This is a genomic window from Ochrobactrum sp. PL_is483 (assembly GCF_055816855.1).
The window spans coordinates 171282-228140 of sequence record NZ_JBVPGS010000039.1 but is presented as its reverse complement, the minus strand read 5'-3'; the positions used below and the strand labels follow the sequence as shown (position 1 = coordinate 228140).

The window sequence follows — 56859 nt, the reverse complement described above, 5'->3', positions numbered from 1 at the left end:
GTGACCGTGATTGCGCTTTCCTATGCTGGGCTTTTGGAAGGTTCGGTGCTGACCGAGACCATCTTCTCCTGGCCCGGCCTTGGACTCTACATCACCAATTCACTGCAAAACGCTGATATGAATGCCGTTCTCGGTGGCACCATCGTCATCGGATCGGTCTTTATCGCGCTCAACCTCGTGTCCGATCTTCTCTATCGGCTTCTCGATCCAAGGACGCGCACACGATGAGCCAAATGACAGATACTTCCAACCTCTCATGGCGTGAATGGCTGCTGACCGAGCGGCCGCAATCGCGCACGCAAGCCCGTCTCGGTCGCGCCTACATGGTCTGGCGGCGCTTCACCGCCAACAAGCTGGCCGTTCTCGGCCTCCTGATCATCATTGGGCTTCTTGTCGTGGCGGCTCTGGCCGATGTGCTGGCCCCGCATTCGCCGGTTGTCGGCGATCTAGCCAATGCACGTCTCCTGCCGCCGGGATCACCGGGCTATCTGCTCGGCACCGACGATCAGGGACGCGATATTCTTTCGCGTTTGATCCATGGCTCCCGCCTCACCCTTTATGTGGTGCTGCTGGTCGCCATCATCGCAGCGCCTATCGGCCTTCTGGTCGGCACGGTTGCAGGTTATGCCGGTGGCTGGGTCGATGCGGTGCTGATGCGCATCACCGATATCTTCCTTGCCTTCCCGAAGCTCATTCTGGCGCTCGCCTTCGTTGCTGCTCTCGGACCGGGCATCGAAAATGCCATCATCGCCATCGCCATCACCTCATGGCCGCCCTATGCGCGCATTGCGCGTGCGGAAACGCTGACCGTGCGCAACTCGGACTATATTTCCGCGGTTCGCTTGATGGGTGCTTCGCCGATCCGCATTGTCGTGCGCCACATCATGCCGCTCTGCACCTCGTCGCTGATCGTGCGTGTGACGCTCGACATGGCAGGCATCATCCTCACCGCCGCCGGTCTTGGTTTCCTTGGCCTCGGCGCTCAGCCGCCATTGCCTGAATGGGGCGCGATGATCGCGTCCGGTCGCCGCTTCATCCTCGACCAGTGGTGGTTTGCCGCCATGCCGGGTATTGCGATTCTCATCGTCAGCCTCGGCTTCAATCTTCTGGGCGATGGCCTGCGCGACGCGCTCGATCCGCGGGGTAACAACCAATGAAGCCTCTTCTGACTGTTGAAGACCTGCGCGTCACCTTCCCGACCCGCACGGGCGCAATCGAGGCCGTGCGCGGCGTCAGCTTCGAACTGGGCCGGGAACGCCTCGGCATCGTGGGCGAATCCGGTTCGGGCAAGTCGCAGACCGGCCGCGCCATCATGGGACTGACCCCGCTGCATGCGAAGATCACGGCCCGAAAACTGGAATTTGACGGCATCGATCTTCTGAACGCCCCGGCGCGCCAACGCCGCGCCTTGCGCGGCGGTCGCATCGCCATGGTGTTGCAGGACCCGAAATATTCGCTCAACCCTGTGATGACCATCGGCAAGCAGATCGCCGAAACGCTGAAGGCCCATGGCAAGTTCAGCGGTGAGGAAATCCGCAAGCGCTCCATCGCCATGCTGGAAGCCGTGCAGATCCGCGATCCTGAGCGTGTCATGAGCCTCTATCCGCATGAAGTTTCGGGCGGCATGGGTCAGCGCGTCATGATCGCCATGATGCTGGTGGCGGAGCCGGAAATGCTGATCGCCGACGAGCCGACCTCGGCCCTCGACGTGACGGTCCAGCTCGAAGTGCTCGGCATTCTCGACAAGCTGGTCGCCGAGCGCGGCATGGGACTGATCTTCGTCAGCCACGACCTGCGCCTCGTTTCCTCTTTCTGCGACCGCGTCATCGTGATGTATGCGGGCAAGATCGTAGAGGAAATCGCGGCGAAAGACCTCGCCAACGCGAAACACCCCTATACGCAAGGACTGCTGAACTGCATGCCGAAAATCGGAGCCGATCGCCATCCCCTGCCAACCTTGCAGCGTGAGGAGGCATGGAAGCTATGACGGGCGAGACTATGAGCACGGCATCTGCACTCAGCGTCGACAATATCGACGTCTATTTCGACCACTTCCATGCGCTGAAATCGGTCAGCATCGAAGTAGCGCGCGGCGAATCCTACGGCCTCGTGGGCGAATCCGGTTCGGGCAAGTCCACCCTGCTGCGCGCCGTTGCCGGGCTGGCGCCCGTGGAGGACGGCGAAATCCGTATCGACGGGCAATTGCTGAAGACACCGCGAGACAAGGCGTTCTATCGCAATGTCCAGATGGTGTTTCAGGACCCCTACGGTTCGCTGCATCCAAGGCAGACGGTGGACCGCCTGTTGCTGGAACCGCTCGCCATCCATGGGGTCGGCGATACGGAACAGCGCATCGTGAAGGCGCTCGATGAAGTCGGCCTCGGCTCCGGCTTTCGCTTCCGCTATCCGCACCAGCTCTCGGGCGGCCAGCGCCAGCGCATCGCCATTGCCCGCGCGCTCATCGTCGAACCCAGCATATTGCTGCTCGACGAGCCGACTTCGGCGCTCGATGCATCAGTTCAGGCGGAAGTGCTGAACCTGCTCGAACAGGTTCGGCGCGACCGCAACCTGACCTTCGTCATGGTCAGCCACGACCTTGGCGTTGTCACCCATATGTGCGACCGGCTTGCCGTCATGCGCAATGGAGAGGTCGTGGAACAGTTGCAGGCAAACGATCTTGTCAGCGGCAATATCCATGCCGACTACACGAAAAATCTGATGCGGGCGAGCGAGGGCTTCCGCAGGTAAAGCCGAAGCGGTCCGTTTCAGGATACGCGAAAAAGGGGCCGCGCGGCCCCTTTTTGCATCAATCGTCGGACTTGCGCGGCGCGTCGCCATCCTGCCCGCGCCGCCAATAGGCGACAATCAGCTGACGGCCCTTTGGAATATTGCGTTCCTTGCGCATATAGGTGCGGATCGACCGGAATGCGTTGAATTCGCAACCGACCCAGACGTAAATATCGTCTTCATCTTCCGGAAATTCGACCGCCCGCACGGCATCCTGCAACAACGTCGTCGTTCCGGCCTCCGCGCCATTGCGGTTCAGCCATTGCAAATCGACATCGGCCCGAGAGAAAAGTTCCTGCTCCTCCTCGGCGTTGCCGATCTCGACGCGCACCACCGCCCTGGTTCCTTCGGGCAACCGTTCGAGAATGCGCCCGATGGCAGGCAGAGCTGTTTCGTCGCCTGCAAGCAGATACCATTTCGCATCGCCCGCATCGCCGCCGCCCGGACCAGTCATGCCGACAATATCGCCCGGCTTGGCGCTGAGGGCCCAACCGGAACCCGGAGCATCGCAATCATCGCCATGAACGACCATATCGATATCCACCCAACCGGCGACCGTATCGATGTTGCGGATCGTATAAACCCGTGTCGCGAGCTTGACTTCTCCATCCGGCCAGACAGGACGACCGTCTTCCCCCGTCACAGGCCATTGCGGCTTGGCCAGACCCTTTGGAGGAAACAGAAGGCGGATATGGAGACCTAGCTGCGAAAAGCGCGTCAGGTTCTCGCCTTTCAGCCGAACACGGCGCATATGCGGCGTTACATTCGATACCGAAACAACCTGCATCTCCCGGAAATAGGGCAATGGCAGTCCGGCAGCCCCGTCCCCTTCCCAGATAATCTTCGGTTTGGCGCTGCCCTTGTCGAGAAATTCCAGCACGTGTTCAGCGATGGAATATTTTATATAGGCAAGCCCGGTTTCGTCCTCGCTGGTGACGTCGACGCTGACCGTTTCATCGTCCCACTGCACATCCGCTTGACCGAAGCTCAGCACCAGCTTGGCCGTGCTGCCTTGACGGTGCACATCGGCATGTTCGACAAAATGATCGAGAAGCTGATTGACCACGTGACCGGCATTGGTAAGCGCAAAGCGGGTATTGGCGTTGAGTTCGGACATGTCCCGTCCTCCTTTGGGAAACAGTTTTCACAGCCTTACCCGAATATAACATGACTATTCAAGTCATGATTTAGGCTTGTACCCGCAATAAATTGTGACGGGCAGTGCCTGCCGCCAGACATCGAAGGAACCGAGCGCCCCAGCCTGCGCCACCGACAGCCGCGTCAATTCTCCGCCGCACTTTTCGCGCCAGTTGAAAAGCAGCATTTCGCTTTGCAGGGTCACGGCATTGGCGACGAGCCTGCCGCCCGGCTTCAGGGCGTCCCAGCAGACTTCCAGCACGCCCTTGTCGGTCACGCCGCCGCCGATGAAGATGGCATCCGGCGCCTCCAACCCAGCAAGTGCCAAGGGCGCTTCGCCCCTGACCAGTTGCAATGCGGGAACGCCCAATGCGGCGCGATTGCGCTCGATCATCGCCTGCCGTTGTTCGTTGGCCTCGATGGCAATCGCGCGACAGGAAGGATGAACGCGCATCCACTCAATGCCGATCGATCCGCAACCCGCACCAACATCCCATAGCAATTGACGCGGCAAGGGCTGCAACCGCGACAGCGTGACGGCACGAATGTCGCGCTTGGTCAGCTGGCCATCATTCTCGAAGGCTTCATCGGGAAGCCCGGCGACCGGCGAAAACACGTTGGCTTCTGGCGCAGCGATGCACTCAATCGCCAGCACATTCAGATCGGCACATCGCTCATGCGACCAGCTTTCGGCGGCATCCTGAACCCGGTGCTCCTTGGGACCGCCAATATGCTCAAGCACGGTCATACGGCTCTGGCCAAAGCCCCTGCCCTTGAGCATTGCCGCCGCCTTTGCTGGCGTCGAGCCATCATTGCTAAGGACAAGAAGTTTCTCGCCCGGCAGGATATGCGGAAGCAGCAGTTCAAACGGACGACCGTGCACGCTGACCGTGCGGACGTCCTGAAGCGGCCAACCCATCCGCGCCGCTGCCAGTGAAAGCGAGGACGGATGCGGCAGAACAAGCGTTTCGTCCGCCGAAAAATGCCGGGCCAAAGTGGCCCCCACGCCAAAAAACATCGGGTCGCCGCTTGCCAGCATGACGACCGGCTGGCCGCGATACGCGTCGATCATCGCGATAGCTTCGTCGAATGGAGACGGCCACGCCACGCGCACGGCCTTGATACTGTCGTCCAGAAAATCCAGATGGCGTCTGCCGCCGAAAATGACCTTGGCCGAGGCGATAGCCGCAAGCGCGGTTTTTCCAAGCCCGTCAAACCCGTCCTCACCGATCCCGATCACTGTCAGCCAGCGTGTCATGCGCAATGCTCCTTTTCCCAGTTCGTAGAGCATTTTGCAGTCAGGTGAAATCACCTGACGCCGCATAAATGCGGCAAAACAAACGGATAGAGCGGAAACGCGAACGAATGTGAGGCATTTCGCTCTATCGCGGGCAGTAGCAAGTGCAAGCGGCAAAGCGTATAAGGCTGAAATGCCCGGCAACCAGACCACCCATTCGCTGCAAGTCCAACCCGACAGGCGCAACGCCTGCCCCGGCCTCTCGCGCATGGTGATGGCGAAAGACGGGGCGATTGCCCGCATAAAACTGAAGCTGGGCCGGTTGTCAGCCGATCAGGCGCGTTCGATTGCGGCAATAGCCGAACGTTTCGATGCCGGCGCGATAGAGCTGTCGATTCGCTCCAATATCCAGTTGCGCGGCATCGCGCCCAGACATTGGAACAATGTTGTCGCTGCGCTGCACGACGCCGGGCTTGGGGCAGAAAATCCCGACGCCGACGATATTCGCAACGTGATGGTCAGCCCCACGGCCGGCATTGACCGTGGCCAGATATGCGACGTCACCGGACTGGCATCGTCCGTGCTCGCCATGCTGCAAACGAATAAGGCTTTCTATGCCCTCTCGCCAAAATTCTCCTTGCAGATCGACGGCGGCGAGGACTGCGCAATGATTGCCCATCCGGGGGATATCTGGCTGTCGGCCATCGACGCTGAAACCTATGCGTTCGGTCTGGCCTCGTCTCCCGATAAACCGGCGCTGGGAGCCGTAGAAGCGCGACACGCCCTGCCCCTCATCGAAGCGTTGCTGCACGGTTTTTTACGCCAAGGCCGTTTTGCGCGGATGAAACATCTGTTCGAGGTCGTTTCGCCATCACAGTTTCTGGCGGGACTGAACCGGGAATTGTCTTTTCCCATCCAGTCGGCCACAGGCTGGAAACGCAAGGCACCGACGCCTTTTTCGCATCTCGGTCAGAACCGGCAGCGTGATGGATCGACTTCTATCGGCGCCATGCCGCTTATGGGGCGGCTGACGCCACATCAACTCAGGGCACTGGCGGACCTTTCCAACAGCGGAAAAAGCGAGCTACGGCTAACGCCATGGCAAGGCATCATCCTTCCTTATTTGGATGGAATGCAGATTGGAAAAATAATCGAAGAACTTCGTTCGCTTGACCTCGAAACCACAGCGAAAGCTCCACAGGCGCGGCTTCGTGCCTGTTCAGGTTCCAGCGGATGCATCTCTGCACTCGCCGACACTCAAGCCGATGGCGGAAAGCTGGCGACACAGTTAACTCCGGGAACGTCATCCGTGCACATCACGGGGTGTGCCAAATCATGCGCCGCACTTGCTCCATTGCCGCACACGCTACTGGCGCGCTCGGCAGGCCGCTACGATCTTTATGCACAAGACAGGACTGGACCATCGCGCTTCGGACAGCTATTGGCGATTGATATCACCATTGACGAAGCGGCGCGCCTTCTGAACGCCCGACACTGATTAGAGTGGCACACCATGACAGACTACATTCGCGACGGGCAGGCGATTTATGACCGGTCTTTCGCCATCATTCGTGCCGAGGCCGATCTGAGCCGAATACCCGCCGATCTGGAAAAGCTTGCAGTGCGTGTCATTCACGCCTGCGGCATGGTGGATGTCGTCAATGACCTCGTCTTCTCCGAAGGAGCAGGCAAAGCCGGGCGCGACGCCCTGCTCGCAGGTGCGCCCATTCTCTGCGATGCGCGCATGGTGGCCGAAGGCATTACCCGCTCTCGCCTGCCTGCAAACAATGAAGTCATCTGCACTCTTGGCGATCCGTCGGTTCCCGAGCTTGCCGCGAAGATCGGTAATACCCGCTCGGCGGCGGCACTCGACCTCTGGCTGCCGCATCTTGCCAACAGCATCGTTGCAATCGGCAATGCACCGACCGCCCTCTTCCGCCTGTTCGAACTGCTGGATGCTGGCGCGCCGAAACCGGCGCTGATCATCGGCATGCCGGTCGGCTTCGTCGGCGCGGCAGAATCGAAGGAAGAACTCGCCGCCAACAGCCGTGGCGTGCCTTATGTTATCGTGCGCGGAAGACGCGGCGGCAGCGCCATGACGGCAGCGGCGGTCAACGCGCTCGCCTCGGAGCGCGAATAATGGCGGCAAAAGGCAGACTGTTTGGCCTGGGCGTCGGTCCCGGCGATCCCGAACTGATAACGCTGAAAGCCCTTCGCCTGCTCAAAAGCGCGCCGGTCGTTGCCTATCATGCTGCGAAGGGAAAGAAGGGTAATGCCCTCACAATTGTCGAGGAATATCTTTCGCCGGAACAGATTCTGGTGCCGCTGATCTATCCCGTGACGACGGAAAAGCTTCCGGCGCACATGGATTACGAACAGATTGTCAGCGATTTCTATGGCGAGATAACGAACACGATAGCAAGTCATCTCGATCGCGGACAGGATGTAGCCGTGATCGCGGAAGGCGATCCCTTTTTCTATGGTTCGTTCATGTATATCCACGACCGGCTTGCAGACCAGTATGAAACGCAAGTCGTCCCCGGTGTCTGTTCCGTTCTCGGTGCCTCCGCGGTGCTGGGTGCGCCGCTCGTCTATCGCAACCAGACGCTCTCCGTCCTTTCCGGCGTCATGAGCGCCGAAGAGCTGAAACAGCGGCTCGCGGATACGGGCGCGGCTGCAATCATGAAGCTTGGCAAGAACCTCGACAAGGTTCGCGCCGTGCTTGGCGATCTTGGTCTCATGGACCGGGCGCTCTATGTCGAGCGCGCCACCATGTCCAACCAGCGTATTGTGCCGCTTGCCGAAGTCGATGGCGGCGATTGCCCCTACTTTTCAATCATTCTCGTTCCGGGGCAAAAATGGAACGGTATATGATCCCCGCGATCCTAGTGCTTGGAGAAGCTGCTGTGCCCGCCGCGCAGCGGATCGCAATGGCACTGGAACGCGCCGAAATACTCGGCCTTCAGAGCCGTGTTGCATCGGTTGACAGCACCTTCATGCATTTCGGCGATGCGATAAGGTCGCTTTACGAGGAAGGCCGTCCCATCATTGCGCTTTGCGCCGCCGGTATCGTCATCCGGGCGCTCGCCCCGCTGCTTGAGAACAAGCGTATCGAACCGCCGGTTCTGGCCGTTGCCGAAGATGGAAGCGCGGTTGTCCCGCTTTTGGGTGGCCTTTCCGGTGTTAATGATATGGCCCGACAGATTGCGGCGGCTTTTGAGGTCGCGCCTGCCATAACCACATCCGGCGAACTGCGGTTCGGGATCAATCTGTTGCACCCGCCTGCCGAACTGACACTTGCCAATCCAGACGACGCGAAAAACTTCATGTCGAACCTGCTCGCGGGCCAGAAGCTGCGGCTTAACGGACAATCCCGCTGGCTTGTGCAATCGAAACTGCCTTTCGCCGACGATGGCGCGTTGACGGTCAGCATAACGCCCCGCAACCGTGCACCGCGTCCGGACGAACTGATTTATCACCCGCGCACGGTCGCCATTGCTGTCGAGACGATCGGCGATAACATCGGGAAGGATATTGAGACGGCGCTTGCCGAAGCCGGGATAGCCCGGCCGTCTCTGGCATTGCTTCTCGCCCATGAGAAGGATTGTGCGTCTTCCGTACTTCATCAGGCGGCGGCTAATCTCGATATTCCGCTGCGCTATGTGGCAGATGCGACGGATGCGCGCGCGCTTGTCCTTCGTTCGGTGGAACAGCCGGTCGAACTGATAGATAGCGACGGGCTTGCCGTCGCCATAGCCGCTACGCCGGCAGATGTACTGCTTGTCGGTCGAAAGCGTGGCAAGCTGGTCGTGATCGGTCTTGGACCTGGATCAAGCGATCTGATGACGCCAGCCGTACAGCGCGAACTGGAACAGGCCGAAGACGTTCTCGGCTATGAGACCTATGTGCGAATGGCGGAAGAAAACCTCCGGCCTTTCCGCTCCGATCAAACTGTGCACATGACCGACAATCGCGAGGAAATGCAGCGCGCCCGTCACGCATTCGAACTCGCAGCCTCCGGTCGGCATGTCGTCATGGTCTCCTCGGGCGATCCCGGTATCTTTGCCATGGCGGCGGCGGTGGTCGAGGCGCTGCACGAAACGGACAGTCCCGCCTGGCACGGCGTGGAGCTTGTCATCCAGCCCGGAATTTCAGCGGCAATGGCTGCCGCATCGCGGATCGGCGCGCCGCTGGGGCACGACTTCTGCATTATTTCGCTGTCGGACAATCTGAAGCCCTGGGAAATCATCGAAAAGCGTCTGGCGCTTGCCGCCGAAGCTGATCTAGCCATGGCGTTCTACAATCCCATTTCCAGGGCGCGCCCGCACCAGCTTGGCCGTGCACTGGAAATCCTGCGCCAGTATCGATCCCCGGAAACGCCGGTTGTCCTTGGACGGGACATTGGCAGGCCAGCGGAAACGACCCGCACAACCACGCTCGGCAGGCTGACGCCGGATGACGTCGATATGCGAACCGTTGTGATTGTCGGTTCGTCCCACACGCAAAGCTTCACGAAGCCCGATGGCAGGCAATGGGTTTACACACCGCGCTGGTACGGCGAAAAACCAGAAAAATGACAACCAAAAAGGCAGGGAAAACCCTGCCTTTTTCGTATGTTATCGCTGATTATTGAATCAGTTTTTCTTCGCCTTGACCTTCTTCGGCTGGGCAGCCGCTGCTGCATCGGCCTTGGCGGCGGCAGCTTCAGCTGCGACCTGATCGGCGCTTTTCGGCGATGTGTCGATAACGGCACGCACACCGCCCTTGGCGCTCACCTGGCAGACAGCAGTGCGCAGGTCGACCTTAAGGTCGACGTCGGTTCCACCTGCTGCACCCGGACGGGAATTGACAGCGGAGATAACGCGCTCCGGCAGGAAATACTTGTTGGCGGCAGCGGTGATGCAAGGCTGCGCCAGCGCTGGATCGACATAAGCAGTCGGCGTGAAGCTTGGCATCGAAATCGTCGGCGCGCTAACCGGAGCATCGGTCTTGCCGGGAGCCGCAGTCGTTGTCGGTACAGTAGTCGTGCAGGCAGCGGCAAGCGGGGCCAGCATGGCAAGGGCTAGAAAACGGGCTCCGGTGCGGGCGCGTCCGTACATGATCTACCTCATAGGATCTGCTGAGTAGGTAAAATTTTAAGTTCGATAACTATTCGGTTTTGCCCGATTGTCGAGTGGCAGGAAGGTCACATTGCCGGAATTTCGATTCGCATCCACAACCTGTCATCACGGTTTTGCCAGAATCCAGTTCAGCATCTCGCGCCAGTCGGCCATGCGGATCGGCGTGCCGTGATTGCCGCTCTCGAAACGGCGGAACTGAACCGGATAACCCGGCGCGCGCTTGCGTATCTCGCGATAGAAGGCTTCCTGCCTGTCAATCGCAAAAACCGGGTCGCGGCTTCCATGGCCGAAGAAAACAGGAACGCGCTTCCGGAATGCGGGAGACTTGAAAAATCCCTCATCCCAAAGCGAGCCGAGCAGGATGAGGCCTGCAAGCTGATTTCCGGCCTTTTCGTTGCCCGCTATGCGCCAGCACAGCGTTCCGCCTTGCGAGCCGCAGGAAAGGATCAACGGAGCATTTGGCGACGACGCCTTAACAGCTTCGATCAGCGCGGCAATCTGCACCTCGCCCATATCGGCGAAATCCTTGAAGTCCGGCGTGACATAAAGGCCGCCGTTCAATGCCGCGAGATTCTTCACACGGTTGAAATTGCCGCCGAACGTGAAGTCGTTCATGCCTTGCAGGCGATTGCCGCCCCGCCCATGCAGATAAATGACGATGAAAGACGCGCCCTCCCGCTTGCCCGCAGTCATGGCCTTGACGGGTCCGGCAACGGTTTGGAACGTGACGTCCTTCTGGTAGGCGCGGGCTTTCAGCGAGACATAGGCGTCTTTCACACGCTTTTCAGGCACCGCATCGCGCCCGTTGATATCGCGCATCTCATTGTAATCGACGACCTTGTAATCGCCATTGTCAGCGCTGCTGATAATGGCGGGATAGGCGAAATAATCGTCCTTGAACGCAGGCAACGGACCTGCACCAAATGCGGAAGACGCTGAAAACAGAAATAAAGCGCCCAAAAGACCGCTCGCTCCACGTCGTCTCATCGCATTACAACTCCAGCGTATGATAGCGCCTGTTGAGATAGACCAGCGCTTCCTCTTCGGCCTTTGACCGCAGGCCTACCACTTCGCCGAAAAGCACGTGATGGGTGGAATGATCCTGAACGCTGATCACCCGGCAATCGAAAGAGGCAAGCGCTCCCTGCAATATGGGCGCTCCGGTAACCTGCACCTCCCACCGCGCCAGTTCGAACCGCTCGTCCTGCGTCAGACCAATACGGCCGGAAAACGCATCTGCGAGCTGTTGATGCGAACCTGCAAGCGTATTGACCGCGAACACACCATTTTCGATGAACAGCCGATTTTCTTCGTGGATTTTCTGCAGGCAGATGAGGATCGTCGGCGGATTATCGGACACCGAACAGGCTGCTGTCAGCGTAAGACCGCGCCTTCCCGCATTGCCGGCGGTCGTGACGATCTGTACGGCACCGGCATAATGGCTCATGGCATCCCGGTAGGACTTGGATTCCACCGAAGCTGCACTGGAAATGATGTTCTTAATCGTTTGCACGTCCAACAGAATCCATCTCGCCCTATGGGTATGTTACCTGAAGCCAGCTATCTTGTTCAGAAGCCCGCAATATCGGCCCCCAGAAACGGGCATTGCACAAAGGCGAGGAAACAGCTACCCACTTTTCGTTGAAAATGCCACGAATTGTTTAATGAAGACGGATCACGTGATCGAGCTAGGGAAACGTCCTGCCGCAGCGCTGACAAGCATTATCCTCACACTGCTGGCCAGTTCGGCACTGGCGCAGGCAGAGGAGGTGCGCATCGGACTTGCAGCGCCCCTGTCCGGCACCTTCGCTCCGTTGGGCAACCAGCTGGCCGAAGGTGCGCGCATCGCGGCCACGGCGAAAGGCGCTGAACTCGTCATATCCGATGACCGTTGCGATGCCGAAGGCGGCAGGGAAGCGGCAGAACGTTTCGTGAAAGAAAACGTCCGGATCGCGACCGGTTTCCTGTGTTCCGACGCCCTTGAGGCAGCGCTTCCGGTTCTCGCAGCCGGCAACATACCTATCGTGGCATCCGACGTCGGTGAACCAACACTCACGGAAAGGCGCGCACCCGCGCCAATGGCGATATTCCGTCTCGCAACCGGTCTCGACAAGGAAACGCAGGCGACTGGCAGCTTTCTTGGCAGCCTGTGGCGCGCCCAGGCTTTTGCCGTCATCGATGATGGCACCATTGAGGGACGCGAACGTGCGGCACGTGTTCTGGCGAGCCTCAAAGAGCAGCAATTGCAGCCGGTTTTCACCGATACATACCGGCCCGGCCTCGACAATCAGAATGCGCTGGTCGCCCGGCTGCGGCGCGCAGGCGCTACCCATGTCTATGTCGGCGGCGAGCGAGACGATATCGCCGCCATCGGTGCAAGCGCTGCAGCCCTCAATCATCCGCTGACGATAGCAGGCGGTAGCCTGCTGGATGCTGCGCCCGGCGCACAGTCTTTAAGTCAGGGCACTTTGATGATTGCCCCGCTCCGTCCGCAGGACCTTTCGACCGCAAAGCCTGCAATCGACGCGCTACATCAGGCCGGGAAACTTGCCGATGCTTATGCCGTCATCGGCTATGCCAGTGCGGAGATTGCGGCGGATGCGATCCGGCGCGCCGAGGAGAAAAAGCAGCCGGTGTTGGATACGCTGCGCAGCGGCTCCTTCGAAACAGTGCTTGGCACGATCAAATTCGATAACAATGGCATTCGAACGGACAATCCCAACCGCCTCCAGCGCTTCGACGGCAAACGGTTCGTACTAGCCGACAAATAGCCCAAGCAGGCTCGCCGCGATCACAAGCCCGGTCATCAGGCTCATTGTTGACCAGAACAAGTGAAGCGCGGCATCGATATCATCGGCATTGGCATCGCGTTTGCCGGATGCATTGAGCATCGGACCCTCAACTTTTTCCGTTCCGTATTGGCGCGGACCGGCCAAGGCCAGTCCCAGCCCGCCCGCAAATGCCGATTCCGGCCAGCCGGCATTGGGTGAGCGATGCAGTCGCGCGTCACGACGCATGACCGAGAAGGCTTCCCTTCCTGACAGCTTGTCTTTCGTGACCGCAGTGGCAAGTGAAGCCAGCAGCCCTGTCAACCGAGCGGGAATGTAGTTTGCAACATCATCCAGCTTCGCGGCAAAACGGCCGAAATCGCGATAGCGATCATTGAGATGACCGATCATCGAGTCAGCAGTATTGATCATCTTGTAGGCAAACAGGCCCGGCAACCCGCCCACCAGGAACCAGAACGCGGGCGCAACGATACCGTCCGATGCGTTTTCGGCGAGACTTTCTATCGCTGCTCGGCTAACGCCGCCTTCATCCAGATGCTCGGGATTGCGCCCGACGATCATCGACACGGCCCGGCGGCCACCCTCAAGGCCCTCCTCGCGCAGCGCCAGCGCAACCGCCTGTACATGATCGGCAAGGCTTTTCTGCGCAAGCAGCACCGTCACGATCAGGATTTCGGCAACAGCACCTGCTGTCCCGGCAAGGGGCAACAAAACCTCAATAACAAGCCCGAGAGCCACGCAAACCGCCACCAGCCCAACCGTCAGCCACATGCCATTTCGGCGAAGCAGCGCGGCGGAAAAATTCCGGTTGTTCCAGCGCTTTTCCCCCCAGGCTATTGCTTTCCCGAACAGGACGACCGGATGCGGCATCCTTTGCCATAGCTGCGGCGGATCACCGACAAAGCGATCGAGAAGCAGCGCCAGCGAAAGAATAATGAGCTTTATTTCCATGAGCTTGACCAGAAAAACTGAATCAAAGTTTCAACGCCTTTTCCAAGCGCGCAAGCGCCACGTCATCCAACGGCAGACCAATGCGCAACCAGCGCGAGGCGTAATCGAATTTCCGGACAAGAATATGTCTCTGGCACAGTCTGGCATAGAGTTCGTGCGCATCCGGGTGTTCAACGAGCGAAAACAGCGCCGTGCCGCCGATTTCCTTGAGACCGCATTTCTCGAGAACGGCAGACAGTTCCAGCCGCCTCAGATCGATACGCGCGCGATAGTTGGAAAGCGCCTCGGCATCGTTGAAAGCATGGCTAGCAATTGCGAGTGCCGGACCGGAAACCGCCCATGGCCCAAGCCGCTGCTGCAAAGCCTCGACAAAACGCATTCCGCCGATTGCAAAGCCCAGACGAACGCCAGCCAGCCCGAAAAACTTGCCGAAGGATTTCAGCACGATCATCGGCGCGTCTTCCGCATCTGCTGCAACGCTGACATCCTCATGCGCATCGGCGAAAGCCTCATCCACGACCAGCAAGCCACCCCGCGCACCCAGCTTTCGCGCCAGATGCAGCAGATCGCCTTTTGAAACCACGCGCCCGTCGGGATTGTTGGGATTGACGATAACCGCCGCCGTCGCATCGTCTGGAATTTCACCAATCGTCGTGCATTGCACGACCTTCCAGCCGGAAGCGGAGAACGAGGCCGCATGTTCCTGATAGGTCGGCCCGAGAACCGCAGCCTTGGACGGAGCAACCAGTGTGGGAACGAACTGGATCAAAGCCTGTGTGCCGGGGGCGGCAGTGATAGCCGCATTCTCGCCTAGCCCATAATAGCCGCGGGCGAGCCGCAGCGTTTTGCGCAACAGCCCCTCGTCCGGCAAACGGTTCCAGATTTCCTGTGTCAGCAGGGGAAGTGGAAAATGCTCCGGATTGATGCCCGTTGAAAGATCGAGCCAGTCTTGCGGCTGTCCGCCGAAGCGTGCGATGGCCTTGTCCAGCGCACCGCCATGCTCGATTTCTGCACTCAAGCTTTCTCTCCGCAAAAATCGATGACATGCATGAACGAGCCGGAAACGGAACCGACCCTCAGCCCTGCTTCGCCAAGATCGTCACCTGCCGCATCGCGAGCCCGGAACAGGCGGTCCGCCTTCCCCTCCCGCACGATACTGGCATAGTGAAACTCGTGCGCTTTCAACGGCTCAGCCCATGGGGAGCCCTCAAGCGGCTCCAGCAGGCGATAGCCAAGATGCAGCTTTCTTTTCGCGAAGCTCGTTTCGAGCGGCAGAAGGCCCAGCATCGGATGCGCAACACCTTCCGCATCGTGCAACGTCTCGCCAAGAACCATGTAGCCGCCGCATTCGCCATAGATCGTCGCGCCACGGGTTGCAGCTTCGCGTATGCCCGTTTGAAACCGTCCGGCCTGTGCAAGACGTCCCGCGTAAAGCTCCGGATAACCGCCGGGCAGATAGATGGCGTCTGCGTCCTGTCTCGGTGTCTCGTCGGCAAGCGGCGAGAAAAATGAAATCTCAGCCCCGCGCCTGCGCCAGCCTTCGAACAAATGCGCATAGGCAAAAGCGAATGCGTCGTCGCGGGCAACCGCAATGTGGCTGCCAAGCGGCTTCAGGCGCGGCACATTAGCCATTGCGTCAAAGCGCTTCGGTCGCGACCATATGGCTTGAAGTGCGCCTATATCGATGTGCGTTTCCATCACATCGGCGGCATGGTCGAGGAAAGTTTCGAGATCGGAATGTTCGCCCGCCTGCACCAGCCCCAGATGCCTTTCAGGCAGCGAAAGAGCAGCATCGCGAGGCAGGACACCGAGAACAGGAATGCCGAGCGGCTCCAAGGCGCCACGCAGCATCGCCTCGTGTCGGGCACTGCCGACGCGATTGAGGATAATTCCCGCAATCAGCACGTCCTTGCGAAACTGGCTGAAACCCCAGACAAGCGCGGCGATGGAATGCGACTGACGGGCGCAATCCACCACCAGTACCACCGGCAGATCGAGAAGCCGGGCCAGGTCGGCAGAAGAACCCTTGCCGTCCAGCGCTCCGTCAAAAAATCCCATCATGCCCTCGGCGACCAGCAGCTTGGCGCCGCTTTCCGTCATGCGGGACGACAGCGCGCTGATAAGTTCAGGGCGCATCGCCCAAGGGTCGAGATTGAAGCAGTCTGCGCCGCTTGCGGCCTTATGATAGGCGGGATCGATGTAGTCCGGCCCGGCCTTTACCGGGGCAAGCGCTACGCCCCGGCGCTTCAAAACCCTCAACAAACCCAGCGTTACCGTTGTCTTGCCAGACCCGGAAGCCGGTGCTGCTATCATAAAACCCTTCATGCGGTTTGCGCTCCCTCATTTTGGTTCCTTTTGCCAAGCGGATCGCTGGACAGGATCTTGCCGCTCAAAGCGCCCATCCAGTCCAATCCCTCCCGCAAACGAACCACTTGCCCCACAACCACGATTGCAGGCGGGTTCAGCCCCGCCGCTTCAACGTCTTTTGCAGCCTGCGCCAGTGTGGTCTCAAGCACGGTCTGGTTGGGCAGGCTCGCATTGCACACAAAGGCGACCGGCTCGTCCGGCGAGCGTCCGGCATCGATCAGGCGCCTGGCAATGAGATCGATATGTTTCATCGCCATATACATGACGATAACGGGAGAGGTTCTCGCGATGCCGGTCCAGTCCACCCCGTCCGGCACCGAACCGCTGGCATCGTGACCGGTCAGAAACGTCACCGACTGATTGATGTCGCGATGCGTTGCGGGAATGCCGGCATAGGCGAGGCCGCCAATTCCGGCGGTCACTCCGGGAACGATGCGAAACGGAACATCGTGTTCCACAAGCGTCAGCGCCTCCTCTGCCCCTCGCCCGAACACGAACGGATCGCCGCCTTTCAGTCGCAGCACCTTCTTGCCCTGTTTCGCAAGTTCGATAAGCCGCAGGGAAATATCGCGCTGTTTCGGCGAGGGCTTGCCGCCGCGCTTGCCTGCATATTCCAGAACAGCATCTGCATGTTTGAGGGAGAGGCAGGCATCATCCACCAGCGCATCGTAAACGATGACATCCGCTTGTTGCAGGGCGTTGACGGCATGAAGCGTCAAAAGGCCGGGATCGCCCGGCCCTGCCCCCACGAGCCACACATGGCCGGGCCTCATCGCAGGCAACGTCATTTTGCTTTTGGCAATGACACATGCCGCCGTTTCTTCAGCCTTGTTCATTCTCGTCAACCATTATTCTATCTGGCGACACAGCTAGCAGATACATTATAAGGCGTCCATGAATGACGAAACCGCTCCAACGAATAAAAGTCAGGAAAAGGCCGAGCTTCGCCGCGGCTGGACCACTGGCGCCTGCGCGACCGCTGCCACCAAGGCGGCTTTGACGGCGCTCATCACCGGAGAATTTCCCGACCCCGTCGGCATAATTCTGCCCAAGGGAGAGGTGCCCTATTTCCAGCTTGCTTATGAGGGACTGGGCGAAGGCTATGCGATGGCAGGCATCGTCAAGGATGCGGGCGACGATCCTGATGTGACCCATGGCGCCACGATCATCTCGACGGTGTTCCCGGCGCCGCCGGGAACCGGCATCATCTTTCGCGCCGGTGAAGGGGTTGGAACTGTCACGCGGCCCGGCCTGCAAATTCCTCCGGGCGAAGCCGCCATCAACCCGGTTCCACGCCGCATGATGACGGAAATCTGCGAACAGATTTGCGCCGAATACGGATTGCCAGCCGACCTCGTCATTACGATATCGGTTCCGGGCGGCGAAGAGATCGCCAGGAAAACTTGGAACCCCCGCCTTGGTATTATCGGCGGCATCTCCATTCTCGGCACCACCGGTGTGGTCCACCCGTTTTCCTGCTCGGCCTGGATTCACTCGATCCATCGCGGCATCGATGTTGCGCGTGCAGCCGGGCAAAAACACGTGCTCGGTGCGACCGGCTCGACGTCCGAAGACGCGGCGCAGGCGCTCTATGACCTGCCGGATTTTGCCATTCTCGACATGGGTGATTTCGCGGGCGGTGTGCTCAAATATCTGCGTGACCATCCTATCGACAAACTGACGATTGCGGGCGGTTTCGCCAAATTGACAAAGCTCGCCCAAGGCGCGCTCGATCTCCATTCTTCGCGCTCGCAGGTGGACAAGGGCTTCCTCTGGACCATCGCGGAAATGGCAGGCGCACCGACAAGCATGAAGGAGCAGATTCTCTTTGCGAACACTGCCCTGGAAGTGCTTGAACTGACTCAATCAATCGGCATCGACATGGCAATGCCCGTTGCGCTCAAAGCGAAGGAAACCGCACTGGAAACCCTTCGCGGTGCACCTGTGGAAGTTGAGATTATCGTGACTGATCGCAGTGGAAATATCCTTGCGCGCGTCTGAACCCAAGATACTCATTCTGGGCGGAACGGCCGAGGCAGCAGCGCTTGCAACGGCCTTTGCGGAACTGCCCGTCAAAGCGATCACCTCGCTCGCCGGACGCACCAGCAATCCAGCCAAACTGACCGGAACGGTCCGCAGCGGCGGCTTCGGAGGCATTGACGGTCTTGCCACCTATCTCGATTGCGAAGGGATCGACCTCGTTATCGACGCGACCCATCCTTATGCCGCGCGCATCTCGCAAAATGCGGTTCAGGCCGCAAGTAAGTGCGACATACCACTGGTGAGGCTGGAGCGCCCTGCCTGGCAGAAACAGCCGGGAGACCGCTGGATCGATATTGCCGACGAGGCCGAGGCTGCAAGCGCCATTTCTTCTGGAGAGCGTGTGTTTCTCGCGCTCGGTCGCCAGCACATCGCACCTTTTGCCAAGCGCGCGGACGTTCATTTCGTCATGCGTATGATCGATCCGCCGGAGGTGACACCGCCCCCGGATTGCGAACTTATCCTCGCAAGGCCCGGCGATTTCGCGGCGGAAATGCTATTTCTGAAGGGTCGGAATATCGGGCTGCTCGTGAGCCGCAATTCGGGCGGCGCCATTTCCTATGCCAAGATCGAAGCAGCCCGCGCGCTAGGGCTTCCGGTCATGATGATTTCCCGCCCGCCGGTTGCGGCGAAGACCATTGTCACCTCGCCGGAAGACGCAATCGCATTCGCCCGTACAAGCTTAAGCTTTTGAACGCGCCGCGTGGCTATGCGCTTCATGATAGAGCGCTGAATCGCGAAAGCTCTTTGGGTCCAGACCGCGCCCGACAAAAATCATCGCCGTGCGCTGCAAGCCTGACATCGCCACCTTCTCGCTAATATCCGACAACGTACCGCGTAGAATCCGCTCATCCGCCCATCCAATGCGATAGGCGACGACCACAGGGCAATCAGCGCCATAAAGAGGTGTCAGCTCGGCCTCGATCTTCGCGAGGTTGCGAATGGAAAGGTGAATCACCAACGTCGCGCCCGACCGTCCAAGTGTGGCAAGGTCCTCGCCTTCGGGCATTGCAGACGACTTCATCGATGTGCGGGTCAGGATGATGGTCTGGTTGACCTCGGGAATAGTCAATTCCTGCTTCATGGCGGCGGCGGCAGCCGCAAACGCGGGAACACCCGGCGTCACATCATAGGGAATGCCGAGACTGTCCAGTCGCCGCATCTGTTCGGCCATAGCACCGTAAATCGACGGATCGCCGGAATGCACCCGCGCGACATCGAGACCCTTAGCGTGTGCGGCTTCCATTTCAGCGATAATCTCATCCAAAGTCAGGGATGAACTATCGACCAGACGCGCACCCTTGGGCACTCCGGCAACAAGTTCCTTCGGCACCAGCGACCCGGCATAGATGCAGACGGGGCATTGCTCAATTAGGCGCAGCCCGCGAACGGTGATAAGATCCGCCGCACCGGGACCGGCGCCAATGAAATGAACAGTCACAATTTTCCCTTCCTGAACTGCGGAGCGCCGCTTGAGCCAGCAATCGCCAGAGCGGCAGTTGCCCGGACTGACGCGGTTTTCTCGACTGCCAGAATACCGCTCGGACCAGAGGCAGCAAGCGCTGCTGCTTCGGCAACACCATGACAACCGACTGCCTGAAAAACGGCTTCCGACGGGTTTTTGAGACGCAGTGTTTCCTGCTCCAGTCGCTCCGCATCGAAGTAACAAACCGCACATGCAAAATATGAAGCAAGCTCAGCCCATGCGGGCTCACTGCGTTTCGTGCTCAAGGTCGCAATAGCATCAGGCCGCGAACACGCCCCCCGAGCCAACACCTGCTCGGCCAAGGCCAAAAGCTCATCGAACGTCACGCCCGACGAACCGCCCATGCCAAGAACTCTGATAAAATTGCTTTTAAGCATGTCTTTATCCCAAAACCGGTTCCCACTTTTGGGAGACATGCATTAGAATCCGCAGGGAGATGACTGGCGTGCTTTGTGCAGTTCTTCCGGCTTGACCCCGAGCGTATCGGCAATGCGCTGGATCATTGTTGCTTCGCTACGATCAAGGCGATTATCGGAGCAGGCAATCGTCACGAGGTCACCAAGCAGCGCTAGACGACGCTCCGGCGCCATCTCTGCCAGCATATTGGCGGCTTGCTTGGTTGTCGTCTCGTAAGCAAAATCCTTGAGATATTCCGCGACTTCCGGAAGCTCTTCTGGTGCAATGCCGAAATTCTTTTCGGCAATTTCCTTGAAGGCGGCTATTTCGGCTGGGTGCTGATCGCCATCGGCAAAAACCACATGCAACAGCAAAAGCAATTCAGAAGCGAGCGCCGGATCATCGGCGACGCGTTGCACGGCGCTCTTCCTGCCCAGAAAAGCAGTAATCCGCTCAAAGATGCTTTCGCTCATGGAACCCCTCTAAATTTTCAGCTTGCATATAATGAATAGCGCCGGATGCGCAGGAAAACAATCTCGCTCCGAGGCCCAGCTTTCTTCAATGAGCGTCTTTGTTTGACTGGCGTTCGCGAAGCGGCTGCTCTATGTTGCCCCAACCTCTCCTTTAGGCTCCCCCGATGCTTGAATTTTTTGACACGCTTACCCTGCTCCTCACGGCTGCGGCATTCATTGCCGGAATCATCGATTCCATAGCTGGCGGCGGCGGAATGATTACGATTCCCGCCCTGTTGCTGGCCGGAATACCACCCGTTGAAGCATTGGGTACAAACAAGCTGCAAGGTCTGTTCGGATCGTCGTCGGCGACAATCGCCTATGCACGCAAAGGGCACGTCAACATCAGGGAACAGTGGCCCGAAGCGCTCGCCTCGCTCATTGGTTCGGTATTCGGCGCATTGCTGGCAACCGTTCTGCCCGTGGATATCATGCGCGCAGCCTTGCCGATCCTCCTGATCGCCATCGCCGTCTATTTTGCCGTTAAACCCAGCCTTGGCGATATCGACCGCGCACGCCGCATCGGCCCATTTCTTTTCGGCGTGACGCTCGTTCCGCTGATCGGTTTTTATGACGGACTCTTCGGTCCCGGAACCGGATCGTTCTTCATGCTCGCCTTTGTGGCGCTTGCCGGTTTCGGAGTGTTGAAGGCCACCGCGCATACGAAGCTTCTCAACTGCGCTTCCAATGTCGGCAGTTTTGTAACCTTTGCCCTTGTTGGCACCATCAATTGGAAAATCGGCACCTGCATGGGCATCGCCCAGTTCATCGGCGCACAGATCGGCGCAAGCCTCGCCATGAAGGTCGGCTCACGCATCATCAAACCGCTTCTGGTCGTTGTCAGCCTGGCGCTGGCAATTCGCCTTCTGATGGACGGCACCAACCCGCTGCGCCAGTGGATGGGTTTCTAGAGCATTTCCAGCACAAGTGTGAAACGGTTTTGCGTCGGATAATGCGATGAAACAAATAGTTGGAGCGGTTCCGACGGCTCCGTTTTAAGCGGATCCGCTCTAAACCCGAAGTGCTACCAGCACCACGCCGCAGCCGATAAGCAGAATACCGAACCAGTTGACGGTCGACATGCGCTCGCCAAGAAATGCCGCACCGAACAGCGCCACCAGCACGACCGACAATTTGTCGATCGGCGCGACGCGGGATGCATCACCGATCTGCAAGGCCCGGAAATAGGCAAGCCACGAAGCACCGGTCGCCAGCCCCGAAAGCACCAGAAACAGCCACGATTTCCCGGAAATCTCGCCCGGCTTCTGCCACTGGCCGGTAACGGTCAGGAACAAGCACAGCGCGCCAATAATGACCAGCGTGCGCACAAGCGTCGCGAAATCCGAATTGATGCCTTGAATACCGATCTTGGCGAAGATTGCCGTCAGCGCGGCAAACACTGCCGACATCAGCGCCCAGAACTGCCAGCTATCGATCATCAGAATTCAATGCCCTTCTGCGCCTTCACGCCGGAGCGGAATGGATGCTTGATCATCTCCATTTCGGTCACAAGGTCTGCCGCTTCAATCAGCTCGTCCTTGGCATTGCGCCCGGTAATGATGACGTGCTTCATCTCCGGCTTGGCTTTAAGAACCTCGATCACTTCCTCAACCGGCAGATAATCATAACGAAGAACGATATTCAGCTCGTCGCAAAGCACCATATCGTAGCTTTCATCCATTATCAGCGCCTTGGCCTGTTCCCACGCGCCCCGCGCCATGGCGATATCCCGCGTGCGATCCTGTGTCTCCCAAGTAAAGCCCTCGCCCAGCGCTGAAATCGTCACCTGCTCGGGAAATTTTTCAAGCACCCAACGCTCGCCTGTGTCCCACGAACCCTTGACGAACTGCACGACGCCGATCTTCATACCATGACCCAACGCACGGAAAACCATCCCGAAACCGGCAGTCGATTTGCCCTTGCCCTTGCCGGTATGGACGATCACCAGTCCCTTTTCCTCGGTCTTCGTAGCCTGGATCTTGTCGCGAGCGGCCTTCTTCTTGCGCATCTTGTCCGCATGGCGGGCGTTCAGTTCCTCTTCAGTCATGGACAGAAGTTTTGCAGATTTTTCAGCCATTTGTTCTCTTTCCCGGATTCAAAGTCGCAAGTTGTTCCAGTTCGAACCGCGCCGAATTGGACCGTGGTATCCAGAAGCCCCGCTTGATGGCGTCGTTCAGCTTCGCTGCCGTCTCGGCAAGTGCTGCGGGGTTTTTCTCGGCCATGAAGTCATGCACCAGCCTGTCGGCGATATAAGCCTGATACACCGCCTCGAAGTGGTGATTTCCGACCTTGCCGGTGGTCGCTGCAAAGGCGAACAGATAATCGACCGTAGCCGCTATCTCTGCCGCCCCTTTATAGCCGTGGCGCATCACACCCGCGATCCATTTCGGATTGGCCGCGCGCCCCCGCACGACGCGTGAAAGCTCTTCTTCCAGCGCCCTGATCACCGGCTTTTCCGGGCGGGAATGGTCGTTGTGATAGACCGCAGGCATTGCGCCGCTCAGGCTTTCCACGGTCGCGGCCATTCCGCCTTCGAACTGATAATAGTCATCGCTGTCGAGGAGATCATGTTCGCGGTTGTCCTGATTCTGGACCACCGCCTGAACCGAACGAAGCCTTTCTTCCAAAAGGCCACGCTCGGCCTGCCCTTCCTCACCCGCGCCATAGGCATATCCGCCCCAGACAAGCCAGGCTTCCGCCAGATCGTTGCGCCCGGCCCAGCCATTCTCGTCGATCAGCGCCTGCAAGCCTGCACCATAAGCGCCGGGTTTGGACCCGAAGACACGATAGCCTGCACGGCGCTGTGCCGTCTTCTCGTCTACCCCGTCTGCAACGAGACGCGCTTGCTCTATCCGCATGCGCGCCGCAATCGGATTATCCTCGGCATCCTCATCAAGCTCCCCCACTGCCCGCACAGCCTTGTCGAACAGCGCAATCTGTTCTGGAAACGCATCGCGGAAGAAGCCGGAAATGCGCAATGTCACATCAACCCGCGGACGGCCAAGCTTTGCAATCGGAACAATTTCGTATCCGGTTACCCGGCGTGACGCCATGTCCCAGACCGGCTTCACGCCGATCAGCGCCAGGGCCTGCGCGACGTCATCTCCGCCGGTGCGCATATTCGACGTACCCCACGCGGTCAGGCCGAAAGATGTAGGCCATTCACCATGGTCCTGCGTGTAGCGGGTAATCAGCAGTTCCGCCGATTTACGCCCAAGTTCCCATGCGGCCGGGGTGGGAACGGCGCGACTGTCGGTAGAGAAGAAATTGCGCCCCGTCGGCAGCACATCGGGACGGCCCCGTGTCGGCGCGCCAGACGGTCCGGGCGGCACAAATCGCCCGCCAAGCGCGGCAAGAAACCCGTCTATTTCCGAAGGGCCGCAATTGACCACCATGGGACGCAGATGTTCCTCTATGGATCGCAGCACCGCCCGCGTCTGCGACCAGTCTTCCGGGCATTCCTTTTCGCCCGCAACAAAACTTGCAGCCAGCAGTTCGATACGTTCCACCGTATCGCCTGCTATGCGCCATGTTGCGGGGCTCGCGGCGCGCAGCAGTTCCGGTTTTGGCCCAGTCCATGCCTCGGCCATGTTGCAATCGAGCGGATCGAATGTTTCGCCAAGCCCGCAATCCGAGGCGATTGCCCGCTGGAGACTTTGATCGCCCGGCGCACCGCCAAGTGAAACCGGAACACCGCGCGGCACACGGGCCAGCGCGACCAGAAGATCGGTCAGCAGCCTGCCTTGAGGTGCAAGCCCGAAAATATGCAGCCCGTCGCGTATCTGCATTTCCTTTAGATCGCAGAGATAAGCGTCGAGCTTTTGCAGCGCCATGTCTTCATCGTCGTGGTCGTGAATGCCTGCATCGCGATCCAACCCGATGTCGCGCACGAGATCGAGTATCTGCCCTTTCAGTCTCAGCAGGCGACGCGGATCGACACCGGAGGCTTCGTAATATTCATCCACCAGCGCTTCCAGATCTTTCAGCGGCCCATAACTTTCGGCGCGTGTCAGCGGCGGCGTCAGATGGTCGATGATGACCGCACCGGCACGACGCTTGGCCTGCGTGCCTTCACCGGGGTCATTTACGATGAAAGGATAGATATGCGGTGTGGGACCGAACACGGCCTCGGGATAGCAGTTTTCCGACAGCGCAAGCGCCTTTCCCGGCAGCCACTCCAGATTTCCATGCTTGCCCATATGCACAATGGCATCAATGCCTGCGACCTCGCGCAGAAACGCGTAGAAGGCAATATAGCCGTGCGGTGGCACCAGATCGGGCGAGTGGTAAGTCTCTTTCGGATCGATATTGTAGCCGCGTGCAGGCTGAATACCGACAAAGGTCTCCCCCAGCCGCATCAACGGCAATGCGAAAGCGACAAGTTCCTCGGCAAAATAAGGATCGTTTTCCGGCGGGCCCCAGCGATCTCCAACGTCTTTCTGAATCTCAATGGGAAGTCTTTCGAAGAAAGCCTTGTATTGATTCAGTGAAATCGTTTCGCGTATCTCGCGCCCGTCACGCGCGGCATTGGTCGGGCCTGCCGTCAGGACACGCATCAGCGCATCACCATCCGCTGGCAGGTCAGCGACCGAATAGCCGTCGTTCGCCATCGCATGCAGGACTTCGACAGTTCCGGCTGGAGTATCGAGACCCACGCCATTGCCAAGCCGCCCATCGCGGTTCGGATAATTGGCAAGGATCAGCGCGACACGCCTTTCCTCAGGCGATTTCCGCTTCAACCGCACCCAGTTTGCGGCAAGCTGCGCCACAAAATCCACCCGATTTTCATGCGGTTCGTGGGTAACGATATTCGCTTCCACTGCCGCATCAAACTGCTTTGCAGACTTGAAGGACACCGCGCGCGAAAGTACGCGCCCGTCCACTTCCGGCAAGGCGACATTCATCGCCAGATCACGCGCCAGCAGCCCTTGCTGCGACGATTCCCAGACGGTTTTCGGCGTACCGGAAAAGATGACTTGCAGGACCATATTGCCGCGCTTGTCGAGCACGGTCGGCTTGCGCTCGGCACCTGGTGAAGAAATCGCAAATCCGGTGGCGTTCAAAACGATATCTGGCGGACAATCCTCGAACAGACCGTCGACAACGGCTGCGGACAATCGATCCTTGAGGCTCGAAACGAATATTGGAAGCGGATTGAGGCCCTTGGCCCGCAACGAAGCGATCAGCGCATCGACGGGTTGCGTCTGTCCGCTTTGCACCAGCGCCCGATAAAAAATGATGCCAGCCACAGGTGCCTTTGCATCGCCCCACTGCGTGCGGATGCTGTCCAGCGACGCGACATGCTCTCCCGGCCACCACAGACCGGCCTTCAGCAGAGGTGCGGCACTCTCCGGCTTCTCGGAACCCGCAATCAGTGCAGCGCAGTAGTGAAGAAATGCCCCCGTATTCGCCGCCCCGCCTTCGATCAGATACTGCCAGAGTTCATTTCGTTCTTGGACGGAGATCGTCGAAAAACGGTCCAGCCCAAGATCCGGCTTATCGTCTCCCGGCAATACCGCAATCTTGATACCCTGATTGACCGCGCAGGCATGCAGAGCTTCCAGCCCGTAAGGCCAGTAAGTCTCGCCCCCAATGATGCGCACCACGATCAGCTTTGCGTGCCGCGCGGTGCGCTCCACATAAGCATCAACGGACATCGGATGGGTGAGGCTCAGGAAATTGACCAGCCGCAAGCTTGGCAGCGCAGGCGCAAGCTTGTGCGCCTGCGCCAGACTGGCCAGTTCTGTATCGGCGGCGGAAAGGAACAATATGTCTCCCGGTGTCTGGCCGAGATCGACGGCCTCATTGCCGTCGCTGATTGTTCCTTTCTGGGCAAGCAGGAGATGCATCAGGCGGCGTCTTTCACCGCTTGGGCAATCGCTGCTTCGTCAATATCGTGCAATCCGATGACAACCAGTCGCGTGGAGCGCGTTTCATCCTTGCCCCATGGACGGTCGAAATAATGCTCAATGCGGGGGCCGACCGCCTGCACCACCAGACGCATCGGCTTTCCAGGCACATCGACAAAGCCCTTCAGACGAAGAATGTCATGTTCCGCGATGACCGCTTTTAGCTTTTCCGTGAATAGTTTGGGATCGGCGACAGAACCCGTTTCGACGACAAAACTCTCGAACTCATCATGATCGTGTTCATGTCCATCCGCATGATGGATTTCATGATGCGACTTGCGGTTAGCGATGTCGTCTTCGGTGCCGACACCGAGGCCCAGCAGAACATCGGCTCCAAGCTTGCCAAAGCTTGCAGGAACCATGTTCACCCGGCGCGACGAACGTTCGGCCACATCCGCCTTAACGCTGTCCAGCCTGGAGGCATCGATCAGATCGGCCTTGTTGAGAACAATAAGGTCAGCGGCGTGAATCTGATCCTCAAAAAGTTCCTCCAAGGGGCTTTCATGATCAAGAGATTCATCTGCTGCCCGCTGTGCATCAACCTTGTCATGATCATCGGCAAAACGTCCCTCTGCAACAGCTGCCGCATCGATCACCGTGACCACGCCATCGACCGTCACCTGCGTCTTGATTTCCGGCCAGTTGAAGGCCGCGACCAGCGGCTGCGGCAAGGCAAGGCCGGAAGTTTCGATCACGATATGGTCAGGGCGATCAGCACGATCAAGAAGCTTGGTCATTGTCGGGATGAAATCATCGGCAACAGTGCAGCAGATGCAGCCATTGTTGAGCTCGATCACATCTTCCTCGCGGCATGTCTCGATACCGCAGCCTTTCAGAATACCGCCATCGACACCGAGATCGCCAAACTCGTTGATGATTAATGCAATGCGTTTTCCATTGGCGTTTTCCAACAGGTTGCGGATCATCGTCGTTTTGCCCGATCCGAGAAAACCCGTGATAACGGTTGCGGGAATTTTTTGTCCCTGCATTGATTTATCCCTTCATCTTGAGCGGCAGCCCTGCCGCCATGAAATAAACTTCGTCCACGATCGCAGCCACTGCCTGGTGCAGAAAGCCTGCATGATCGCGAAATTCCCGTGCCATGCGATTTTCCGGCACGATGCCAAGTCCCACCTCGTTTGAAACCAAAACGATAGGCCCGGCGAGGTTTGGCAGCATCGCGACCAGATTTGCCGTCTCTGTCGCTATATCGCGTTCGGCCATCATCAAATTGGTCAGCCACAGGGTCAGGCAATCGACCAGCACGAACCGGTCGGCGGCAGCATGCGATGTGAGTGCGCCGACGAGATCAAGCGGCTCTTCCACAGTCTGCCATTCGGAACCACGCCGGTCGCGATGAATGGCAATGCGGTTTTCCATTTCCTCATCGAAGGCGCGCCCTGTTGCCAGATAAAGCGGCTTGAGCCCCGAGGATTCGATCATTTTCTCGGCATAAGACGACTTACCCGAACGGGCTCCGCCAAGAACCAAAACCAGTTTTCCGGGCGAAGCCATTTTCGTCAGCCTCCAATCTCGGACGATGCATAGTGGTGGATGAACCAGCCAAGCGCGAGACCAATCACCGCCCACATGAAAAGGTTCGTCGCCAGCGAAGCGACCGCGTATTGCGAAGCAAGCAGCGAGGGAACAGGCGACGAAATATCCTCTGGATGCGGAGCACCATAAAGATGCGGCGCCATGATCAGCACCAGCCCCGATATCTTCGCCAAGGTTTCCTGACGCAAAGCGATGAGATAGATACCGAGGCCGCTCAGCACCACGGTTGTAGTCCACCAGAGCTGGCGTTCGACCAGGTCCGCCGCAGGCATTGCCGGCAATTCTGGCGACAGTCCCAACGCAGGCAGAAATGCGACTGTGAAGAAACCCGCAACACCCCAATAGATACCATTCTGCACCGTGATGCGACGTCCGACAAGCAGGGCTAGCCCGCCAAGCAGCAGAGCAAAACCGGCCCCGGCCACGAGATTGGCAAGAATCGTATTGCCCAGCCGTCCAAACGGCAACTCCGCTCCTTCTTCTTCAGCATCTGCAGGAGCGGCACCATGATCGTGAGGCGCAGCTTCCGTCTCGCCATGGCTGTGGCCATCACCAGCCTCTTCGTAGGTTTCGGCCTGCAGGATCAAAGGCACTGTTTTCAGATACATAACAGGCGTGACCAGCAGCCCGGCCAGAAGACCGGCGGCGAGTGTCGCCAACAAATAACGGATCAACATTTCTGTCCCTCAATACGGTTTTCGGAACAAGACACGCATAAAACCAAACAGATAGAACATTTCCAATGATTCAATCAAAACGGGAAATGCTCTAGCCGTGCGCCATCGAGCCTTGTTCAACTTCAATTCCGAAAGATGTCAAACTGCTCAGTGACAGGGAAAACCATAGGAATGGCGCGTGTCATGTGCCGAATCGTGCAGCGTGTCGGAATGGGCAAGCCCTACGCCGTAAATCAGGAACGCGCCGAGGAGCAGTGAAGCGACAGCTGTGCTCAGTCGGGCAGCGAGCGGCATTGCGAGTATGTTGGAAACAGAATCTTGAGTTCGTGCAGCCATGACAACCTCCGTGCAGGCAGCAGGGAAAAACCTCCCATGGGGCTCGGGCTCAATGCCCTCACGCAACAGGCAGGTCTCCTGGCTCGCGGGTCGTGGGGATCGAAGCGACCTTCCCAGAAGCTCTCAGCCTCCAGTGGTTACCGGTTGCCCGGTTTGCTTCTTCCCTCTCCGCTCTACAGTCGCGGGGTCGGCTGCGATAAAGACGCCCGGAATGGGTCCGTCCGTCGCATTCCCTTTTGGTATCGCCGGGATTCGTCCCGACAAAGACCTGTTGCATGACTTTGGACACTAGGCTTTCCCCCTATCGGCGTCAATCGCAGCCGACAATTGGAGACCTTATTTCAAGTCAAACAGCGCATTGATGTTGAGACACGCTTCCAGTCCTTCGGCCAGTTCATCCAGTGCAGCCTCGACTCCAGCTCGATAGTTCACTGAACTGCCATGCACCCCGAGACTGTGCAGAAATTTCCGACGAAATTCGTCCGCATTGAACACGCCATGCAGATAAGTCCCCATGATGCGTCCGTCCGGCGATATGGCTCCATCATCATGCTCGCCAATTCGGGCGAACGACCGTGTCATATCTGGCCCGGTCGTGCGACCGATATGAATTTCATAACCTTCAAGCAGAGTATTATGAAGAAGCGAAGTCGCCCGCACATTGCGGACCACTTTTTCAGGCTCCATAACTGTTTCAATATCGAGGAACCCGAGACCATCGATGCCCCGCGTATCCCCCTCAATACCGGCAGGGTCGCTAATGTGGCGGCCAAGCATCTGGAACCCGCCGCAAATGCCCAACACATGACCACCCCGCTTCACATGGGCAGACAATTGCTGATCCCAGCCATTATCCCGTAACGCCTGCATGTCGGCTATCGTAGATTTTGTGCCTGGCAGCACCACAAGTCCCGCATCCGCAGGCAGACTGGAACCTGGCGGCACCATAACCACTTCCACATCTGGTTCTGCCTTTAGCGGATCGAGATCATCGAAATTGGCGATACGCGGCAACATCGGTACTGCGACGACAAGCGCCTTTTTGTCTCCACGCGCAGCCCGCTCAAGAACGACCGAATCCTCGGCGGGCAACCGCGATACCGCGTTCATCCACGGAACCACTCCAAATGAGCGCCAGCCGGTAAACCGCGTGATTGCTTCAAGACCGTCATCGAAAAGCGAAATATCGCCCCGGAACTTGTTGATCAGAAAACCGCGAACCATGGCGCGGTCTTCTTCCGGCAAAATCGTGTGGGTGCCGACCAGAGAGGCAATCACGCCGCCTCTGTCTATATCACCGACGAGAACAACAGGGACACCAGCCTGTGTCGCAAATCCCATATTGGCAATGTCGCCCGCGCGAAGGTTGATTTCAGCGGGCGACCCCGCACCTTCCACCAGCACAATATCTGCGCATTCGCTGACTCGGGCGAATGATTCCATGACCGCAGCCATGAGCTGCGGTTTCAACTCCTGATAATAACGCCCACGCGCTTCGCCCCGCATCTGACCCTGAACAATAACCTGGCTGCCCATATCCGTCTGCGGCTTCAGCAGAACCGGATTCATATGCACCGAGGACGGCACGCCACAAGCCAGCGCCTGCAGCCATTGAGCACGACCGATCTCACCCCCGTCATCGCTGACAGCGGCATTGTTTGACATGTTCTGCGGCTTGAACGGGCGTACCTTCAGTCCACGATTGCGCGCAAGGCGGCAAAGCCCGGCGACAAGAACACTCTTGCCAACGTCTGAACCGGTTCCCTGAAACATGATTGCGCGTGCCATGGACTGCTGCGTAGCTTAATCTGATCCCGCTGGCAACGGGACCCCGACCGGTACGCGTCTATGCAAAAATGCGCATCAGTTTATTACAGATGTGAGCAACATTATTCCACTGGAACGTTGGCAGCATCTTGCTCTTATGCTCTAGTCGGACCATGAAAGCGGTGCTCATAGGGAGGAAACCATGGATGCTGCCGACCAGAACCAGTTCGAACTGAACGAAGAACAGCTTGCCATTCAGGATATGGCGCGCGCCTTCGCCAGCGATCGCGTCGCCCCTGATGCATTGCAATGGGATCGCGACAAGCATTTCCCGGTGGACATCCTGCGTGAAACCGGGCCGCTCGGCATGGGCGGTATTTATGTGCGGGAAGACGTCGGCGGATCGGCGCTGAAACGGCTTGATGCAGTGCTTATCTTCGAGGCTCTTGCCACGGCTTGCCCGACATTTTCGGCTTTCCTGTCCATTCATAACATGGCTGCGTGGATGATCGACGCTTTCGGCGACGAGGACCAGCGCCAGCGCCTCCTGCCGCAACTGACCTCGATGAACTGGCTGGCGAGCTACTGCCTCACGGAACCCGGCTCCGGTTCCGACGCGGCGGCACTCAAGACCCGAGCCGTGCGCGATGGCGACCATTATATTGTCAACGGCGCGAAGCAGTTCATTTCCGGTGCCGGTGCGACTGATGTCTATGTCACGATGGTGCGTACCGGCGAGGACGGTCCGAAAGGCATTTCCACGCTTGTTGTGCCTAAAGATGCACCGGGCCTGTCTTTCGGTGCCAACGAGCATAAAATGGGCTGGAACGCCCAGCCGACCCGCACGGTCATTTTTGACAACTGCCGTGTACCGGTTGAGAATCGCCTCGGCGAGGAAGGCGTCGGCTTCAAGATCGCGATGGCCGGCCTCGACGGCGGGCGCCTCAATATTGCCGCCTGTTCGCTAGGCGGCGCGCAAGCCGCAACCACCAAGGCGCTGGAATATAGCGCCGAGCGCAAGGCTTTCGGGCAAACGCTTGATCGCTTTCAGGCGTTGCAGTTCCGCCTGGCCGACATGGAAACGGAACTGGCCGCTTCGCGCATGCTTCTTTATACGGCCGCCAGCAAGCTCGACCGCAAGACCCACGACGCCGGCAAATGGTCGGCCATGGCCAAACGCTTCGTGACCGATACCGGCTTCAACGTCGCAAACGAAGCCCTCCAGCTTCTGGGTGGTTACGGCTATCTTCACGATTATGGCGTGGAGAAACTGGTGCGAGACCTGCGCGTTCATCAAATTCTTGAAGGCACCAACGAAATCATGCGCGTTATCATCGCCCGTCACATGATCGGTCGTTAAAGCGCAACAATCAGCAAGGGAGGTTTTGTCATGGCCACAATCGCATTTATCGGCCTCGGCAATATGGGCGGCCCGATGGCTGCCAATCTGGTCAAGGCCGGTCATAAGGTGCTGGGCTTCGATCTGTTGCCGCAGCATCTGGAAGAAGCAAAGGCCAACGGCCTCGAAATTGCAGCAAGCGCGGCAGAAGCAGTCACCGACGTGGATGCGGTCATAACGATGCTGCCCGCAGGCAAGCATGTTATCTCGGTTTATGAAGACATTGCGCCCAAGGCCCGAAAGGGTTCGCTTTTTATCGATTGTTCGACAATCGACGTCGATTCGGCTCGCAAGGCGCATGAACTGGCAGCCGCTCATGGCCACCTTTCCATCGATGCGCCTGTTTCGGGCGGCACGGGCGGTGCTTCTGCGGGCACATTGACTTTCATGGCCGGGGGCAGTGACGATGCTTTCAAGCGCGGAGAGCCTATCCTGCAACCCATGGCCGGGAAAATCGTCCATTGCGGCGGCGACGGCGCGGGACAAGCGGCGAAGATATGCAACAACATGATCCTCGGCATATCGATGATTGGAGTGAGCGAAGCCTTCGTGCTCGCTGAAAAACTCGGCCTGTCCCATCAGGCACTTTTCGACGTGGCCTCAACCTCTTCGGGACAATGCTGGTCGCTGACAACCTATTGCCCGGTTCCCGGTCCGGTTCCCACATCGCCCGCAAATCGTGACTATAAGCCCGGCTTTGCTGCTGCTTTGATGCTGAAAGACCTTAAACTTTCACAGGAAGCAGCCAAAAGCGCCGGTGCCGAAACTCCTCTCGGTGCGCATGCGCAGGACCTGTACAGTCTTTTTGACGGCGAAGGGCACGGCGGCGAAGATTTCTCTGGCATTATCAATTACCTTCGTTCTAAATCCGCCGCGAAGTAAATAATTTTCCATGCAAAAAACTTGCATTGTTTAGAATTGCTTAAGCCTCTGATAACCGTACGGTAACGATGTTGAGCTAAAAAGGAGCACGAGACGGATCAAACCGCTCTCGGCTCCGGATCTGGTACTGCGTACCGGAGCTCTGTATATCCCGCCAGTGTACCGTTCGGCGGAGATGCCATGCGTAATTGGCAAAACCGTGCACCTCTGGCAGCGCGGTTTTTGCCATTGTTGCGCATATAAATTGCCTGAAACGGCCTGCACCCTTTATCTTGTGAGGTTGCGTATTTACACGCCTTTGTTACAAGGCTTTTCGAGCGGCCCAATTGAAATCTGGACATAATCCTGTGAAATGCAGGCTGCTTCCAGTGGAATCCGCACAGACAATTTATTCAAGGCAATGCATTTGACCGCGCAACGATCAGCTACCGTTGTTTCCACCGCCGACAGAAAGCTTTTCGGCCTGCCTTTAGCTGTGGTTTTCGTGCTGTGCTATTTCGCCTTCCAAGCCGTTCTCGTCACTATCGTTTCCAACGGCGCTGGCCTTGATGACGCCGAACAACTGGCCAATATCGGCTATCTTGACTGGGGCTATGGCGGATCGCAACCTCCGCTTTATACATGGATTACCAATCTGGCAGCATCAGTGTTGGGCACATCGATGCTCACCCTCCAGATCGTGAAATTCAGTATTCTAGCGAGCCTTTTCCTGAGCGTTTATGGCGCCATGAGGTTGCTTGGCTTCACGCGCATCATCGCTTCAGCCAGCATGCTCGGGCTGTTTCTCATTCCGCAAATCGGATGGGAATCCCAGCGCGCCCTCACGCATTCTGTTGCAGGCACCGCTGGTTGCGGCTGGGCTTTCCTGGCCTTTGCCTGGCATATGCGCGCGCGGCGTGCCGGCTCTGCCGCCGCCCTTGGCGCGGCTATGGCTGCCGCGCTTCTCGGCAAGTTCAATGCCTCGTTCTTCCTGATCATGTTGATCGTGACAGGACTTCTCATTCCCGAATATCGCCGGATACTGTTGTCCAAGCTCAGCTTCGTCACGATCCTGACATTTGCGATCTGCTTTGGACCCACCGCACTCTGGATGCTTGCCCATAAATCCAGCGTCATGGCGCGTGCCGGAAAATTTGAGATCGGTGCTTCCGGCAATATTCTCTTCGATCGGCTGATGGGGGTCGAAAGCCTGATAGAAGCGGCATTTCTGTTTTCCATCCTTGCGCTCGCAATAGCAGGCATCATCGCGCTCATTCACTGGAAAAAGCGCGCCGCCGCATCCGCCCCGCTGACCCCTGGCGAACAATTCATGCGCCTCCTGATCCTGGTAGGGCTGGGAATTGTTCTGGTTGGCGTCGTCGCTACCGGCGCCAATAATGTGAAAGATCGGTGGCTCCAGCCCGTTCTGTTCCTCACTCCAGCACTGATGGCGAGCCTTATGGCACGTTATCGGATCGGAAACAGGGCTGTGCTCGACTATGCCGTCGTCGGCGCAGTCGTGGCGCTCATCGTTCCACCGGTTCTGAGCTACAATCTCACCTACGGCTCCGGCACACCGCCTTACGGCCAGCTCGACTATCGACATCTTTATGAAGAGGTGCAGGCGAAAGGCCCATTCAAAACAATCTTGGCTGACAATCCACAGATATCGGGCAATTTCAAATTATTTGATTCGTCCTTGCGTGTAGTGCATCCTGAAATGCCTAATGCCAAGACGCATTTGACAGCACCCGTTCTAGTGATGTGGTTCGGTGGAACTGAACCCAACGGACACATTACACCTCTATTGCAAGCTACAAACGTCGTAGTGCCTCATGAAGGCATCTACACCACGGACGTCGTATACAAAACCCGGCCAGACGAGCACTTGGCGGTCAGCTATTTTCTGGTGCCATGACCGAAAGGCCCGGGATACACCTGGGCCATTCGTTCTCTTTATTCCACAGTTTCCTGAACCGCATGGGCAGTGTTCTTTACGTCGCGGCCAACGCCGCGAACGGTATTTGCGCAGGACGCAAGCGTAAATGCGCAGAGAACGATAGCAACAGGGACAAGTCGGGTCAGCTTCATCACAGTCTCTCCAATGGGATGCGCGTTTCTGCCCTTTTTGAAAAAGCAGGCGCATAGAGTTCCAGGTCCACTCAAAGCAGTTATGCTTCCGCCACATGCTGGGCCTTGCCCGGCATCTGGCGGTGAAGCCGATTCACTCGGCTGTCACGGAAGAAATTTAGCGCAGCGTTTTTCCCTGGCAAGAGAAGGAATTAGCCCATCCCCATAAGCTGCAATTTGCCGTCAGCAGGAGCGGAACGTCTCGAAGCGACCGGAGCGACGATAGGCTTCGAAAACATTCCGCAGATGGTCGGCAACAACCTGAATGTGCGGACCGGCTTCCGGCTTTACCACCATGCCTAGCTGATAACGCCCCAGAGCAGGCAGACCATGTTCCGGCCCGAGCGCTACGATCCCGTCATTCAAAAGTGTCTTACCGAATGGCGCTATCGCGAGGTCAGCCATGATCGCGGCCCGCTGCCCGGTCGAGTGCGAACTCATATAAGCGATCCGATAAGGACGCCCGCTGCTTTCAAGCGCTTCGAGCGCATTGCCCCGCCAGGCGCAGCCCTCTTCCCATATGGAGAGCGGCAAAGGGTCCCGGCGATAAGCCGTACCACACTTGGCGCCAGCCCATACCAGTTCCTCGTCCAGCAGAACTTCCACATCGCCTTTGTTGGGCACCGTGTGGGAAATATTGATCAGCGTCACATCCAGTCGGCGCTCATCCAGCCGCTTGCGCAGGTTGCTGCTTTGGTCGATCACCACATCGACCGTTACCCCCGGATGGCTTTCAGAAAAACGCTTCAACACGAGGGGCAGGACACATTCGCCAATATCGTCCGGCGAGCCCAGCCGGACCACGCCCGTAACCGTCGGCGCAACAAACTTTGATACGGCCTCCCGATTGAGAGCCAGAAGACGGCGCGCATATCCAAGCAGAATCTCGCCATCGCTCGTTAGCGTGACCGAGCGCGCATCCCGATCGAAAACCGCAACACCGAGCTGCTCTTCCAGTTTCTTGATTTGCATCGATACGGCTGAAGGCGTGCGGAACACGGCATTTGCAGCAGATGAAAAACTTCCCGTATCGGCAATCGCCACAAAAGTGCGCAGCACATCAATATCAAGCATTGGAAGGGGATGTTGAACGGGCGCTGTCATGACGGACTCCGTTTCCGTGCTGAATGTTCAAATTTTCTGATCTTAAACCTTTCTATATTTCGTTTGATTGAACGTCAAGTGGAATACATATTCAGGACACCAACAAGCGAGCTGCAGCGAACGCATCAACCGGACTTCCTGAATGAGGAGAAAGAAAATGACCGTTCAATGCCAATCCGCTTCCAGTGGCAAGGCGACGACCGTTCGCTCCATGCCAACCTGGACCGTTATGAATGGGCCCTCATGGCTTCTGGAGCTTCGCTCCAAAATACAGAAGCAACTACAAATCTGGGCTTATGAAGGTCGCGTGAGGCGCAGCCGCCGGGTACTGGAATCGTTGCCCGAGCACATTTTGCACGATATTGGCTGGCCTAACGTGGATGATCGTCTGCCCGGCATTCCAAGAAACCAGGGCGAATTCCAGCGCAGAAACTGAAATCGAATTGAGGGCGATCATGCGATCCGCCCTCAATTTCGCGACATGAAAACACCTTTTAGCGGCAGGCATTTAGCCGCACTTTGCAACCTAGCCGTTCTGTGTCTCAATATAACCCTATCTTGTTTGCGTCATCATCGTCCCCCTGCAAATCCGGGCTGACGCGACAAGATCGCCGGTCTGAAAGCGACCGGATAAAACCGGGCCCAAAAACGACCCGGAGTCGTGACGGAGACACAAGGCTTCAACTGCGTCGGGAACCGCAGGCGAAGCTTTCGAGAATGGGAACGATAGGGCATGATTCAGGCTTCATCGGTTAAGCGGTCTATTGTCTTTTTTCTTGTTCCAAATTTTTCGATGATTGCTTTCGCAACGGCCATAGAGCCATTACGCATAGCAAATCGAATGCTGGGCTATGACGCCTATCAGTGGCGCCTGACATCGGTGGATGGAAAACCGGTAACGGCCTCCAACGGTGTGGAATGCGCGGTCAACGCTTCACTGGAAGATGAGCGCCGCTATCTCCAGCGCGAACAGCGGCCTTCCATGGTTTTTGTCTGCTCGGGGGTCTATGTCGAAGAGTTTCGGAACAAATCCGTCTTCGCATGGCTGCGCGAAGAATATAATCGCGGCGTGGCGGTCGGCGGACTATGCACCGGCGCACATATATTGGCGGCCGCCGGGCTTCTGTCGGGAAAGCGCTGCGCCATCCACTGGGAAAACCTGCCGGGCTTCGCGGAAGCATTCCCAAAGGCTGAGGTCTATGCCGATCTCTTCGAAGTCGACAGCAATCTCTACACCTGTGCGGGCGGCACGGCTTCTCTCGACATGATGCTGAAGCTCATCGGCGATGATTTCGACGCCAATCTGGTCAACAAGATCTGCGAACAGGCCCTGACGGACCGTGTCCGCAGCCCTCAGGATCGCCAGCGCCTGCCGCTACGCGCCCGCCTCGGCATCCAGAACTCGAAGGTACTGACCATTATAGAGATGATGGAAGCCAATCTTTCGGAGCCGCAGGCGCTGATCAATGTCGCCCACACGATAGGCCTGTCTCGCCGGCAGGTGGAACGTCTTTTCCGTCAGGAAATGGGCCGGTCTCCCGCACGCTATTATCTGGAAATCCGGCTCGACCGAGCGCGCCATCTCCTGCTGCAATCGTCCATGCCTGTTGTGGAGGTGGCCGTTGCGTGCGGCTTCGTCTCGGCGTCGCATTTTTCCAAATGCTACCGAGAACTATATGGACGCTCGCCGCAACAGGAGCGCGCCGAGCGCAAAATGCTCATCGCTGCTTGAGGCCAATATCGCGAAAGGATGGGTTGCAGTTTCAATGGCGCGCCCCATCCTGTCAGCTTTCAAAAGAAAATCAAAATCATACAGGCATTTCTGGAATCAGTTCACCAGGTCGAACTGTCTATTGACCTTCGATTGAAGGCATGTCGCGAACAGAATAGTTCACGTTCGATCCTCAGGGATTTCCGGAAGCTGCAATGCAGTCGTCTGCCGCTTCGAATATGTCGTATAAAGGCAAATGTCGCGACCGGCCAACGACTATGGTTTTGTGAAATACCAACCAGGATCGCATAAAATGGCAGAGTTTCCTAAGAAGGCGAAAGTTGTGATTGTCGGGCTTGGCGGCATCGTCGGCGCCTCGGTTGCACATCATCTGATCGAGCGTGGCTGGGACGATATCGTCGGCATCGACAAGTCCGGCATTCCGACCGATATCGGTTCCACAGCCCATGCTTCCGATTTCTGCTATGCGACGAGTCACGATTTTCTATCGTGCTGGACGACGCTTTATTCCATCGACTTCTATGAAAAGATGGGCCACTACGCCCGCGTCGGTGGTATCGAGGTGGCGCGCGTCGGCGACGATGCGCGCATGGACGAAATCAAGCGCAAGGTAGCGTCGGGCAAGGCTTTCGGCACCCGCGCGCGCCTGATGGAGCCAGCAGAGATCAAGGAAAAATTCCCGCTGATCGAAGAAAGCATGGTGCAGGGCGGACTGTGGGACCCGGATGCGGGCCTCGTCATCCCGCGCTCGCAGACCGTTGCCGGCAAGCTGATTGATCAGGCAGAAGCCGCTGGCAAGCTCAAGAGTTTCGCCAATACACCAGCCCAGTCGCTGGTCGTCGAAAATGGCCGCATCAAGGGCGTCGTCACCCATCGTGGTACCATCGAAGCCGACTATGTCATTATCTGCGCCGGGCTTTGGGGCCGCCTTATCGCCGAAATGGTCGGCGAAGACCTGCCAGTGATGCCGATCGACCATCCGCTGACATTCTTCGGCCCCTATAACGAGTTCGAGGGAACCGGCAAGGAAATCGGCTGGCCGCTCCTGCGCGACCAAGGCAATTCCGCCTACATGCGCGACACGGGTGATCCGAAGACCGCCGAAGGTGGCCAGATCGAATGGGGTTACTACGAGGAAACCAATCCTCGCCTGTGCCATCCGCGCGATCTTCTGGAAAAGCACGAAGCGCGCCTGTCGCCTTCACAGCGCGACCTCGAAATGGAGCAGATTCTGGAACCGCTCGAACGGGCAATCGAACTGACGCCCATTTTGGGTGAGCTTGGCTACAATGAAAGCCACTCCTTCAATGGCTTCCTGCAGGTCACAACCGATGGCGGCCCTTCAATGGGCGAAAGCCAGAAGGTGCGCGGCCTCTGGTATGCGGTGGCCATATGGGTGAAGGACGGCCCCGGCATGGGCAAGCTCATCGCCGACTGGATGACGGACGGGCGGACTTCCATTGATCATCACGCCATCGATTATTCCCGTTTTTATCCGCACCAGATGACGGAACAGTTCATCTGGGACCGCTGCACTGAAACCGCGATGAAGGTTTATAATCCGGCGGTTCACCCACGCGAGCCTTTCTCAAAGGGCCGTAATATTCGCCGCTCACCATTCTATGAACGCGAAGTCGAACTCGGCGGCTATTTCATGGAGCTGGGCGGCTGGGAACGCGCCCATGGCTATGCCGCCAACGAGCACCTGCTGGAGAAATACGGCGACCGTGTGCCTGTACGCGAAAACGAGTGGGACAACCGCCATTTCTGGCGCGTCTCCAATGCCGAGCATCTCGAACTGACCGAAAATTGCGGCATCATCAATCTCTCGCACTTTGCGATGTATGACATCGAAGGCCCCGACCATGTCGAACTGATGGAGTGGCTCTGCGCGGCTAAGATCGGCGGCGACGCCAATATCGGCAAGGGCATCTATACCCACTTCCTTGACGACGAAGGAATGGTGCGAGCCGACTTCACGGCAATCCGCATGGCTGACCGCATTCGCATGATCAATGGCGCCGATGCGGGCCCACGCGATTTCCACTATATGCGTCGTGTGGCCGAAGATAAGGGTTTCGATGTCACGATCACCGATGTGACGGAGAAATACGTTACCATCGGCATCTGGGGGCCGAATGCGCGCGAAAATCTGAAAAAGGTTGTCGAGAATCCTGAAGGCCTCGACGCGGAAAACTTCCCGTTTGCAGCGATCAAACCGATCCGGATTGCAGGCAAGGACGTTACCGCTTTCCGCATTTCCTATGTCGGTGAACAGGGCTGGGAACTGCATATGCGCTATGACGACGGTCTCGCCGTCTGGGATGCGCTTCGCTCCACCGGCGTGATCGCGGTCGGCGTCGAGACCTATGCCAACACGCGTCGCATGGAAAAGAGCCTGCGACTGCAAAATGCCGACCTCCTGACCGAGTACAATCTTCTGGAAGCAGACCTTGCCCGTCCCAAGGTCAAGGAGGCCGATTTCCGCGGTAAGGCAAAGCACGTGGAATATCGTGCCCGCGAGCATCAGCCTGCCATGCTTTGCACGCTGGTCATGACCGACAATATCGATAAGAAAGGCGTGGCCCGTTACCCAGTCGGCATCATGCCTGTACAGGACCCTGACACGGGAGAAACACTTGTCGATGAGCTTGGCCGCCGGTCTTTCACGACGTCCGTCGCTTATGGTCCGACCATCGGCAAGAACATTGCCCTCGCTTATCTGCCCTGGGCTTATTGTCAGGAAGGCCGCAAACTGAACGTGGAATATTTCGGCGAGACTTATCCAGTTGAGGTGCGCTCTATCGGCTATAAACCGCTCTACGACCCGGAAAACTTGAAGCCCCGCAGCTAAGAGCCTGAATCAAAAAGCGGCAGGCCGAGGCGAAAATGGCAATTTTCGAGTACCGGAGCGCTGTGTACTTATCGTACATAAGCACCGGAATGCAGAAAATTGCCATTTGCAGACCGGCAGGGCGAGTTTTGGAACAGGCTCTAAACACTCTGTAAAAAAGCCGAGGTCTCAATCGCCTCGGCTTTTTGCAGTACAGAATGAAATTGTTATTTCAACGTAGCCTTGCCACCGCTGATCGTGATCTTTTCATCACCGGTCAATGCTTCGCGGTCGCCATTGGGAAAGGTCACGAAGCAGCCCGAAGCGCAGAAATCCACTGTCTCGCCGGGCGCGACGATCATTTCGCGCTTGGAAGCACCTTCGGTGACTACAATCGTCTGAGGACCGCTATCATTGTTGGAAATCTGGGCGGCATAGGCACTCCCAGTCGAGACCGCAAAACCAATGGCTGCACCGAGAACAAGCTTGCCTAAGCTGTTGACCTGATTTCTGTTCATATCGTCCCGACCTTTCCATCGCTCCCGCAGCGATATGTCCGATGTCGTCTGAGCCTTATTGCCCTTTGTCATCCCGTTTATAAACAGACAAAACTGAACTGTAACTGAACGAAATGTTCATCAAGCCCGGTCGTCTGCATCTTCCTTGTTATCCGCCTTGTCTGCACTTGCCTTTTTCTTTTTGTCGGTAGACGAAAGTTCCCTTTCCTTCTGCATCAGGTCTGAAAGCTTTTCGATCTCTGGAACGCTCAGCACCAAATCGGTCGAAGACGAAGACAGGTGTACCCCTTCTTCATGGAAACGCTCGACAATCTGGAAGCGGAGCTCATTCTTGATACCGCCAGTGGACGTGATGTCAGCAACATGGGCGTAAACGTCAAAAACCATCGTTGAATCATTCATGCTTTGGAACGAAACAGATGGCTCGGGATTCTTCAGGATCGATGGATGGCCGCGAACGATTTCGAGCAGCAATGCATGGACGCGGCGCGGCTCTGCCGTGTAGGCGGCCTGCACATTGATGTCGATCCGCCCAAGCTTGTTGCGATGGGTCCAGTTGCCAACGTTGCCGTTGATAAGCGTTGAATTGGGCACGATGATCGACTGTTTCTGGAAGGTTTCCACTTCGGTCGCACGCACGCTGATCTTCTTGACGATACCGCTGACTGTGCCAGCCTCCACCCAGTCGCCAACCTTGAACGGACGCTCGGCAAGGAGGATCAGGCCGGAAACAAAGTTCTGAACGATATTCTGAAGACCAAAACCGATACCGAGAGACAGACCGCCGGCGATGAGAGCCAGGTTCGACATATTGAACCCGGCTGCCGATATGCCCACCAGAGCGGCAAGGCAAAGCCCGACATAACCTATGACCGTGCGGATCGAATTGCGCACGCCGGAATCCACACGTCCGCGCGCCATGACGCTGGTGTCGAGCCAGTTCTGGAACCAGCGCGTCAACAGATAGCCAACCACGAACAATAGGACACCGGTCAGCAGGCCCATAAGGGAGACCGAAATATTGCCGATCTGGAAGCCGGTCATGAGCTGGTAGAATGTGCTTTTCAGTTCAGCCCACTGGAAACCGAGCTGCATCAGAACAAGCGGAATGCCGATCAAGGCCACGACGAGATTGATGAGTATCCCCGCCACAAGTCCAAGCTGGTCGAGCGTCGCGTCGTCGAAATGAAAACGCTCCCGCATGGCCTTGCCGATCTGGCTGGATGCAAAAGCTTGTTCCTCGGAAATCGCGCGCCCGGTCAGGAAACCCATATACATCGTGACGAGGAATGCGCCTGTCACCACAATCTGCTGCGATATGAAGCGCGCCAGACCGATATAGCCGAAAAGCGCGGCCAGAATAGGCAAAAGCCCCAATATGATGAGGAATGTTCTGAAAGCACGCGGCCATGACCGGATGGCGCCGTCCCTTTCGCGCTCGACGGGCTTCAGGAATGCAATCGCCAGAATGAGAACACCGACCATCACCGTGGCCAGCAGGCTTTTCGCCATCGTCAGCGACAGCGGTGACGACAAAATCTGGTTGACCTTTCCGAAGAAGGAATCGAGACCGCTGGTCAATGCGGTCCCCGTTATCAGCCAGCCCAATACCCGTCCCGGGCGTGGTGCAACCGGAACCAAGCGCCACTGCGGCATATCCGAACTGATACACGCGGACGCCAGTCGGTGAATGAAGAAGACAAGCCCCAGCACAAGAAAAAGCGACTGAAAAAGAGCCGCAATGTCTGTTCTCAGGACATTGAAATAATTCAGGAAAAAGTAAGTCGTAGCCAGAAATACGCCAACGGCCGCTGACGGTATCACGGTAGACCAGAACGCCACCGAAAGACGGCTTAGATAGGATGGCGTTTCCACCGTCGGGTCACGTTGATAAAGGGTTCCGAGAATGCGCCTTGCACCAAGCTGGATGACCAGCGCGGCCACAAACGCAAAAAAAGCGGCGGCGAGAAAAGAATTGAGCTTGAAGGTGCTGACGAAGCGCCACCATGATTGAACGATGCGCCAGAGAGAAACCATCTGATTGCTGGCGGCGGAAGCGACCTCCGTGCCGAGCGTCGTATCGAGGTTCACGCGCTGAGAAAGTGTCTTCGCAAAAAGATCCCGGCGCATATCCCCGATTTTGGCGGACATCTGATTGACGGAAAGCGAAGTATCTTCCGTCTCGCCGACAATCGCATTGATTTCCGCTTTTTCGGAAGTCAGCCGCGCACGCTCTTCGCTGACGATTGCCGGTTCCGGCGGCTGATCGCCGGAGGGTGCCGGGCCTAGTTGTTCGAGGCGCGTATTTATTTCCGCAAGACGCGGACGAAATGCAACACCCGCCTCCAGAAGCTTCTTTGAAAGAGAGTCCAGCTTGAGCTTGAGATTGGCAAGAGATTCATCATTCGATGCTGCTTTCGGAAGCTGATCGCTGATCTGCTTCGTCTGTTGCTTCAGATCGTTGATGACCGGCCTTTGCTGTTGAACGACGCCGGAAACGGGTGCCGGGGCTGGCTGATCAGTGGCAGCCGGCGCCTGCTGATTGGCGCTGCCTTGCGGCGGCGTTGACTGTGTCGCTGGCGGCGGCGACGGCTTATTGTCCTGCGCAAAGGCGGGCGCAATGCCGCCCAGCGTCCAGCCGCTGATTAGAAGAGAAAATGCAAGAACACGAAGGGTCGGTGAATATGCCAATTCAATTCTGCCGTTAAACAAGACATGGTTTCAACATAAAGCGCCCTAAAACGGTTGCAAGGCATAGGCTGCTTACAAGATTTCAGAATGCGCGAGAAGCGGATCAATAGCGTATGAGACGAGCCTTGATGCCAGTATTTCCTTGTTCGTGCGAACACAAATGATTAATGAGGATTCGCAATGAGTGTGAAAAGCTGGCTCAACTCCACGGATAGACTCTAAAGAAAGTCTTGGCGATTTGATGAAGGGCATGAAAAACACGGAACAGCACAAACGGCATGGTTTCATGCTGTTCGTGACGTGCGTTCTGTCGTTTACCGCTTTTCTCTTTGCCGTCGATTTTTCAACACTCGATGACGATGCGGCTCGCGGGCACTCCGGCGGCATTGTGGCAAGGCAGGTCGAGGGTAATCCATCAGCGCCTGTTCGCCAGCAATCCACCCCCTCCCCGCAACCCATACGAGCGATCCTGATCGAAGCCATAGCAGCCAAGATCAAAGTTGCTTATCTCGACAGCTCGGGAGCCGCACTCCCGGTTGCAGCGGCGACCGTTTTTCTTCCAAAGACAGGTTCAGCCGAAGCGGCGCGGAAATTCCAGCGCCTTGCTGTCTTGCAGGGACATTTTGGCTCTGCCCGTGCGCCCCCGAAAAGCGCATAATACGCCATTCTTGATGATTGGCCCTTACCAATCCTAACGCCATTGAAAACAATGCCCGCGCCGCACCTTCGAGTGGCAATTGGGGCTTACCAACCGGAACCTTAATCCATGCGTACTTCGAAATGGGTGGTTGTGCTATATAGCCTGATCGTTGCGATCGGCGTTATCATCGCCTTGCCCAACTTCTTTACCCAAAAGCACCTTGACGCGATGCCGTCCTGGTTCCCCAAGCGCCAGGTCACGCTCGGCCTCGATCTGCGCGGCGGCTCCTATCTCGTGCTTGAAGTCGATGCAGCCAGCCTGAAGAAGGATCGCTTGCGGACTCTGCTCGACGATGCCCGCAGCAAGCTGCGCGCAGAACGCATCCAGCCGCAGTCTATCCGCGCCGTCGGTGATGCTGTTGTCGTGACCATCCCTGATGCCGACCAGCGTTCGAAGGCAGAGACTGCACTGCGCACCCTGATTTCGCAGGTCAACACCAGCGGTTTCGGTACGGCGATCAACGATATTGATGTTGCATCGAACGACAATCAGGTACGCCTGACCCTGACGGAAGCTGGCTTCAACTACCGCCTCGATGCCGCTCTCCAGCAGAGCCTTGAAATCATCCGTCAGCGCGTCGACCAGGTTGGCGTCGCCGAACCTTCCATCCAGCGTGTGGGGTCGGATCGCATCGTCGTTCAGCTCCCCGGCCTCCAGGACCCGGCGCAGCTTCGCCAGCTTCTCGGAAGCACGGCAAAAATGAGCTTCCATATGGTCGCTGACGCCAATCCGAACGATGCGCCGCCTCCCGGCGTAAGCATCATGCCGGATTCCAAAGACCCGAGCATCAAATATCCGATCGAAGATCAGATCGCGCTTTCCGGCGAACGTCTTACCGACGCGCGTGCAGGTTTCGACCAGCGCACTAACGAGCCGATTGTGTCCTTCCGTTTCGATAGTCTCGGCGCACGTCAATTCGCGGACATCACCACAAAGAACGTCAATCGCCCGTTTGCAATTGTCCTCGATGGCAAGGTGCTGAGCGCTCCGGTCATCCGCGAACCGATCACCGGCGGATCGGGTCAGATTTCCGGCAGCTTCACGGTTCAGGACACGGTCGTCCTCTCCGCGCTTCTGCGTGCAGGCGCCCTGCCCGCTCCGCTGACCGTTATCGAAGAACGCACCGTCGGACCGGATCTTGGCGGCGATGCCATCAAGATGGGCTTGATCACCGGCGTCATCGGCTTCGTGCTTGTCGCGGTCTTCATCCAGCTCCTGTACGGGGTCTGGGGAACCATCGCCAATGTCGCGCTTCTGCTCCACACCCTGCTCACCTTCTCGGCCCTGAGCCTTATTGGTGCAACGCTGACATTGCCCGGTATCGCCGGTATCATTCTCGGTATTGGTATCGCGGTTGACGCGAACATTCTCATCAACGAACGTATCCGTGAAGAAACACGGCGGGGCCTCGGAGCCATGGCCGCGCTGGACAAGGGCTTCCATAGCGCCTTCTCCACCATTGTGGATGCGAATGTCACATCGCTGATCTCGACCTTGCTGCTGTTCACCTTCGGCACCGGTCCGGTTCGCGGCTTTGCAATCACCATGATGCTCGGCATCGCGATCTCCATGTTCACGGACGTCACACTCGTTCGCATGGTCATGGCCTGGTATGTTCGCAAGCGTAAGCTGAAGGTGCTCGTTATCGAGCCGCTCCTGAAATTCGTTCCCGAAAAGACGAATATCAGCTTCATGAACGCTCGCTTCGTCGGCATTGGCGTCTCGATCGTCCTGTCCATCCTGTCGATTGGCTTGTTCTTCAAGCCAGGTCTGAATTACGGCATCGACTTCAAGGGCGGCATTCAGGCGGAAATCGTTACGTCACAACCTGCCGATCTGGCACAGCTTCGTGCCAAGCTTGGCTCGCTAGGCCTGGGTGAAGTAGCACTCCAGTCCGCGGGCAGCCCGAATGATGTTCTGATCCGGGTGCAGCGCCAGGATGGTGGCGAAGAAGCGCAGACGGCCGCCGTCAACAAGATGCGCCAGGCCGTAACCGAGCTCGATCCCGGCGTGAAAATCGAGCGGACGGAAGTCGTCGGCCCGAAGGTTTCCGGCGAACTGGCCCGCTCAGGCTTCATCGCCGTTGTCCTTTCGGCGCTCGGTATGCTCATCTATCTGTGGTGGCGTTTCGAATGGTTCTTCGCGATGGGCGCGATCATCACGCTTGTCCTCGACACCACCAAGATGGTTGGCTTTTTCGCGCTGTTCCAGCTCGACTTCAACCTGACCGCCATCGCAGCACTTCTGACTGCTATCGGTTACTCGGTAAACGATAAGGTCGTGGTTTATGACCGCATGCGTGAAAACATGCGCCTTTATAAATCGAAGCCACTGCGCGAGATCGTCGACATGAGTATCAATCAGGTGCTTGTCCGCTGTATTTATACATCGGTGACAACGTTCCTGTGTATGCTCCCGATGGCTATCTGGGGCGGCAGCGCGGTTCATAATTTTGCCGTGCCGATGCTGTTCGGTATCTTCATCGCTACATCGTCGTCGATCTTCATCGCCGCTCCGATTCTGCTTCTGCTGGGCAACTGGTGGCAGCATCGCAAGGAAGCCCATCAGGCAATTGAAGACAGCGCCGCAGCGCAGAAATAACCCGCTTGCCGGGCAAGGTTCAGGCCTTGCCCGGCTCCCACATACAGAATTGAGAAGCCAGAGGGGGAAGGCACCCGATGCCCCATGACACGCCTTTGATAGCGACAATCGTCATCGGGTTATGCCTTGCCTTCATTTTCGGTGCGATAGCCACCCGTCTGAAAACCTCCCCCCTCGTCGGCTATCTTCTAGCTGGTGTCATCGCCGGTCCCCACACACCCGGTTTCGTTGCAGATCAGGACCTTATTCTGCAACTCGCTGAAATCGGCGTTATCCTGCTGATGTTCGGCGTGGGCTTACATTTTTCCCTCAAAGATCTTCTTTCCGTCAAAGCCATCGCGGTACCCGGCGCACTTGCGCAGATCGCTGCCGCCGCAGCCCTTGGTACCGGTCTCGGCCTCGCACTCGGCTGGGATGTGCAGGCGGGCCTCGTTTTCGGCCTTGCTCTTTCGACGGCTAGTACCGTCGTCCTTCTGCGCGCCATGCAGGAACGCCGCTTGATCGATACCGAACGCGGACGCATCGCTGTCGGCTGGCTGATCGTCGAAGACCTCGCAATGGTCATGGCACTGGTGCTGCTTCCGGCAGTCGCCAGCGTAACGGGCCGCGCAGAAGGGACAGCGGCAAGCGACCCCATCGTTTCATGGCTCGGTCTCGGCATCGGCGGCATCATCCTTCTCACCATTGCCAAGGTCATTCTGTTCGTCGCGCTGATGCTGATTGTCGGCCGCAAGGTCATACCGTGGCTTCTCAATGTCGTGGCTCAAACAGGTTCCCGCGAACTGTTTCGTCTCGGCGTGCTGGCCATTGCGCTGGGCGTGGCTTTCGGCGCTGCACATCTCTTTGGCGTTTCCTTCGCGCTGGGCGCATTCTTCGCGGGTATGGTCATGAGCGAATCCGAGCTCAGCCATCGGGCAGCGGAAGAGTCCCTCCCCCTGCGTGATGCCTTCGCGGTGCTGTTCTTCATTTCTGTCGGCATGCTGTTCGATCCGATGAGCCTTGTCCGCGATCCGCTGCCCCTGCTCGGGACGCTCGCCATTATTCTCGTCGGAAAGTCCGTTGCTGCATTCTTCATCGTGCGCGCTTTCCGTCGTCCGGTCAGCACGGCGCTCACCATTTCGGCAAGCCTTGCGCAAATCGGTGAATTCTCATTCATTCTTGCAGGGTTAGGCGTCAGCCTCAATCTTCTCCCCCCAGCCGGGCGCGATCTCATTCTCGCGGGCGCAATCCTATCGATCTTCCTCAATCCGCTCATGTTCATCGTCGCGGAACGGATGCGGCCATGGATCGAAAAGCGAAGCAAAAGCGAAACCACGCCCGGCGAGAATGCCGATGTCGAGCCCAGCATTTCCGAGCCCGAGCCGTTGCCGCAAACATCGCTGGCCGGACACACGATTGTGGTTGGCTATGGCCAGATTGGCGCGGGTATCGCAGGAGGATTGCAGGCGGAAACTTCACCTTTCCTCGTGATCGAAGATTCGCAGAAAGTCAGCGCATCTTTAAAAGACAAAGGCATTGAAGCGATTACCGGCAATGCTTCGGATTCAGAAATACTGGCGGCAGCCAACCCGTCGGCTGCTCGAAACCTGGTCATCGCGATACCCAACGCTTTTGAGGCCGGTCGTGTGATCGCGCTGGCTCGAGCTGCCAACCCGGAAATCAACATCGTCGTGCGCGCCTGTTCAAAAGCAGAGGCACAATATCTGCATGATCTTGGCGCAAACTCGGTCATTCTGGGAGAAGAAGAGATTGCAGCCGCCATGGCGAAGGCAATCGGAACCGAAATCAAAAAGAACGAGGCCGATACCGTTTCGGAACGCGAAACGCAGAACGGCATAATGGGAATAGTATCGGACGGATCGACCGATATGATGGGCAAAAATGGGGATGATATGAAGCATGAACGCGTGGTGACCGGTTGATGAAAGCAAAGGATTACATCTGGCCGGTCATAGGCATTTGCGCAGTTGGAGTTTCGGCCTGGCTTCTTTATCGCGAACTTCGCAGCATTTCGCTTGAGGATGTTCTGGACAGTCTTTACGCGATCCGGGCCCATCATTGGGTTCTGGCAACAGCGTCAGCACTGCTGGCCTACAGTTCGCTTGCAGGCTATGACCGTATCGCGCTCCTGCACCTCAAACGCAAAATTTCCTGGCTGTTTATCGCGCTCTGTTCCTTCACCACCTATGCTTTGTCGCACAATATCGGCGCTTCAGTCGTCTCAGGCGCTGTGGTGCGCTATCGGGCCTATTCCTCGCAAGGCATGCCCGGCAGTGAAATCGCCGTCCTGATTGCCTTTTGCTCTTTTACCTTCATTCTTGGTGTCATCATAACCTCCAGCGTCGTTCTACTGCTGGAACCGCACATTCTGATGCGTTTCAACGAGGAACTGACGCCGACCGTTTCCATCGTCATCGCCCTTTTGATGCTGGCATTTGTGCTGCTTTATGTCTTCGGCAGTTGGTTACGCTTGCGCCCGCTCCAAATCGGCAGTTTCCGACTGGAATATCCACGTATGTCGGTGGTTGTGCAGCAGCTCATCGTCGCACCGCTGGAATTGATCGGCGCCGCCGGTATCATCTACTTTGCCTTGCCAGAGGCCGGCAATCCCGGTTTCCTCATCATTCTCGGCATTTTCCTGGTCTCGTTCTCTGCGGCACTAATCTCGCACGCTCCAGGTGGACTAGGCGTTCTGGAACTCGTGTTCCTGACCGGCTTGCCGGACATGAATCAAGCTGACGTGCTGGCTGCGCTAATCGTTTTCCGGTTGCTCTATCTCCTCATCCCTTTCGCGATGTCGCTCGTGGTCGTGCTGGTGTTCGAAAAGTCCCAGTTTCTTTTGCGATGGAATGAAAAACAGCGAAAATAGACAGGTCAGACGTGGAGCATAATTTTCACATAATCGCTCTAAATTGAATTTGTTTTCCTTAAAAAGGCGGCTTCAGCCGCCTATCTTGGAACCAGTTTCGCAAAGCACAAGCATCGCGAAATTGAACGCCCTCCCAAGGCTTTAATCCAAGAGGAAAGACGCATGCCTGCGACATTGATCATCCCCGGCTACAAGGGATCGGAAGCAGGCCACTGGCAGCGCCAATGGTTGCATGACGATCCGTCAGCATTGCTTGTCGAACAGGACGACTGGCATTATCCGGTGCTATCCGACTGGATGCACGCGCTGGAAGCCAAACTCGCCGAAAATCCGGGCGCAGTTCTGGTTGCCCATAGCCTCGGCTGTGCGCTCGTCGCCCATCTGTCCAGCCGCCCATCGGCTGCTCATGTGGCAGGCGCGCTTCTCGTTGCTCCTGCCGACGCCGAGACCATGGCCCGCAAGGACAGCCGCTTCCAGAGCTTTGCCCCGCTGCCCCGCCATGAACTGGGCTTCCCTTCCATCGTCGTGGCAAGCCGCAACGATGAATATATGAGCTTTGCCAAGGCTGAAGCTCTTTCGCATGTGTGGGGATCGGGGTTCGTTGATCTCGGCCATGCCGGTCACATCAACGTGGCAAGCGGATTCAGCCGCTGGCCGGAGGGAATTATTCTGGCGTCCTCACTTCACAGAGAACCGGTAACCAACACGCTTTCCCAAGCAGCGTGACCGCAAGCCGTCCATTCCTCGAATGGGCGGCTTCCTTACTCACGCGCCCTGCCTGCGCGCAAGCAAAACCTTCAGAACAAGAGTTAGAAGAGCGATCAATGCCAGTGTCGAGGCTGCCGCGAAAGCACCGGCGACGTTATAGTCATTGAACAATAGTTCCACCTGTAGCGGCAGCGTGTTGGTCTTGCCGCGTATCGCGCCCGACACAACTGACGTTGCCCCAAATTCCCCCATGACACGCGCATTGCAAAGCACCGCACCATAAAGCAATGCCCATTTGATATTGGGCAAGGTGACATAGAAAAAAGTTTGCCAGGCATTGGCCCCCAACGTCAGCGCCGCCTCTTCCTCATCGCTTCCCTGCACTTCCATGAGCGGGATCAGTTCACGCGCGACAAAAGGCGAAGTCACGAAGAGGCTGACAAGAAAAATCGCCGGGACCGTAAACATGATCTTGATATCATAGCTTTCCAGCAATGGACCCAGCAGGCCTTGCGACCCATAGAGGAAGAGATAGGTCACGCCCGCCACGATGGGCGAAACTGAGAACGGTATCTCAACGAAAGTAATCAGCAACCGCCTGCCCGGAAAACGGAACTTGGTGACAAGCCATGCGACACAGACACCGAAGGCCATGTTTATCGGCACGACGACGATAGCCGTCAGAATGGTCAGCCATACCGCATGCAAAGTATCTGGTCTCAGTATTTCGCTGAAAAAGACACCGACACCCTTGCTGAAAGCATAGGAAAAGATGACCGCAAGCGGCGCTCCGATACAGATCACAGACAACCCGGCTGCCAGCCAGATCAGCAGGTTACGCATCGGCCCTGAATTTCGCGCATGCATGCTCGCGCTAGCGTTCTGCATAACGAAGCTGCCTTGCCTGAATGAGATTGGTTACAAGAAGCATGACAAAAGCCGTAACAAGCATCACGAATGCAAGCGCAGCCGCAGCCGGATAGTCATATTCATCCAACCGAATGAAAACGAGCAGCGATGTCACTTCGGTTTCGAAGGGCAGATTGCCCGAGATGAAGACAATTGAGCCGAATTCGCCAAGGCTGCGCGCAAAGGAAAGCGACGAGCCCGCAAGGAAAGCCGGAAAGATGGTCGGCCAGATAATATGCGAGAATGTCTGCCAGGAACTGGCCCCAAGGCTGCGCGCAGCCTCTTCCACATCCGCGCTCATATCCTCAAGGACAGGCTGAACCGTACGGATGACAAAAGGGATGCTGGTGAAAAACATCGCGATCATGATGCCAAGGGGTGCGTAAGCGACCTTAACCCCAATCGGTTCAAGGAGCCGCCCGAACCAGCCATTCTGGGCGAACAGTGTTACAAGCGCCAAACCAGCAATGGCAGTCGGCAGCGCGAAAGGAAGATCGACAGCGGCATCGATCAGACGTTTGCCCGGAAAGTCGTATCGCGTCAGGACCCAGGCCAGCAGAAGACCGAACAGGCCATTGAACACAGTCGCCACCGCAGCAGCGCTCAAGGTGATCTTGTAAGTCGCCAGCGCCCGCTCTGAAGTCACGATATTCCAAAAGTCGCTCCAGCCAAGGCTCGCCGTTTTCAGGATCATCGCCAGCAGCGGCAATGCCACGATCACAACCAGATAAAGCAAGGTGCAACCGAGGGTCAGCCCGAACCCCGGCAACACCGAATTACGTTTCATGCTGAGCAGAGCCACTGGATTTTTCCAAAATGCGAGGCGACCCCGCCCGGGATCGCCAGTCGGCTTCGTTATTTGCCTTTGAAGAGCTGATCAAGCACTCCGCCTTCGGCGAAATGTTCTTTCTGCACCTTCTCCCAGCCACCAAAAGCATCTTCAACCGTCACAAGGCGCACATCAGGATAGATATCCTTATGCTTTGCAATGACGTCCTTGTCATGCACGCGGTTGAAGTTTTGAGCCAGGATTTCCTGGCCTTCCGGGGCGTAGAGATAATTCAGATAAGCTTCGGCAATCTTGCGCGAGCCGCGCTTGTCCACCACCTTGTCCACGACCGTAACGGGAAATTCCGCGAGCAGGCTGACTTCCGGTACAACAACATCGTACTTGTCTGGCCCGAGCACCTTTTCGGTCCCGCGCGTTTCTGCTTCGAAAGTCACCAGCACGTCGCCAATGCCACGCTCGGCAAAAGTTGTCGTTGCCCCGCGACCACCTGTATCAAAGACCGGAACGTTTTTGAAAATCTTGCCGATAAATTCATGCACCTTTGCCTGATCGCCCTTGAACGCCTCGTTCGCGTAAGCCGTCGCGGCAAGGTAGGTGTAACGCGCATTGCCCGAGGTTTTGGGGTTCGGGAAGATCACCTTGACGTCGTCACGCGCCAGATCGTCCCAATTCTTGATGTTCTTTGGATTGCCCTCACGAACGAGGAACGCGGGAAACGAATAATAAGGCGACGAGTTGTTGGGCAATCGCTTCTGCCAGTCGGCTGGAATGAGATTGCCTTTGTCATGGAGGACTTGCACGTCGGTCACCTGATTGAAGGTCACGACATCCGCCTCAAGCCCTTCCAGAATCGAACGCGCCTGCTTCGATGATCCAGCATGGGACTGGTTTACGGTCAAATCCTCACCGGTCTTGGTCTTCCAGTCAGCGACGAAGGCCTTGTTGATCTGCTCGTAGAGTTCCCGCGCGATGTCATAGGAAACATTGAGGATTTCCGTTGGCTCCTGCGCGTGAACCGGTGCGGAGCCGAGACCAAGAGCAACCGCCGCATATAGAACAATTTTTCTCATTAGACCCATCCCCACCGCGCCGTTTGCGAAAAGCGCTCTAAACTGGATTGTTTTCGGAAAACAAATCTAACGAGAGAAGAGACAAAATCAATCTAAATCATTGATTTAAATATATAAACTACTTTCAAAGCCATTCATGGAACCTGTACCCAATCAATATGCCAGCGTGAGAAAATAATTCTCACCTGGAGCAAAACCATAAAATGAAACGCAAAAGGCAGGAGGCTTTCGCCTCCTGCCTTCAAAACTGTACTCGCCCAAGCGAACTTACCAGAAGCCGCGATGCTGCCAGCACCAGAGAAAATTATGCTCGCCACGCTCCAGCCGATTGCGGCGGCGGGCTGCAATTTCTTCAGCATTCAGCTTCATCTCGCGCCAAGGCTGTTCCAGAAAGGCCGGAACACGCAAAAACGTATTCTTCATTTTCATAGCGAGCAGTTGAACGGTTCGCTTCATGCTTGGCCTCCTCATTGCCTTACGCTCCAATATTGCCGCGCTTTCGCCGCAACAATGAACGAGAGGTTAATTTTGAAGGCTTCTCAGCTTTTGTCAATAACCCACTTATTTGATCGGAGTTAACTGCGTGAAATAATTTGCGAGCCATATCCACCAGCCCGCAAATTCATTCCTGTTATACCTCATAGTCGATTGCAGGCGTAATGCGCACCTTGCCGATGTGACGACCATTCATCGACTCGATCTTGAACTCCAGACCATCGGCAACGAAACTTTCCCCGCCCAGAGGCAAATGTCCCAGATGCCAGAGAACATAGCCGGCAAGGGTCGTATAGCGATCGCCATCGTCGAGAAGGTCGCGCTCCAAAAGCCCACTCAAACGGCGGATATCCGTGAAGCCGTCCACGAGATAACCACCCTGCCCGTCCGACTGCGCGACAGCGGCCTCTTCGTCTTCATCCGGAAATTCGCCGGCAATGGCTTCCAGAACGTCGGTGGGCGTCACCACACCTTCGAAAGAGCCATGCTCATCTACGACGACCGCAATCTGAACAGGTGAATTGCGCAACTGTTCCATCACGCGCAGCACATTTGCATTTTCATGCACGACAAGCGGCTGCTTCACAGTCTTGTCCCAGTCGACAGGTTTCCTGTCGCCGATATCCAGCAGAAGATCCCTGACCAGAGCCACTCCGACGAATTCATCCACCTGACGGCGTGCAACGATGACGCGGGAATGCGACAGCTTGCGAATGGCCGCATCGAGTTCCGCTTGATCTTCATCAAGATCGAGCCATTCGATCTCGTTACGCGGCGACATGATGGAACGCACAGGCCGGTCGGCCAGATCGAGAACGCCGCGGATCATCTCTTTTTCTTCGGGCAGGAAGACATCGCTGGCCGCTGTCTGCTGGGCGATCACGTCCACAGTATCGGAGAGCGGGTTTTCGCCACGGCCGCCACCCAGCAGGCGCAAAACGGCACCTGCCGTGCGTTCACGCAAATCATTGGTAGTGACCAATTTTTCACGATTGTGCCGCGACATCTGATTGGCAGCCTCGATCAAGACCGAGAAGCCGATCGCCGCATAGAGATAGCCCTTCGGGATATGGAAGCCGAAGCCCTCCACGACTAGACTGAAGCCGATCATCATCAGGAAACCGAGACACAGGATCACAACGGTCGGGTGCTTGTTAACAAAATCCATCAACGGCTGGGAAGCAAGCATCATCACGCCGATGGCGATAACCACAGCGATCATCATGACCGGTAGGTGCTGAACCATGCCAACGGCCGTGATGACACTGTCGAGCGAGAACACGGCGTCCAGAACGACAATCTGGACGATCACCTGCCAGAACACGGCATGGACTGCCTTGGAGCTTTTGGGCCCGTGATCGCCTTCCAGTCGTTCATGGAGTTCCATGGTGCCCTTGGCAAGGAGGAACAGACCACCGATCAGCATGATGATGTCCCGCCCCGAGAAGGACATTCCCATCAACGAGATCAATGGCTCGCGAAGCGTAACGATCCATGAAATCGAAGCGAGCAGCACCAAACGCATCAGAAGAGCCAGGGTAAGACCGACCAGCCGCGCACGATTGCGTTGATGCGGGGGCAGTTTGTCGGCCAGAATGGCAATGAAGACGAGATTGTCGATACCGAGAACGATCTCGAGTACCACCAATGTCACCAAACCTATCCAGGCATTGGGGTCGGCAATCCAGTCCATGGACCAGTCCATGATATGTCGGCTCCTTTTAAAGATCAGCGGAAATGGAAATTGGAGATATTGTCGCAAACAATTTGTGACCGGGCCGCATCCTACGGTCCAGTCTCGAAATGGCGAAGCTTATCGGGAATTGTTCAATGCAGAGGAAGCCCGAACATTCCTCAGGGAAATTCGGACTTCGAGAAGACGAATCGTCAGAACTGTCGTCGGGCATAAAGCGCGATGAACCTTATGTAAGAGGTTTGCGAGGCATAAGCCTTAGCGAAACCGGTTGCCATATGAAACATATGGTCCTGTATTATGCAGTCTGGAGCCCGCCATACAAGAGGCCGATTATTCCGCTGGCGTAACTTGTACACGCCGTTTCCGCTCCCGTCGCGGACGGGCTTTGAAAAAGCGAACGCCAATGACCGTCACGATGATGGTGGCAACCGTGATCCCGATGACAAACCAGAACATGTGATCGCCGTCCATTTTGGCGAAAATGCCTGCACCGCGACCGACCAGCCAGCCCGGAAGGAACATAGCCGGGGCCCATACGAGCGCAGAAAGCACATTGGCGGTCTGGAAACGCGTCTGATCCATGGACATTATGCCTGCAACCATCGGCACGGTGCAGCGTATAGGACCGAAGAAACGCCCCAGAAACACCGCCGAAAAGCCGTAACGGCGGAACAGCAGGCGCGCA

53 protein-coding genes, 1 pseudogene and 1 riboswitch (2 of these 55 running past the window's edge) are annotated in these 56859 nt (G+C 57.3%); of the genes and pseudogenes, 23 read left to right on the top strand and 31 right to left on the bottom strand.

What is annotated here, in order from left to right; all coding sequences use genetic code 11:
* The 4 genes in view from AC0TNJ_RS18035 to AC0TNJ_RS18020 are tightly spaced (each overlapping or abutting the next) and all read left to right on the top strand, a layout consistent with a single transcriptional unit that may run on beyond the window.
* On the top strand, positions 1-228 hold the end of the coding sequence (locus AC0TNJ_RS18035; RefSeq protein WP_473769517.1) for an ABC transporter permease. Its footprint begins 840 nt before the window's first position; 228 of the gene's 1068 nt are visible here — the last part of the coding sequence; the start codon falls outside the window, past its left edge; its stop codon occupies positions 226-228.
* The gene (locus AC0TNJ_RS18030) at positions 225-1157 is read left to right on the top strand and encodes an ABC transporter permease (protein ID WP_473771911.1); all 933 of its coding nucleotides are present in this window, start codon (positions 225-227) and stop codon (positions 1155-1157) included. Before AC0TNJ_RS18035 ends, AC0TNJ_RS18030 begins: the two co-directional genes overlap by 4 nt.
* Positions 1154-1987, top strand: a complete 834-nt coding sequence (locus tag AC0TNJ_RS18025; protein WP_473771910.1) for an ABC transporter ATP-binding protein — start codon at positions 1154-1156, stop codon at positions 1985-1987. Before AC0TNJ_RS18030 ends, AC0TNJ_RS18025 begins: the two co-directional genes overlap by 4 nt.
* Positions 1984-2748 (top strand): ABC transporter ATP-binding protein, encoded by a 765-nt coding sequence (locus AC0TNJ_RS18020; protein ID WP_259697981.1) that lies wholly within the window; start codon positions 1984-1986, stop codon positions 2746-2748. The genes AC0TNJ_RS18025 and AC0TNJ_RS18020 overlap by 4 nt, the downstream gene beginning before the upstream one ends.
* A 58-nt stretch (positions 2749-2806) precedes the next feature.
* Here the strand turns inward: AC0TNJ_RS18020 and AC0TNJ_RS18015 are convergent, their stop codons facing one another.
* Both AC0TNJ_RS18015 and cbiE read right to left on the bottom strand, forming a co-directional pair.
* Positions 2807-3904, bottom strand: a complete 1098-nt coding sequence (locus tag AC0TNJ_RS18015; protein ID WP_473771909.1) for a DUF2218 domain-containing protein — start codon at positions 3902-3904, stop codon at positions 2807-2809.
* Positions 3905-3967: 63 nt separating this feature from the next.
* Positions 3968-5182, bottom strand: a complete 1215-nt coding sequence (cbiE, locus tag AC0TNJ_RS18010; RefSeq protein ID WP_473771908.1) for a precorrin-6y C5,15-methyltransferase (decarboxylating) subunit CbiE — start codon at positions 5180-5182, stop codon at positions 3968-3970.
* A gap of 172 nt (positions 5183-5354) precedes the next feature.
* Here cbiE and cobG point away from each other — a divergent pair, with 172 nt between their 5' ends.
* The 4 genes from cobG to cobJ are packed head-to-tail and all read left to right on the top strand — an operon-like array spanning position 5355 to position 9738.
* Positions 5355-6659 carry a precorrin-3B synthase gene (gene cobG / locus AC0TNJ_RS18005; RefSeq protein ID WP_473771907.1) on the top strand — a complete coding sequence of 435 codons (1305 nt, stop codon included), beginning with the start codon at positions 5355-5357 and terminating at the stop codon, positions 6657-6659.
* 15 nt (positions 6660-6674) lie between these two features.
* Positions 6675-7301, top strand: a complete 627-nt coding sequence (locus AC0TNJ_RS18000) for a precorrin-8X methylmutase (protein WP_473771906.1) — start codon at positions 6675-6677, stop codon at positions 7299-7301.
* Entirely contained in the window at positions 7301-8035 is a 735-nt protein-coding gene (locus AC0TNJ_RS17995) for a precorrin-2 C(20)-methyltransferase (protein ID WP_473771905.1), read from the top strand. Before AC0TNJ_RS18000 ends, AC0TNJ_RS17995 begins: the two co-directional genes overlap by 1 nt.
* Complete coding sequence (cobJ, locus tag AC0TNJ_RS17990; RefSeq protein WP_473771904.1) at positions 8032-9738, top strand: precorrin-3B C(17)-methyltransferase; 1707 nt, start codon at positions 8032-8034, stop codon at positions 9736-9738. The genes AC0TNJ_RS17995 and cobJ overlap by 4 nt, the downstream gene beginning before the upstream one ends.
* 57 nt (positions 9739-9795) lie before the next feature.
* Here cobJ and AC0TNJ_RS17985 read toward each other — a convergent pair whose 3' ends face one another.
* The 3 genes from AC0TNJ_RS17985 to AC0TNJ_RS17975 form a co-directional block, all read right to left on the bottom strand.
* Positions 9796-10260 (bottom strand): hypothetical protein, encoded by a 465-nt coding sequence (locus AC0TNJ_RS17985; protein WP_122000526.1) that lies wholly within the window; start codon positions 10258-10260, stop codon positions 9796-9798.
* 126 nt (positions 10261-10386) lie between these two features.
* A complete protein-coding gene (locus tag AC0TNJ_RS17980) occupies positions 10387-11268 on the bottom strand; it encodes an alpha/beta hydrolase (protein ID WP_473771903.1) in 882 nt (293 codons plus the stop codon).
* A gap of 4 nt (positions 11269-11272) precedes the next feature.
* Positions 11273-11794, bottom strand: coding sequence for a flavin reductase (locus AC0TNJ_RS17975; protein ID WP_122000551.1), 522 nt, complete (start codon positions 11792-11794; stop codon positions 11273-11275).
* Positions 11795-11960: 166 nt separating this feature from the next.
* Between AC0TNJ_RS17975 and AC0TNJ_RS17970 the strand changes: the two genes are divergently transcribed.
* Positions 11961-13052: a branched-chain amino acid ABC transporter substrate-binding protein gene (locus AC0TNJ_RS17970; protein WP_473771938.1), complete on the top strand. Its 1092-nt coding sequence runs from the start codon at positions 11961-11963 to the stop codon at positions 13050-13052.
* On the opposite strand, the gene cbiB is transcribed toward AC0TNJ_RS17970, so the two are convergent.
* The 4 genes from cbiB to cobA are packed head-to-tail and all read right to left on the bottom strand — an operon-like array spanning position 13038 to position 17224.
* Positions 13038-14021, bottom strand: coding sequence for an adenosylcobinamide-phosphate synthase CbiB (cbiB, locus tag AC0TNJ_RS17965; RefSeq protein WP_473771902.1), 984 nt, complete (start codon positions 14019-14021; stop codon positions 13038-13040). The two genes, AC0TNJ_RS17970 and cbiB, sit on opposite strands and share 15 nt — an antisense overlap.
* A gap of 22 nt (positions 14022-14043) precedes the next feature.
* Positions 14044-15039, bottom strand: a complete 996-nt coding sequence (gene cobD / locus AC0TNJ_RS17960) for a threonine-phosphate decarboxylase CobD (RefSeq protein WP_473771901.1) — start codon at positions 15037-15039, stop codon at positions 14044-14046.
* Positions 15036-16346, bottom strand: a complete 1311-nt coding sequence (locus tag AC0TNJ_RS17955; protein ID WP_473771900.1) for a cobyrinate a,c-diamide synthase — start codon at positions 16344-16346, stop codon at positions 15036-15038. The genes cobD and AC0TNJ_RS17955 overlap by 4 nt, the downstream gene beginning before the upstream one ends.
* Complete coding sequence (gene cobA / locus AC0TNJ_RS17950) at positions 16343-17224, bottom strand: uroporphyrinogen-III C-methyltransferase (RefSeq protein WP_473771899.1); 882 nt, start codon at positions 17222-17224, stop codon at positions 16343-16345. Before cobA ends, AC0TNJ_RS17955 begins: the two co-directional genes overlap by 4 nt.
* Before the next feature lie 58 nt (positions 17225-17282).
* Here cobA and AC0TNJ_RS17945 point away from each other — a divergent pair, with 58 nt between their 5' ends.
* Entirely contained in the window at positions 17283-18389 is a 1107-nt protein-coding gene (locus tag AC0TNJ_RS17945) for a cobalt-precorrin-5B (C(1))-methyltransferase (protein WP_473771898.1), read from the top strand.
* A complete protein-coding gene (locus AC0TNJ_RS17940; RefSeq protein ID WP_473771897.1) occupies positions 18376-19122 on the top strand; it encodes a cobalt-precorrin-6A reductase in 747 nt (248 codons plus the stop codon). Before AC0TNJ_RS17945 ends, AC0TNJ_RS17940 begins: the two co-directional genes overlap by 14 nt.
* Here the strand turns inward: AC0TNJ_RS17940 and cobM are convergent.
* From cobM to AC0TNJ_RS17925, 3 genes are read right to left on the bottom strand one after another with little or no spacing between them, the layout of a single operon-like run.
* A complete protein-coding gene (gene cobM, locus AC0TNJ_RS17935) occupies positions 19111-19869 on the bottom strand; it encodes a precorrin-4 C(11)-methyltransferase (protein WP_473771896.1) in 759 nt (252 codons plus the stop codon). The genes AC0TNJ_RS17940 and cobM overlap by 12 nt on opposite strands.
* Positions 19866-20291, bottom strand: a complete 426-nt coding sequence (locus AC0TNJ_RS17930; RefSeq protein WP_473771895.1) for a cobalamin biosynthesis protein — start codon at positions 20289-20291, stop codon at positions 19866-19868. The genes cobM and AC0TNJ_RS17930 overlap by 4 nt, the downstream gene beginning before the upstream one ends.
* 42 nt (positions 20292-20333) lie before the next feature.
* The gene (locus AC0TNJ_RS17925; RefSeq protein ID WP_122000516.1) at positions 20334-20783 is read right to left on the bottom strand and encodes a TerB family tellurite resistance protein; all 450 of its coding nucleotides are present in this window, start codon (positions 20781-20783) and stop codon (positions 20334-20336) included.
* A gap of 164 nt (positions 20784-20947) precedes the next feature.
* Between AC0TNJ_RS17925 and AC0TNJ_RS17920 the strand changes: the two genes are divergently transcribed.
* Positions 20948-21733: a TSUP family transporter gene (locus AC0TNJ_RS17920; RefSeq protein ID WP_473771894.1), complete on the top strand. Its 786-nt coding sequence runs from the start codon at positions 20948-20950 to the stop codon at positions 21731-21733.
* Positions 21734-21832: 99 nt separating this feature from the next.
* Here the strand turns inward: AC0TNJ_RS17920 and AC0TNJ_RS17915 are convergent, their stop codons facing one another.
* The 8 genes from AC0TNJ_RS17915 to AC0TNJ_RS17880 form a co-directional block, all read right to left on the bottom strand.
* Positions 21833-22261, bottom strand: a complete 429-nt coding sequence (locus tag AC0TNJ_RS17915) for an EamA family transporter (RefSeq protein ID WP_122000514.1) — start codon at positions 22259-22261, stop codon at positions 21833-21835.
* Entirely contained in the window at positions 22261-22899 is a 639-nt protein-coding gene (cobO, locus tag AC0TNJ_RS17910) for a cob(I)yrinic acid a,c-diamide adenosyltransferase (RefSeq protein ID WP_112592424.1), read from the bottom strand. Before cobO ends, AC0TNJ_RS17915 begins: the two co-directional genes overlap by 1 nt.
* Entirely contained in the window at positions 22892-26671 is a 3780-nt protein-coding gene (gene cobN / locus AC0TNJ_RS17905) for a cobaltochelatase subunit CobN (RefSeq protein WP_473771893.1), read from the bottom strand. Before cobN ends, cobO begins: the two co-directional genes overlap by 8 nt.
* On the bottom strand, positions 26671-27720 hold the full coding sequence (gene cobW, locus AC0TNJ_RS17900; RefSeq protein WP_473771892.1) for a cobalamin biosynthesis protein CobW: 1050 nt from the start codon (positions 27718-27720) through the stop codon (positions 26671-26673). Before cobW ends, cobN begins: the two co-directional genes overlap by 1 nt.
* Before the next feature lie 4 nt (positions 27721-27724).
* Entirely contained in the window at positions 27725-28246 is a 522-nt protein-coding gene (gene cobU / locus AC0TNJ_RS17895) for a bifunctional adenosylcobinamide kinase/adenosylcobinamide-phosphate guanylyltransferase (RefSeq protein WP_473771891.1), read from the bottom strand.
* Positions 28247-28251: 5 nt separating this feature from the next.
* On the bottom strand, positions 28252-28965 hold the full coding sequence (locus AC0TNJ_RS17890) for a CbtA family protein (RefSeq protein ID WP_473771890.1): 714 nt from the start codon (positions 28963-28965) through the stop codon (positions 28252-28254).
* Between the two features lie 147 nt (positions 28966-29112).
* On the bottom strand, positions 29113-29301 hold the full coding sequence (locus tag AC0TNJ_RS17885; protein ID WP_473771889.1) for a CbtB domain-containing protein: 189 nt from the start codon (positions 29299-29301) through the stop codon (positions 29113-29115).
* Between the two features lie 51 nt (positions 29302-29352).
* Positions 29353-29588: riboswitch (cobalamin riboswitch) on the bottom strand.
* Positions 29589-29637: 49 nt separating this feature from the next.
* On the bottom strand, positions 29638-31089 hold the full coding sequence (locus tag AC0TNJ_RS17880; protein WP_473771888.1) for a cobyric acid synthase: 1452 nt from the start codon (positions 31087-31089) through the stop codon (positions 29638-29640).
* 181 nt (positions 31090-31270) lie between these two features.
* On the opposite strand from AC0TNJ_RS17880, the gene AC0TNJ_RS17875 reads away from it, so the two are divergent.
* From AC0TNJ_RS17875 to AC0TNJ_RS17865, 3 genes are all read left to right on the top strand, one after another.
* On the top strand, positions 31271-32428 hold the full coding sequence (locus AC0TNJ_RS17875) for an isobutyryl-CoA dehydrogenase (protein ID WP_473771887.1): 1158 nt from the start codon (positions 31271-31273) through the stop codon (positions 32426-32428).
* Between the two features lie 30 nt (positions 32429-32458).
* Positions 32459-33349, top strand: coding sequence for a 3-hydroxyisobutyrate dehydrogenase (gene mmsB / locus AC0TNJ_RS17870; protein WP_473771886.1), 891 nt, complete (start codon positions 32459-32461; stop codon positions 33347-33349).
* Positions 33350-33749: 400 nt separating this feature from the next.
* The gene (locus AC0TNJ_RS17865) at positions 33750-35246 is read left to right on the top strand and encodes a glycosyltransferase family 39 protein (RefSeq protein ID WP_473771885.1); all 1497 of its coding nucleotides are present in this window, start codon (positions 33750-33752) and stop codon (positions 35244-35246) included.
* Between the two features lie 38 nt (positions 35247-35284).
* Here AC0TNJ_RS17865 and AC0TNJ_RS17860 read toward each other — a convergent pair whose 3' ends face one another.
* Positions 35285-35419 carry an entericidin A/B family lipoprotein gene (locus AC0TNJ_RS17860; protein WP_122000505.1) on the bottom strand — a complete coding sequence of 45 codons (135 nt, stop codon included), beginning with the start codon at positions 35417-35419 and terminating at the stop codon, positions 35285-35287.
* Between the two features lie 222 nt (positions 35420-35641).
* Positions 35642-36562 carry a LysR family transcriptional regulator gene (locus AC0TNJ_RS17855; RefSeq protein ID WP_473769545.1) on the bottom strand — a complete coding sequence of 307 codons (921 nt, stop codon included), beginning with the start codon at positions 36560-36562 and terminating at the stop codon, positions 35642-35644.
* 157 nt (positions 36563-36719) lie between these two features.
* On the opposite strand from AC0TNJ_RS17855, the gene AC0TNJ_RS17850 reads away from it, so the two are divergent.
* The 3 genes from AC0TNJ_RS17850 to AC0TNJ_RS17840 all read left to right on the top strand — a co-directional run bounded on the left by AC0TNJ_RS17850 (position 36720) and on the right by AC0TNJ_RS17840 (position 41148).
* A complete protein-coding gene (locus tag AC0TNJ_RS17850) occupies positions 36720-36998 on the top strand; it encodes a DUF1127 domain-containing protein (protein WP_473771884.1) in 279 nt (92 codons plus the stop codon).
* A 297-nt stretch (positions 36999-37295) separates the two neighbouring features.
* Positions 37296-38294, top strand: a complete 999-nt coding sequence (locus AC0TNJ_RS17845; RefSeq protein ID WP_473769547.1) for a GlxA family transcriptional regulator — start codon at positions 37296-37298, stop codon at positions 38292-38294.
* 292 nt (positions 38295-38586) lie between these two features.
* Complete coding sequence (locus tag AC0TNJ_RS17840; protein ID WP_473771883.1) at positions 38587-41148, top strand: GcvT family protein; 2562 nt, start codon at positions 38587-38589, stop codon at positions 41146-41148.
* On the opposite strand, the pseudogene AC0TNJ_RS17835 reads toward AC0TNJ_RS17840, so the two are convergent.
* The 3 genes and pseudogenes from AC0TNJ_RS17835 to AC0TNJ_RS17825 all read right to left on the bottom strand — a co-directional run.
* Positions 41147-41254: pseudogene (locus AC0TNJ_RS17835) on the bottom strand (flagellar basal body P-ring protein FlgI); the annotation flags it as partial. The gene AC0TNJ_RS17840 and the pseudogene AC0TNJ_RS17835 overlap by 2 nt on opposite strands.
* Positions 41255-41354: 100 nt before the next feature.
* Positions 41355-41645, bottom strand: coding sequence for a hypothetical protein (locus AC0TNJ_RS17830; RefSeq protein WP_473769549.1), 291 nt, complete (start codon positions 41643-41645; stop codon positions 41355-41357).
* Between the two features lie 120 nt (positions 41646-41765).
* Positions 41766-44342 carry a mechanosensitive ion channel family protein gene (locus tag AC0TNJ_RS17825; protein WP_473771937.1) on the bottom strand — a complete coding sequence of 859 codons (2577 nt, stop codon included), beginning with the start codon at positions 44340-44342 and terminating at the stop codon, positions 41766-41768.
* Between the two features lie 235 nt (positions 44343-44577).
* On the opposite strand from AC0TNJ_RS17825, the gene AC0TNJ_RS17820 reads away from it, so the two are divergent.
* From AC0TNJ_RS17820 to AC0TNJ_RS17800, 5 genes are all read left to right on the top strand, one after another.
* Complete coding sequence (locus AC0TNJ_RS17820) at positions 44578-44994, top strand: hypothetical protein (RefSeq protein WP_473771882.1); 417 nt, start codon at positions 44578-44580, stop codon at positions 44992-44994.
* 108 nt (positions 44995-45102) lie between these two features.
* A complete protein-coding gene (gene secD / locus AC0TNJ_RS17815; RefSeq protein ID WP_122000497.1) occupies positions 45103-47637 on the top strand; it encodes a protein translocase subunit SecD in 2535 nt (844 codons plus the stop codon).
* A gap of 77 nt (positions 47638-47714) precedes the next feature.
* Positions 47715-49559: a YbaL family putative K(+) efflux transporter gene (ybaL, locus tag AC0TNJ_RS17810; protein ID WP_473771881.1), complete on the top strand. Its 1845-nt coding sequence runs from the start codon at positions 47715-47717 to the stop codon at positions 49557-49559.
* Positions 49559-50506 carry a lysylphosphatidylglycerol synthase domain-containing protein gene (locus AC0TNJ_RS17805; RefSeq protein WP_122000495.1) on the top strand — a complete coding sequence of 316 codons (948 nt, stop codon included), beginning with the start codon at positions 49559-49561 and terminating at the stop codon, positions 50504-50506. The genes ybaL and AC0TNJ_RS17805 overlap by 1 nt, the downstream gene beginning before the upstream one ends.
* 162 nt (positions 50507-50668) lie before the next feature.
* A complete protein-coding gene (locus tag AC0TNJ_RS17800) occupies positions 50669-51232 on the top strand; it encodes an alpha/beta hydrolase (protein WP_473769551.1) in 564 nt (187 codons plus the stop codon).
* Positions 51233-51271: 39 nt separating this feature from the next.
* Here AC0TNJ_RS17800 and cysW read toward each other — a convergent pair whose 3' ends face one another.
* The 6 genes from cysW to AC0TNJ_RS17770 all read right to left on the bottom strand — a co-directional run.
* A complete protein-coding gene (gene cysW, locus AC0TNJ_RS17795) occupies positions 51272-52102 on the bottom strand; it encodes a sulfate ABC transporter permease subunit CysW (protein WP_473771880.1) in 831 nt (276 codons plus the stop codon).
* Entirely contained in the window at positions 52089-52910 is an 822-nt protein-coding gene (gene cysT / locus AC0TNJ_RS17790; RefSeq protein ID WP_473771936.1) for a sulfate ABC transporter permease subunit CysT, read from the bottom strand. Before cysT ends, cysW begins: the two co-directional genes overlap by 14 nt.
* A 68-nt stretch (positions 52911-52978) precedes the next feature.
* Positions 52979-53983 carry a sulfate ABC transporter substrate-binding protein gene (locus tag AC0TNJ_RS17785; protein ID WP_473771879.1) on the bottom strand — a complete coding sequence of 335 codons (1005 nt, stop codon included), beginning with the start codon at positions 53981-53983 and terminating at the stop codon, positions 52979-52981.
* A gap of 267 nt (positions 53984-54250) precedes the next feature.
* On the bottom strand, positions 54251-54439 hold the full coding sequence (locus AC0TNJ_RS17780) for a hypothetical protein (RefSeq protein WP_122000491.1): 189 nt from the start codon (positions 54437-54439) through the stop codon (positions 54251-54253).
* A gap of 175 nt (positions 54440-54614) precedes the next feature.
* Positions 54615-56183 carry a TerC family protein gene (locus AC0TNJ_RS17775; RefSeq protein WP_473771878.1) on the bottom strand — a complete coding sequence of 523 codons (1569 nt, stop codon included), beginning with the start codon at positions 56181-56183 and terminating at the stop codon, positions 54615-54617.
* Positions 56184-56504: 321 nt separating this feature from the next.
* Positions 56505-56859 carry the 3' portion of a DedA family protein gene (locus tag AC0TNJ_RS17770; protein ID WP_473771877.1) on the bottom strand. Its footprint extends 308 nt past the window's final position, so the window shows 355 of its 663 coding nt (coding positions 309-663); its start codon lies beyond the right edge, outside the window — the gene reads right to left on this strand; the stop codon is at positions 56505-56507.

Bases quoted from the DNA above. Each gene is read 5' to 3' on its own strand.
- AC0TNJ_RS18030 (WP_473771911.1), top strand. From the start codon at position 225: ATGAGCCAAATGACAGATACTTCCAACCTCTCATGGCGTGAATGGCTG.
- AC0TNJ_RS18025 (WP_473771910.1), top strand. From the start codon at position 1,154: ATGAAGCCTCTTCTGACTGTTGAAGACCTGCGCGTCACCTTCCCGACC.
- AC0TNJ_RS18020 (WP_259697981.1), top strand. From the start codon at position 1,984: ATGACGGGCGAGACTATGAGCACGGCATCTGCACTCAGCGTCGACAAT.
- AC0TNJ_RS18015 (WP_473771909.1), bottom strand. From the start codon at position 3,904: ATGTCCGAACTCAACGCCAATACCCGCTTTGCGCTTACCAATGCCGGT.
- cbiE (WP_473771908.1), bottom strand. From the start codon at position 5,182: ATGACACGCTGGCTGACAGTGATCGGGATCGGTGAGGACGGGTTTGAC.
- cobG (WP_473771907.1), top strand. From the start codon at position 5,355: ATGCCCGGCAACCAGACCACCCATTCGCTGCAAGTCCAACCCGACAGG.
- AC0TNJ_RS18000 (WP_473771906.1), top strand. From the start codon at position 6,675: ATGACAGACTACATTCGCGACGGGCAGGCGATTTATGACCGGTCTTTC.
- AC0TNJ_RS17995 (WP_473771905.1), top strand. From the start codon at position 7,301: ATGGCGGCAAAAGGCAGACTGTTTGGCCTGGGCGTCGGTCCCGGCGAT.
- cobJ (WP_473771904.1), top strand. From the start codon at position 8,032: ATGATCCCCGCGATCCTAGTGCTTGGAGAAGCTGCTGTGCCCGCCGCG.
- AC0TNJ_RS17985 (WP_122000526.1), bottom strand. From the start codon at position 10,260: ATGTACGGACGCGCCCGCACCGGAGCCCGTTTTCTAGCCCTTGCCATG.
- AC0TNJ_RS17980 (WP_473771903.1), bottom strand. From the start codon at position 11,268: ATGAGACGACGTGGAGCGAGCGGTCTTTTGGGCGCTTTATTTCTGTTT.
- cbiB (WP_473771902.1), bottom strand. From the start codon at position 14,021: ATGGAAATAAAGCTCATTATTCTTTCGCTGGCGCTGCTTCTCGATCGC.
- AC0TNJ_RS17955 (WP_473771900.1), bottom strand. From the start codon at position 16,346: ATGAAGGGTTTTATGATAGCAGCACCGGCTTCCGGGTCTGGCAAGACA.
- cobA (WP_473771899.1), bottom strand. From the start codon at position 17,224: ATGAACAAGGCTGAAGAAACGGCGGCATGTGTCATTGCCAAAAGCAAA.
- AC0TNJ_RS17945 (WP_473771898.1), top strand. From the start codon at position 17,283: ATGAATGACGAAACCGCTCCAACGAATAAAAGTCAGGAAAAGGCCGAG.
- AC0TNJ_RS17930 (WP_473771895.1), bottom strand. From the start codon at position 20,291: ATGCTTAAAAGCAATTTTATCAGAGTTCTTGGCATGGGCGGTTCGTCG.
- AC0TNJ_RS17925 (WP_122000516.1), bottom strand. From the start codon at position 20,783: ATGAGCGAAAGCATCTTTGAGCGGATTACTGCTTTTCTGGGCAGGAAG.
- AC0TNJ_RS17920 (WP_473771894.1), top strand. From the start codon at position 20,948: ATGCTTGAATTTTTTGACACGCTTACCCTGCTCCTCACGGCTGCGGCA.
- AC0TNJ_RS17915 (WP_122000514.1), bottom strand. From the start codon at position 22,261: ATGATCGATAGCTGGCAGTTCTGGGCGCTGATGTCGGCAGTGTTTGCC.
- cobO (WP_112592424.1), bottom strand. From the start codon at position 22,899: ATGGCTGAAAAATCTGCAAAACTTCTGTCCATGACTGAAGAGGAACTG.
- cobN (WP_473771893.1), bottom strand. From the start codon at position 26,671: ATGCATCTCCTGCTTGCCCAGAAAGGAACAATCAGCGACGGCAATGAG.
- cobW (WP_473771892.1), bottom strand. From the start codon at position 27,720: ATGCAGGGACAAAAAATTCCCGCAACCGTTATCACGGGTTTTCTCGGA.
- cobU (WP_473771891.1), bottom strand. From the start codon at position 28,246: ATGGCTTCGCCCGGAAAACTGGTTTTGGTTCTTGGCGGAGCCCGTTCG.
- AC0TNJ_RS17890 (WP_473771890.1), bottom strand. From the start codon at position 28,965: ATGTTGATCCGTTATTTGTTGGCGACACTCGCCGCCGGTCTTCTGGCC.
- AC0TNJ_RS17885 (WP_473771889.1), bottom strand. From the start codon at position 29,301: ATGGCTGCACGAACTCAAGATTCTGTTTCCAACATACTCGCAATGCCG.
- AC0TNJ_RS17880 (WP_473771888.1), bottom strand. From the start codon at position 31,089: ATGGCACGCGCAATCATGTTTCAGGGAACCGGTTCAGACGTTGGCAAG.
- AC0TNJ_RS17875 (WP_473771887.1), top strand. From the start codon at position 31,271: ATGGATGCTGCCGACCAGAACCAGTTCGAACTGAACGAAGAACAGCTT.
- mmsB (WP_473771886.1), top strand. From the start codon at position 32,459: ATGGCCACAATCGCATTTATCGGCCTCGGCAATATGGGCGGCCCGATG.
- AC0TNJ_RS17865 (WP_473771885.1), top strand. From the start codon at position 33,750: ATGCATTTGACCGCGCAACGATCAGCTACCGTTGTTTCCACCGCCGAC.
- AC0TNJ_RS17860 (WP_122000505.1), bottom strand. From the start codon at position 35,419: ATGAAGCTGACCCGACTTGTCCCTGTTGCTATCGTTCTCTGCGCATTT.
- AC0TNJ_RS17855 (WP_473769545.1), bottom strand. From the start codon at position 36,562: ATGACAGCGCCCGTTCAACATCCCCTTCCAATGCTTGATATTGATGTG.
- AC0TNJ_RS17850 (WP_473771884.1), top strand. From the start codon at position 36,720: ATGACCGTTCAATGCCAATCCGCTTCCAGTGGCAAGGCGACGACCGTT.
- AC0TNJ_RS17845 (WP_473769547.1), top strand. From the start codon at position 37,296: ATGATTCAGGCTTCATCGGTTAAGCGGTCTATTGTCTTTTTTCTTGTT.
- AC0TNJ_RS17840 (WP_473771883.1), top strand. From the start codon at position 38,587: ATGGCAGAGTTTCCTAAGAAGGCGAAAGTTGTGATTGTCGGGCTTGGC.
- AC0TNJ_RS17830 (WP_473769549.1), bottom strand. From the start codon at position 41,645: ATGAACAGAAATCAGGTCAACAGCTTAGGCAAGCTTGTTCTCGGTGCA.
- AC0TNJ_RS17820 (WP_473771882.1), top strand. From the start codon at position 44,578: ATGAAGGGCATGAAAAACACGGAACAGCACAAACGGCATGGTTTCATG.
- secD (WP_122000497.1), top strand. From the start codon at position 45,103: ATGCGTACTTCGAAATGGGTGGTTGTGCTATATAGCCTGATCGTTGCG.
- ybaL (WP_473771881.1), top strand. From the start codon at position 47,715: ATGCCCCATGACACGCCTTTGATAGCGACAATCGTCATCGGGTTATGC.
- AC0TNJ_RS17805 (WP_122000495.1), top strand. From the start codon at position 49,559: ATGAAAGCAAAGGATTACATCTGGCCGGTCATAGGCATTTGCGCAGTT.
- AC0TNJ_RS17800 (WP_473769551.1), top strand. From the start codon at position 50,669: ATGCCTGCGACATTGATCATCCCCGGCTACAAGGGATCGGAAGCAGGC.
- cysW (WP_473771880.1), bottom strand. From the start codon at position 52,102: ATGCAGAACGCTAGCGCGAGCATGCATGCGCGAAATTCAGGGCCGATG.
- cysT (WP_473771936.1), bottom strand. From the start codon at position 52,910: ATGAAACGTAATTCGGTGTTGCCGGGGTTCGGGCTGACCCTCGGTTGC.
- AC0TNJ_RS17785 (WP_473771879.1), bottom strand. From the start codon at position 53,983: ATGAGAAAAATTGTTCTATATGCGGCGGTTGCTCTTGGTCTCGGCTCC.
- AC0TNJ_RS17780 (WP_122000491.1), bottom strand. From the start codon at position 54,439: ATGAAGCGAACCGTTCAACTGCTCGCTATGAAAATGAAGAATACGTTT.
- AC0TNJ_RS17775 (WP_473771878.1), bottom strand. From the start codon at position 56,183: ATGGACTGGTCCATGGACTGGATTGCCGACCCCAATGCCTGGATAGGT.